The following is a 57,671-nucleotide window of genomic DNA, read 5'->3' as shown; positions in this document are numbered from 1 at the left end:
CGTCAAGGAATGGAAAGCGTCCTTCGACCGAGTGCGCCATCAGCATCCGGTCTCCCTGGGAGGAGAGCAGGTAGCCGGCCAGGAGCGTCTTGGTCTCGAGGTACTGATCTTGTGCAAGCGGCGTCCAGCGGGAAAAATCCGGCGGCAGACGATCGAGCAATTCGGTCACCGGGTCGGCTCGCGAAGTCGCCGCGCGCATGTCTGCGGAGAACAGGCGCTTGATCGCGCTGGTGCTGCGCCAACGCGGAGAGTGAGCGAAGCCGGGCGCATCCGGGGCAGAAATGCCGTGTCCGAAGAACTTTAGCGCGATGGCCTGCATGTGGACCGGCGATCGAGAGATGTAGGGATAGAGCCGGCTCAGGAGGGCGGCGCGCCGCGTTGAGGCCGGCTGGCGGCCCCAGAAACGGCGGATCTTGCCTTCCCGAAACACATCGTAGCCGGCGAACATTTCATCTGCGCCTTCGCCGGTCAGCACGACCTTGATGCCGCGCTCGCGTACGAGCTTCGAGAGCAGGAACAGCGGTGCAGGGGCGGTCCGCAGGATTGGCCGCTCAGTGTGGTAGATGACCTTGGGAAATACCTCGGCGATATCCTGCCGCGAGACCATGAGCTCGTGGTGCTCGCTCGCAATCGTGCGTGCCATTAGGCGTTGATAGGAGGTCTCGTCATATTCAGCGTCGGAAAAGCGCACGGAAAACGTCTGGAAGCGCCTGCCCGCAAACCGGCTCCCCAATGCCGCAACAAGCGAACTGTCGAGACCACCGGAGAGATAGCTTCCCACGGGGACGTCGGACCGCACCATTCGGAGCGCCGTAGCCGCCTCCAGTGCACTACGCACAGAATCGATCACATCGTCATTGCAGCCGGCGGACGAAACGCGATGGTCGTCGGACCGGGTCGCATAGCACGGAGTCCAGAATGCGCGGTCCCGGACCGCGCCGCGCACGTAACTGCGGACGTGTCCCGGTTCAATTTCCGTGATCCCCTGAAACACGCTTTGCGGCGGCACGGTGCTCCAGAAGGTAAAGGTCTGGTCGATGCCTGCTGGATCGAATGCCCGAGGGATTGCCGGATCTGCCGCGAAGATGGCCTTGATCTCACTGGCGAAGTAGAGTTGGCCTTGATGGTTGCAGATATAGAGCGGACAGATTCCGGTCCGGTCACGGGACAAGACGAGGCGGCCGGCGGAGGCGTCCCAGATGGCAAGGGCCCATTGGCCGTTCATCCGTTCGAATGCTGCCTCGCCCCAGGCGCGATAGGCCTGAATCACGACCTCCGTGTCGCTGCGGGTGCGGAAGCGATGGCCGAGCGAGATCAGCTGCTCGCGCAGCTCGACATAGTTGAAGATCTCGCCGTTGAACACGATCCAGGCGGGCCCGCCGGGATCGGAGAGAGGCTGTTGTCCGCCCGCTATGTCGATGATCGAGAGCCGGGCGTGCGCCAGGCCCGCGCGTTGGTCCCGGTAGAGGCCTCGCTCGTCTGGCCCGCGATGTGCAAGCGCCCCGGTCATCCGCAACAGCGCTCTCCGCGAAGGACTCGGAGCGTTCGCACTCAGCGCCACGATGCCGGCGATGCCGCACATGCCGTCTAGTCCTCGATTACCGCATCAACGAGTAGAGGCGGGCTGTGAAGATAGCGCGTCGCCCGACGCTTGGAAGTGATGTCCTTGAAGACCTTCTGCACCTGCGCTGTCGCCAGACCTACGGCCTCGGCCACGTTGTCGGCGGAAATGCCGTGGTTGACCGCGTACATGCAAACATCAGTCAATCGATAGGGGGCAGCGAAATAGAACTCCTCCTGGCTCTGCGGCAGCGAGAACGTGTCAGACGTCGGCGGCCGTCGCCTGATCTCGTCGTCGATGCCAAGGTATTCGGCCAGTTGGTAGACCTGGCTCTTGTAGAGATGCGCAATCGGCATGACGTCCGCGTCCCCGTCACCCTGCTTCACGAAGAAGCCCTGATCGTGCTCGAGCCGGTTTGGCGTACCTATCACGGCATATTTCAGACGGTCCGCGTGATAGTACTCGGTCATCTTGCGGACCCGTTGCTTGTAGTTGGTTGCAGCAACGATCTGCAGGTAGACCTCGGGCGGAAGACGTACGGTGGAGGTTTCGCCGTCCGGGTCTTGTACGGTCAGACGGGTGATGTTGATGCCGGCGCTCTCCGAGCCCGAGCTGAGTACCAGCTTGCATTTCCAGTCGGCTCCGTATTCGGGTACGACGGCTTGGATCGCCTCTCGCTGCCGGCGGTATGCGCCCAATGCTTCGAGCGCCGGTGCTATGTCTTCGACAACCGTCGTGAGGCGCAGTTGCGTAGCAACGACCCGGCCGAGCCTCAGCGAATCGGACGACGAATCGCGCTCGGGCATCAGCAGACCGAGGACCTTCGTATTTCCAAATGCGCGCGCACAGAGCGCTGCGACCACGGAGCTGTCGATGCCGCCGGACAGTCCGACGATGGCTCCGCGTCGGCCAAGCACGCCAAGGACACGGTCGCGCAAGAACGCGACGATGCGCGCGACCTCCAATGGCGCATCCAGGACCAGGGCGTCTTTACTGAACGCGGGTTCGGTTTGGCTGTGGGCTGCTTGCAAGGTCACTTGAACAATCCGCCTCTCTCTGGGGAAACTCGGCCGGTGAGTAGGTTTGCGACAGCGCCTTCTGGACGAGGTGCAAGTTCATCGCGAGGTAAGGCGGCATGACCAGATCGGTGTGAGTGCCTGCGCTTGGGACGACATCGATCTGGGCAAACGCACGATCCCATCCCAGAGTTTGCGGCATCTTCTTTCGCTGGCATCGGAACAGAACGGCGGAGAACGGCAGCATCGATTTCGGCTCCGCCAACCAGCGGAAGTAGGCCTTCGCGCGCAAGACTTCCTGCAATTCCTGCTTGAGCCTGAACGACGTGAGATCGAACTGCCCCCTCGCGCGGCGATCGAGCATCCGGGCCAGGTTAGCTTCATGGCCGATCGCAACGGTTGCCTTGGCGAGGGCCCGGCAGACCATCCGGGGCGCGGTGACCCGGTTGTTGCGGATTCGACGGATCGTGCGGGTCAACGTCTCCCATGCAGAACTGCGCTCGCCCATGAGGCTGGTGTCGAGAATTCCGAAGAACTTCACCGAGCGGCCGGCGGCAAACATTCGCGTCGCGACCTCGAAGGCGACCGCCCCACCGAGGGAATGACCGAGAAGTCTGATGTGGCCGCGCGGCTGGATGCGATTGATCTGCTCCACGGCAGCAGCAGCCATATCGCAAACGCTGTCCTGACCCTGCAATATCTTGCCGAGATCCGGGTAGCGGATCGGAACGACATGTGCAATTTCGCGGATTGAGGCTGTCAGGGCGGCGAGGCTGGCTCCATAACCAAGTGAGCCGGGCAGTAGGAAAAGCACGGGCGGCGCCGCCGCCACAATGCACGAGGGCGGAGAAGCCAAATCCTCGCCTGTATCAATCAATGGCCGTAGCTTCATTGGCATGCAACCGACTGACCGAGCTCCAAAATTGGAGTATGAAGACGTTGAAAATCCTCTCATCATTCATTTGCATGAAGCACATGGTCGCGCCCAGGAAATTGGTTATCTTCGCTCCAGCGCGTCTGTCGTCCATGTGCCGCCTCCTCGAGCGGACGCGAAGTTCGGGGCGTGCTCTTTCGACCCTCTGGGTCACACAGGCCCATTGATCGGTGCGCCCGACGTCCGCGCGCCGCCAGGCCCATTCAAGAGAAACAGCGCCACGATAATTCCCAGGGCGTAGCCGGTAGCTCCTCCGGCGGCCATCATGTAGATCACCTGCAACGGGTCGAGGCCGAGGTGAGCACCGATGAGAAGCGGGCCAAATACGAACACGGCCCGCACCAGATCAACCAGCAGACGCAGTTCCTGACGGCGAAAAAGAGTCGGAACTTCCTGAATGGGCGTCGACAAGGCTTGTGCGGCGCACATGAGCGCTAGGGCGCCCATGATCTGACCCGTAGGTATCCAGGATTCTCCGAGCAGCGGAACGACGACGTAGGGGGAGATAAATCCAAGGCCGAGCACCGGCAGAACGATCAGGCCGGCCGCAACGACCAACAGGCCGCATGCGGTGCCGAGCAGATGATGACGGTCGAAGTCTTTGCTGGCCTCGGCGACGAAGACATTGCTGAGCGGCAAGGCGATCAGGGTGACCGGACCGGTCACGAGACGGGCGGCGACGCCAAAATGCCCGGCGAATGCGGTACCGAATAGCGAGCCTATGAAGATTGCGGGGAGATTGATGATCGCGAATCCCGCAAGGGCCGAGGGCAGCTCGAACAGGGGAAATTTGTACTCTCGCCGCGCCGTCGCCGCGACCGAACCCCACGGGGCTTGCGCGATGCGGCGGATGTCCTCCCATTTCAGGAGCCGGACGCAGAGAAATGCGATCAACACAGCCTGGCTCAGGATGTGGGCTTGGATCATTGCGCCGTCCCCGAGGTGCGCGAGGCCGAAGCTCACCTGGAGCACTGCCATCGACGCCGGCAGGATCAGGCGGCCCATGCCGAAGTCACGCATATGATTGAAGCGCAAGCACCAGCAGTTCATTGCGTCGGCAACGCCGACCGCAGCCATCCCGATGGGTACGAGGTAGGTAAGATGTTGCAGTCGTGCTGGCACCACGTCCGACAGCAGGTATCCCGCGGTTAGCACAACAGAGGTCGTAAAGCAGACCGCCACGAGCGTGAGCTTGAGCGCGACCAGCGCGTGAGCTCTGTCCTCAACCACATACAGAGACGTACTGAAGCGAAGTCCGGCTATCGCGCCGACGATGTTTACGATTGAGAGATAGATCGTGAATATTCCAAAATCCTCCGGCGAATAGAGCCGGGTAAGGATGGGAATGGCCGCTACGAGCATGAGCTGGCCGGTGAGTGCGAGGGCGGAGACGCCCGCCGCTGCACGAACAAGAGCCCTTGTCCGCGTCGGACCGGTCGCCGGTTTCGCGGCCATGAAGAACTTCCTCGGTCCAGAATTCATTTCAAAAACGGCAAGATCGTCGCGACGACGGTGCGATCTATTTCGATTCGATCGTAGGATGGAGAGGGGTGCGCGCCATCATTCGTTCGCATGACGCTGACTGAAGTGTCGCGGAATCGAAGGAGAGTTTGCATGAACAGCTCGTGCTTGCGGAATAGACGACGCATGGAGCCCGATCGTGGGGCCGGAACCCAGCTGTGATGCGCGTGGCTTGTGGGCGGATGATGGATGCTCACGCAAGCCGCGCCGACGGGAGACGCCGATCTACAGGCGATGGGGACGTGAGCTGTGCAAGCCGAAGGCCGGTCCGCGCGAGCAAATCCGACAAGGCGGATGGTCTGACGGCGATAAGGTTATCGTCGTCCGGTCCGGGTACGTCAGGAGACGCCGGCTCCAGTCGTCCCGCCCTGAGATGGAAGAGCTCAAACCCGTGATCGGTCAGTCGGTCATACAGCTCCGCACGCGAGGTGCCGGCCCGCCGAAGGTTGAGCTCAGAATCCTCTATGTACAGACATCGGCAATTGGAAATGGTCTGGGCGGCGCCCTTGAGAAGATCGACTTCGAACCCTTCGACATCGACCTTCAGGAGATCGATCGCCCGATTTCCGACGATCGAATCGAGCGTTCGTACTGGAACTCGGAGCGCCGCGATGCCGGCCGGAGGAGTAGCGCATGCGAAGTTCATGTCGTCACTCCGAAAGTCCGTGAAGACGAGCTCGCCTTCCGTGCTGCCGATCGCCGTGTTGTGGACCTCGACGGTCAATCCGTTCAGGCGAATGTTGCCCAGCAGGTATTTGCAGATGCGCGGATGTGCTTCGATAGCGATGACTCGTCCGGACCGGGCAACGCGCATAGCGGCCGCGAGGCTCAACTGTCCGACATTTGCGCCGACATCGACGAAGGTTTCTCCGGGCTGCAGGTAAGATCCGACGAAGTCGGCGTCTTCGGCGCGAAGGTTCCGGTTGCGCCAGAGTCCTGCGGACATGGAGCTGGGATAGAAACGCATTCTGTATCCGGCAGGAAAGCCGAAGGTGATAAAGCGGCACAGTCCGCTCACCCACAGTCCGCGCGATAGCAGGAATCGAGCCTTGTCGGGCTCCTCTTGAATTCGAGCGAGCAGTTGATGCAATTTGTGCAAGGGGCCACCCATCTCTAGCGGTTAGCTGCTCGGCAGAGCCTAGGCTGACCGGAGCGCCCGGCCATCCTTCATTTGCATGATGGTATCGATCGTTCGATTCTGGATCTCCCGGTCCCGCCGTGATCTTGCCGACCTAGCTGACCGCTTCGAGACCTCGCGTCTGGGGATGATCATCGTCATGCGAATGAAGGATGACCAGTCCCATGCCGCTACCTAGCGTTCGTCGTGTGTAATTCGGTCGGTCTTGACGTTCACTGCTTGTCAAGAAGGACACGGTGCAACGCGATGAGGTCGGTTTTCTGCGGAGCGGATCGCGGGTTCGTCAGGGTCGACTGCTTGAATGACATGAACTGAGCTTGAGGGAAAAGCGATGAACCTGTTGCAGCACGACGGGTCGGAGGGCATTCGAGATCCGGACGCCCGCCCCATGATTTCGGTGGCCATACCAACCTTCCGTCGACCGGATATGATACGCCGTACGATTGAAAGCGTGCTGCAGCAGAACTACGCCGACTGGGAAATGGTGATCAGCGACGACGAAGGTCCCAAAGGCGTCAGTTGGAGCATTCTGTCTGAATACGCTCGGAGCGATTCCCGTATTCGAATTGTCCAGAACCACCGGGGACGGGGCCAGGTTGAGAATACGAACAGCGCAATGCTCGCATGCCGCGGTCATTGGATCAAAGTGTTGCATGACGACGACTGGCTGGTGCCGGGATCGCTCGAGACTTTTGCGGAATTGGCGAGGACGTACCCCACCGCTGCGTTCATGACCTCCACATCTCATCTCGTTCAGGATGAAGGCATAAAATACCGCCGGGGAGGGCAGGTCACGCTGTATTCGAGCCAGCAGTGCCTGACGGATCTCTATTTGGTCGGCAAGACCCGGGTGCTGGGAATTGTTCCGTCGACCCTGCTGATCAACAGCGAGGTCATCCAGGCGGGTTGTCTGATGCGAAACTACAAGTCGATCCGGTGGGGAGTGGACCAGCTGTTCTTCGTCGACCTCGCCTGTCATGGCGACATGGTGGCGATCGACGACGGCTTGATCTTCTACGATATGACGGACCACGCGAACATTACCGCTTCCAAATCGTTCTCTCAGATCGATGAGGAGACCCTTGATCTCAAGAATCTGACCTGGAGCCTGGTCGAGGACAAGCAAGGGCTTCCGGATCCCGAAACGGTCGTGCGTGCATTGCGGGTTGCAAGATTGCGCGGAAGATTTCGCCACCAGTCCTGGGGGGCGACGATCCGGGACGCGCTCCAGATCCTGCGTCCCTCGGTTATCAAGGCAGCCAACAAGGCGATCCGGGCGCGAGCGCGTACATCGGCAGCGGGCTCACTAGCTCGTGTGGGTCACGCCTGACGGAGCCGCCGCCGATCATTATCGGGACAGGGCGCTGGTCCGATCGGGGGCATCGAGACGTGTTACGAAGTCGAACACGGGGCCGCCCGCTACCCCCCAATTGCTCGACCAGATCACCTGGGAACCGTCGGGCGACGGCGAGCCGTGAGTCTCGCTCCAGTAGTCGTGCGGGACGTTGCGTGTGTACGCGATGCGTCGGAATTCGCCACTGCCGTCAATTCGCAGAGCAATGACTTCCCGAGCGAAGGGCGCAAACTTTGGTAGCTGGGCGATCTCGGCTGGATCGCCGCCATAGCTTAGAATCACCCAGCCGGGCCAGTGGATCGCGCGCGTGGACGCATGCGAGGCCTCTCCACGCGGAGCAAGGGCGGTAACCACGCCGTCATCCAGCCGGCGCTTGATCACCTGGTATATGTCGGGATCAGCTTTGCTGATTCCGACGTATACCTCGCGTCCGTCTGTGTCCACGGCCATGTCGCCATGACTCGGACGATGATGTTCGGTCCAGCTCTGCACCAGATCGCCTGCGACGGTATAGATGAATGCCTCATCCTTTCCGTCGACCCAGCGGCTGCATCTGATGTAGCTGCCCAGGGCAGATATCTCGCAAACGCCGTCTCGCCCGGGCAGTTTCCCCACTTCGATATCCGGAAACTTCTGTCGGCTCACGAGGTCAAACGCGAATGCGACGACGACGCCGTCGGCGCGCGTGCCTCGCACGGCGATGCGCCGGCCATCCTGAGAGGGATTGCCCTTGCCCGGTCCGAACTGAAGGCCGCGATAGCCCTCGGCCATCAGCATGATCTCTTCGGCATTGGTTCGCGGCGTCCAGAGCGAGATCTTGCGCCCGATCACGCATATCATGCGCTCGGGATCGCGCGGGTGCCATTCGCACTCGTCTTCACGCTGCCGGCGGAACAGCGGAACGTATGTCCGTCCGTCCAGAAAGCAGAGCCCGTTACAACCGTTGGCGATCAGAAGCAGAGTCTGGTCGGCGTTCCAGGCCTGCGCGCTCGAATATCGGTGGGTGCAATAGGCTCGTTGGCAGGCCAGGCCAGCGCCCAAGGGCCCCGGGGTTGTTATCCGGACGATCGTGGCGCCGGTGTCGGGATCGGTGACCGGAACGAGATAGTCGGGCAAGTTCATGCTGCTGGCAGTAGTCAGCTTGGTCTTTGCAAGCGTCTGTGCGGCGGCGATGCCCGCCAATGCAAGCACGACGGCCACGGCGCCGGCCAGGCCAATTCGCGTGTAGAGGGACGGAGACATCCGTATCTTGCTCCATGGCAAGCAGGGGGCTCGGATCATCCGGGTGGGCAAGCGATCGATACAAGGTTCGATGCTTGCCGGTCACCAGGCTCCTGCGGGGACCAGGACTATTGGTTCGACGATGCGTTCTAGCCGCTCGGTCCCAGCGCGCATCATTTGAATGCAGGAGACGCCCCACGAAATGTTGCCGCTCCACGGGCAGGTCCTGATCCTCTCGATCGATAGATCAGTCCGGCGCGGTTAGCCGGGCGGCGCGTATAGGCGCCGCCCGGAATTTGTCGAGGGCTTGATGGGCGTCAGGCCGATCCGCCAGGTTAGTCCGGCTCTGCGGCGCCGATTTCGTGACGTCCGCGGTCGCTTGAGACGAGGCTGAGCGTAGGTTCCCGATCGATTGACAACGGCAGCGCGTGACCATTCGAGACCCGCACCAGTGATCCGTTGTTCATTCCCCAAATTGCGGCCTGCGTCCTATTCTGGACCCGTATCTTGCGCAGGATCGCCTTGACGTGAACCTTCACGGTGGCCTCGGCAATATCGATCTTTCGCGCAATGCACTTGTTGGAATTGCCCTCGATCAGATAGGAGAGAATCGCCCGCTCTCGCGGTGACAGATGAGGTGCTATCCGTTCTTCGGCAGCAACGAGGAGATTTGATCGCTCTTCGATCACTGGCTGAAGCTGAGGCTCGCGATCGAAACCGCTATCGAGCACGAATGACAGGAAAGCCGGTGGAAACACCGTCTCGCCCATCGTTACGAGTTCGATGGACTTGATGAAAGCGTCGCATGAATTGACGTCGACGAAATAGCCGCTGGCGCCGGCCTTGTAGGCCGCGATCAACTCATCCGGCCGGTAGTGGTCCGAAACGATCGCTACGCGCGCATCCGGATAGTTCTCTCTTACAAATCCGATGTGCTTCATGGCTGCATCGAATTCGCCGGTGCTGTGGATAATCACAAACAGGAGCTGCTGATGTGCCTGGAGTGTGCTTGTAACTTCATCGGTGCTCGAGGCCGACACCGCAATTTGAAAATCTGCCGCATGCAGTATTTGAGAAATTCCCTCTCGCAGCAAAATGTTTCGTCCGATCAAAACAACTTTGCAGGATTGCCGCCTCCTCATCTTACCCTCCGCAACCAACGCAATGACACAACTTGAATGAAAAACACGCAGGAAAAGGAACAAAGCATTGCATAGCCCGGTTTTTCTGATTTGCAGAAGCCGGGCGCCGTTTAGTTAATAATTGCTGAAGGTTAGATTCGATCTTTCGATTTTGCCTATATACCTTTGGTTATAGGCCGATGGGTCCCCAAGCTGTTGGTGAACGGCCGTCAGAGATTGACTTGGGGGCGAAAGAGAATACTGATTCAACCTTTGAATGTTCGCCCTGAGCGGGTGAATCCGTTCGCGAAAGCCTTGCTCCATCGCGATGCTTTCGAACTTGCCAAGTGGCAAGACCGCTCTCCAGCGGTTGTGAGCCGAGACCACCGGGTTCATACGGCCCTTTGATCCGGCGAACTTGATGTATATTGCGATCACAGACTCGTGCGGTTATTTGCCTCATAGGTCCGCTACGCCAAATGATACTTTAGGGAATTGCTCGAAGTTTATTTGTTGGTGATCAATTGATGTTGGAGCGGCAAGGGCGGGGGCCTGTAGCTTCAATCGCGGGAATTTTGGGGGCGGCAGGTTAGGGAGCGCCCGATGCGTCGTGCGACTGTAGTGATTGCAGACCGACACCCAATGGTTTTGCAGGGTCTCGCAAGTGTTCTCGGTTCAGAATCCGATTTTGAGGTCGTTGCATCCTGCGGCGATGCTGCGAGTTGCATCCAGGCAATTTTGACGCTTGCGCCCGACATAGCGATCATGGATGCGGCAATGCCGGAGCTGACCGCGCTGATGAACAATTCGCTCAGCCATTCGGACAGCCGACCAACGCGGTTTGTGTTCTTCGCGCCCAGCGAGGACTATGATCTCGTGTTGGCGGGCGCCCCCGCCGGGTACAGTGTCCTTCTCAAGGAGATGACAGGCCAAGCCGTGGTGCAGGGCTTGCGAGACATTGCCAACGGCCAGACCGTTGTTCCGTTGTCGCCCACCGATCAGGCCGCGCCTCGCGAGCACAGTCCGAATCCGGAAAGTGCGCTCGCGGTGCTCACCGAGCGCGAGCGGCAGATCATGCGCCTGGTCTCTCGTGGCCTGTCCAACAAGGAAATCGGCCGCCGGCTCAACATTGCGGACGGCACCATCAAGGTTCACCTCCACAACATTTTCCAGAAGCTTGAAATCGGCAATCGCACTGCGCTTGCGGCCCTCGCCATCTCGCAGGATGACCGCGCCAATTCGGCGCAGGACAAACCGGCGCATGCTGGATCGGATCCGGTGCCCGGGGAACGCTAAGACATCATCTCGCACTGTTTGCAGTGCGATATGCGGGCATTTCGCCGAAGCCCAGCCGAGCGACTATTGCACCTTCAGATTGCGCAAGCGCCGGCAAAGCTGCGTTTTCGGTCTCTTATCCCTCGATGGAGAACTGAAGAACGAACAGCGACCGGCCGCCAAGCTCGGGGCTGTCGCTGACTTCCACCTGCCAGGAAATGTAATGCAGGAGTGGGTCCATCACGTCGTGCTTGAGGATCTCGCCGCTCAGTTCGATCGCAGTGGTCCGTGCCGCGGAAATGTCGGGGAGATCAAGTCCGACATCGTCGAGCACTGAATGACCGTCGTGGATATGAAAGAAATACCGCGGCATGGATGTCTCCGGACAACGCGAACATTCCGATGACTGCAGCGAGCCCCCCGCATCACGGTCAAGATTTCGCATCGCAGGGGCGCGCATAGCAAGCGGCTATTCTAGGAGGGCTCAATCATCATTGATGGGTACCCCGACGTTGATCTCTATGATCACGAATTCAGAATGAACAATTGCTTCTCGAGGACTACGATGATGTTGCGTCGACGGAGCCCACTTCGGCGCAGCGTTGCGGCCCCGGCCCTGCGAATCCCCAATGCCCCCGCCGGGGCCGCGCTCTTTTCTTCGCAAGTTCCGCCTGGTCGTCCATCACCGCCGCGCAGAAGTTGCAACCGATACTCCGATCGATCGGGAGCGGACGGTTTGACCCTTGGGGAGATGATCTCGAAAAATCATATCCGGTAGTAGTCGCGATACCAGCGGACGAAATTGGATATGCCGGTTTCGATAGGGGTGGAGGGCGAAAAGCCGGTATCGCGCATGAGATCGCCAACGTCGGCAAACGTTTCCGGAACATCCCCAGGCTGCATTGGCAGCATTTCCTTCGCCGTGGTTCGTCCCAGCTCTTTCTCGATCAATTCGAGGACGTGCATCAGCGCTTCCGGGCGGTTATTGCCTACATTGTAGAGCTTGGCCGGTGCGCCCGCCGCATCGGCGTTGTCCTCCGGAGCGCGCTCGATCAGCCGCGAGATGACGCGCGTGACGTCGTCGACATAGGTGAAGTCGCGCCGCATCTTGCCATGGTTGAAGAGCTTGATCGGCTTGCCTTTAACGATCGCGTCGGCGAACAGGAATATCGCCATGTCGGGCCGGCCCCACGGGCCGTAGATCGTAAAGAATCGTAAGCCGGTGACCGGGAGCCGGTACAGGTGGCTGTAAGAATGGGCCATCAGCTCGTTGGCTTTCTTCGTCGCGGCATAGAAGCTGACGGGGTGGTCGGCCCTATGCCGGGTCGAAAATGGCAACTCGGCATTGGCGCCGTACACGGACGATGATGATGCGTAGATCAAATGACCACAGGCGTTATGCCTGCAGCCTTCGAGGACGTTGAGGAACCCCTCAAGATTGGCGTCGACATAAGCGTGCGGCTGATCGATCGAATGCCGGACGCCGGCCTGAGCGGCCAAATGGACCACTCTCGCAAAACGATGTTTTGCGAACAACTCGGCCATCGTCGACCGATGTCCAAGATCGATCTGCACGAAGGAAAAACGCGGATCGCGGCGCAGAATGTCGAGACGCGCGCGCTTCAAGGCGGGATCGTAGTAGCTGTTGATGTTGTCCAATCCGACGACCCGGCGTCCCTCGTCGAGCAGCCGACGGGCGACATGAAAACCGATGAAGCCAGCAGCTCCGGTCACCAGAACGTCGTCGGCAACTTGTTCTGAGCGAGATGACATTCGCTGTCCAAGTTAGATGGAGTTTCGAACGGCGAAGAAGGCGCCATCGATCGCAGAAAGTTAACTCTCAATCGCGCCGCATCTCGATTGCGCAAATGAGCACACCTGACGATGGCGGCGGAGCCGAGCTGCCAGCAGCCGCTCGAACGGACTACTCCGTGCATCCCCGCCACTGTCTCAAATTCCAGGGGCGTAGCGTATGTAATGTCCGAGCGAACCCCGTCATCATCCATTTGCATGAAGATGAAGCCAGGCAAACCTGCAGAGATGTTTCGGCGGCGGGCTTGCCCGACGTGGCCGTCGGCTTGGAGTACGCGCTGTCGAACGATCGACGTCGGTGACTTGAGCGCAAACGGCGTGGTCAGGGGTGCTTGCGATGAAGATGGTCCGTGTTGATGCTCTCGGCGCGAATGTATCGAGCATCGGTTTCGGCTGCGCGTCGCTCGGGGGGCGCGTTGGGGCTCGCAGGGGGATCGAGGGGCTCGAGCGCGCATACGACGCCGGAATAACCTGGTACGACGTGGCGCCTTCGTATGGCGATGGGATGGCCGAGTCTATTTTGGGCCAGTTCGTATCCAGCAAGCGCGGCAGCGTCCATATCTGCACAAAGGTCGGGATGCGCCCGCGTGATACCTCCGCCGTTAAGCGGATCCTGAAGCCGATCGCGCGCGCCGCTCTTGCGGTGTTTCCCGGGATCCGACCGCGCCTCTCCGCAATGAAATCGAAGCCCTTCAAAGTGCCGCTATCGGCCGAGCTGATCAGGACGAGCATCGAGGATAGCCTGAGGCGACTTCGCACGGATTATGTAGATGTGCTTGCTCTCCACCGTCCCACCCGCGAAGAGGTCGTTCGCGAAGACATCATTCGAGCGGTCGAGCGCATCGTTCAGGACGGGAAAGCCCGCGCAATTTCGATTGCGGGCAATAACGAGGGCGGAATTGACGACCTCCATGAATCTCTACCATATCGGCTGATACAGATCGCGAATAATCCGCTCGAGCCGAATCTTCAGAGATCGACGGAGATTGCGCGGCGCAGGACGTTTGTCACGTATGGATCATTCTCGAGCGTCGATCCGCTTGTCGCGAGGCTGGGATCGGAGAAGGAAATACTGAACGGCCTTTACGAGATGGGATACCGGGGCGACCTCACCGAGATCGCTGCTGCCTTCGTCGTGGATTACGCGCTGGCAACGAACTCTACAGGAGTCTCACTGTTTTCGATGTTTCGGAAAGAGCATCTCGCGTTCAATCTGCGCCGGTCAGCGCAAATCCCGGCGCTTCATCAGCTCAATCGCATCGTCGCCGAGCTCTCGAACGGGCCGCGGCAAACCGAACGATTGGTCATGCGTGCGTCGGTGTAGCGATCAAGTGCGGAGCTTATGGGCATGAGGTCTACTCCGTCATCATCATACAATCGGCGGCTGCGCGTGCTAGAATTCGCGTCCCACGATACTACTCGCCAATGTTGTCGACGATATTCGACAGGCGCGCGGGCGGCCGGGAGGCGGCTAGCTTGAGCGTCTCGCCGAAGCATGCGCAGCAGGGCAGGCCAAAGGTGAGGGGGCCAGGCCGATGCCGTCGCGTTAGGAGATTGCCCGCAATCGTGGTTGCGCTTGGTGGGCCCGTTGGTAGTTGCTCGGAGAGAGGCCATGTGCGGAATTGTTGGTGTCGTCGGGCGGGGCCCAGCCTCTGCTCTTCTTTTGGATGCGCTGAAGCGGCTTGAATATCGCGGATATGACTCAGCCGGTATTGCTACTCTCGAGGACGGTTCGCTGACGCGACGTCGTGCGGTCGGAAAGCTCGTGAACCTCAAGAGTCGGCTCGACTCGGAGCCGCTTGCCGGGCGGATCGGAATTGGTCACACCCGCTGGGCAACGCACGGCCGTCCCGATGAGACGAATGCGCATCCTCACATGGTTGATGGTGTGGCGATCGTGCACAATGGGATCATCGAGAACCATCGAGAGTTGCGCAATGATCTCAAAGCGGCCGGTGCACATTTTGCGACCGAGACCGACTCCGAAGTGGTTGCGCATCTCGTTAGCCGCGAGCGGAAGAACGGATACGAGCCGGTCGCAGCGGTGCGTAAGGTGCTCCCGCGCTTGAGCGGAACGTTCGCGCTCGCCTTCCTGTTCGAGGGGCACGACAATCTCCTGATCGGTGCCCGAAAGGGCTCGCCGCTTGCTGTCGGCTACGGTTGCGGCGAAATGTTCCTGGGGTCGGATGCGATGGCGCTCGCGCCTCTGACGGACATTGTCGCCTACCTTGAGGACGGCGACCTCGCCGTCGTGACCCGGGAGCAGATCGAGTTTATCGACGTGAACGGCGCGCGCCTGCGCCGTACGTCGGCCAAAATCGCTGGTGCCGCCGTGATTGTTCACAAGGGCGAGCACCGCCACTTCATGGCGAAGGAGATTCACGAACAGCCGAAGGTGGTTGGGCAGACGCTTGCGCAATATATCGCACCCGACGGGACGATCAGGTTGCCGGCAGGCGTGGATGCGGACCTCAGGACAGTCGATCGCGTGTCGATTGTAGCTTGCGGGACCTCCTTCTACGCCGGTCTGATTGCGAAGTACTGGTTCGAGCGCTACGCCAAGCTCCCGGTCGAGATCGATATTGCTTCGGAGTTCCGCTATCGCGATGTTCCGTTCGGCGCGGGCAATCTGGCGATTTTCGTGTCGCAGTCCGGCGAAACGGCCGACACGCTCGCTTCGTTGGAGTTCGCCAAGACCCACGGCCAGCGCGTTCTCGCTGTCGTCAACGTGCAAACCTCGACGATGGCTCGTTCGAGCCACATCGTAATGCCCACATTGGCCGGTCCGGAAATAGGGGTCGCATCGACAAAGGCGTTCACCTGTCAGCTGGCAATCTTGCTCTGCATTGCAATCGCTGCCGGTCGCAGTCGCGGTGTGCTCTCGGCCGAAGAAGAGCGCTCGCTCGTCCGGACCCTTGCCGAGATTCCAGACTATATGGCCCGCGCGCTCGAACTGGAGCCGAAAGTCCATGAGCTCGCGCGTGAGATCGCCAGGGCCAGAGACGCTCTATTCATAGGCCGGGGCACCAATTATCCGCTGGCATTGGAGGGAGCCCTCAAGCTCAAGGAGGTCACTTACATTCACGCAGAGGGCTATGCGGCCGGTGAGCTCAAACATGGACCGATCGCGCTAATCGACAAGGGCTTGCCGGTCATCGTCATTGCGCCGTACGACGCGACGTTCGAAAAGACCATGTCGAACATGCAGGAGGTGATCGCCCGCGGGGGCCGCATTATCCTCTTGACCGACGAGAGAGGTGCTTCACTCGCCGCGTCCAGTGGTTGCTCGGTCTTGGCCTTACCGGATATGCCCCCGATCGTGGCGCCGCTGGCTCTCGCGGTGCCGCTACAGCTCCTTGCCTATCACAGTGCCGCGATTATGGGGACCGACGTGGACCAGCCGCGGAATCTCGCGAAGTCCGTGACCGTCGAATAGTCGGTCCGTTCGCGCCACTTCCGCTTCAGAAAGAGGTGCTGTCGAAAGCAGGATGCTGGTCTGACAGACCGGGGCGCTCCGAAATGGGTGCCTCTTTCGACCAGTCCGCGTTCCCGGCGGCTCGGGGTAAAATCTGGTGGCCTTCGGGCTCAGGTTAAGCACCGATGTCCGCAGGGCAGGCGGCCCCGCTATATTGTAACCGCGTTGGCGGGGCCGCTGCTGCCGAGAAACGAGCTAGGACCTGAGGTCTGCTTCCATCCGGCGAAGCGAGTGGGTCGTCTCGGGGGCAATGCGGCGCGGGACTCGAGATACGCAACTCCTCAGAACCAGCCGCCTTGCGCGCGCTCCGCAGCCGGATCCTCGCAGACTCTTCGGCATCAGGCCGCAAGGGCAGCCCGATCAGGGAGTAGTCCTTTCGGGTTATTGGAAGAATGTTCTGCTTCGAGATAGCTTCAGGCAAGCCCGTCCGGTCGACGAGCTCGTTTGGCATGCTACGTGCGCTTCGCGAGGGATCATGTCGGTTTTGACGGGAACAGCCGGCGCGGACATTCGACGCGGTGATATGATTAAGGTGATCAAAGGGAGGCTGTTCCCGGCGCTCCTTTACGAGCAACATGAGGGCGGCGCCGCCGAAGATATTCCCGAGGGCGCCCGTGCCTATTGCCTCAAAGATAAAGTCTGGCGAACGATGCCTCCGGGCTTCCGCCCCTCCTAGAGCTTGCTGGCAAACCAGCATCGCAAATGGCCGAGCCAGGCTCGGCCAAGTCGTGAGCGGGCGGGCGCCGCAACCTTCGCGGTAGGTCTGGACCGCGGCGGAGCGCCGTGTGTGCAGACTAGCTGCAGCTCAGCGGCAACGGCTGGTCGGGGTGCAGCTCGTACCAATCGTAGCAATCTGGATAGGCGCCGTAGAATCCGTATCCGGATCGATTGCGACCAAAGCGGTGGAACGCATGTTGGCGCAGGCCGATGCCGCCGTTGCCGACATGACCGCCGAATCCGAGATGTTCGCCGCCAAAGCCTCCATCACGCGCCATGCCACCGAAATGCGCGCCGCCGCCCCCGAAGCCCATATGTCCGCCGCCAAAGCCACCACCGCCAAAACTGGCGTGGCCGCCGCCGCCAAAGCCACCACCGTGGCCACCGCCGCCGCCACCGCCGTGCGCCTCGGCCGCGCCGATGGCCAGGGTCGAGGCAAGCGCCGCCGTTGCCAAAATCATGATTGCTCGTTTCATGGGACACTCCTTTCGTGTCGATCTGCCTGGTCATCCATGCAGTCCGCTTCCGCGTCGTGCCGTCGCCAAAAGCTCCTGATGACAAGGCTCGTGATGAAAGGAGAGGTAGGAGCGATGCGCGGCAATCCCACTAAATTCGACTTCAGGAACGAGGCGCACCGGTAGGGAAGGTGATCCTGCCGCGGGGGCCGCGGCTCACAGAAGGGGCGGGCCGAATGTTCCAGCCCGCCCCCGTCGTTCGATGAGGAGCGGCCGACCGAGGCGCCCGGCCGGCCAAGGAAATGCCGTGATCAGAAGCTGCCCGTGCCGGGCTCGCAAGGCACGTTGTTGCCGGTCCACGGCGCCGTCGCGAAAGCGCCGACGCGCGGCGCGGGAACGCAGGCGCGGCCTCCCTGCTGATAGAAGGGCGCATCCGGTGCGGCCGTATCGGTTGTCATCGCCGGCTGTCGCATGACGGAATGGTGCTCGCGCGCCATGACGGGTCCGCCGAGCACGGCGGCTGCAATCAATCCCGTCGACAAGAGTTTGAGAGTGGTCATTTCGGCTTCTCCTTTGATGACATCAGGCCGACCAAGCGGCTCACCATCAACGTATGGACGGCCGGGCGTCGTCCAAATGCACGAATTGCTCACCTGATTTCAACGGCCTGTGACCCGGCGCGGCGCTGCAAGCACGATCGTGCGAATGCGCAACATCCGTTGCCTTGAGAGTAACGGGGAGCGCATCGCAGGCATATGTTCATGAAAGCGCAGTTCAGAATGGAGGCGGAAGATGATCACGACGACAGCGAGACGTATGGCCATCGCGCTGGCCCTGTTGGCGACGGGCTCGGCGCGCTTCCTGAATCGCTATTTAGTGGTGCCCCATGCTCCGCAGGACTATCTCGTCAGACAACGAGTGGCCTATGGCAGGCTGGCGCGGCGCCGCGCGTTCAGAGCGGGCGGGCATTGAACATGACGCTCCGGACCGCCGAGCCCGTGCTCCTCCGCCGCAGGCCGAAACGCCTCGCAGAACGTGGGAGCAGGATCATGACGCGGATTCTTCTGATCGAAGATGATGCCGAAACCGCCGAGGTGATCGTCGCCGAACTCGCCGATCGCGGTTTCGAGGTCCAATGGGCCCCTGACGGCGTCGACGGTCTCGATCGGGCGCGCGCGGCGTGTCCGGATGCCATGATCGTCGATCGCATGCTGCCCGGAATGGACGGGCTGACCGTCATCGAGGCCCTGCGCAAGGATCGGGTCGGGACGCCGGTGCTGGTTCTGAGTGCGCTCGGCGCCGTGGACGATCGGGTGCGCGGATTGCGTATGGGGGGAGACGACTATCTCACCAAGCCGTTCGCGATCATCGAGCTCGTCGCACGCATAGAGGCGTTGTTGCGCCGTCCGATGGACAGCCGTGAGACCACGTTGCATGTCGGGCCGCTGGAACTCGACCTGATCGAGCGGACCGCGCGACGGGACGAGCGCGAGATCGACCTGTTGCCGCGTGAGTTCCGCCTGCTCGAATACATGATGCGCCGGAGCGATCAGTTGCTCACGCGCGCGATGCTGCTCGAAGAGGTCTGGAACTACAAGTTCGTTCCGGCAACGACGAATCTGATCGACGTGCATATGGGCCGGCTGCGCCACAAGGTCGATGGTCCCGGCGATACGCAGCTCATCCACAATGTTCGCGGCTCCGGCTTCATTCTGCGTTCGCGCGCATAGAGGCGTGAAACCCAGGGGCTCGCGGAGCACATCTCGGACGAATATCGAGTGCCGGTTCGATGCGCCAAATTCAGTTCATCCGTTCGAACACGTTCCTCTGGGCCCTGGCGGTGGCGGCCGCATTTGCACTGTTCGTGGTCGGGCTGTTCGCGTTCACCTATTGGAAGCTCGACGACTATCTGATCGCACGATCCGATCGCATGATCATGACCCGGATTAACTTCATCGCAGATTTGCCGTCGGCGCGCCGCATCGGAGCGATCTCCGATCATCTCGAGCAGGATTCCAGAGGCGTGCAGTACGCGGGACTTTTCAATGGTGCCGGCACCCGGCTTGCCGGCAACATCGACAGCTTGCCGCGCGCACTCGATCTCGGCGGAGCGGCGCAGGGTGTGCGGCTCGACCTCATTGAGAAATCGGCGGTCCACGGACCGGTCATCAGGGTCGTGGGCAGGCGTCTTGAGAACGGCGATGTCCTGGTGATGGGACGGAATGTCGATGAGACGCGCGAGATATCGAGTGTCGTGGGGCAGGCGCTCGCGCTTGGCCTGCTGCCGGCGTTCTGCCTCTGTCTGCTGGCCGGAGCGTGGCTGAGTGTTCGCGCCCAGAGACGCGTGGAGGAGGTGAACCAGCGGGTACAGCGGATCGTGGCCGGGGAGTTGCGCGAGCGGCTGCCGGAGGACAATTCCGACGATCCGTTCGCGCGACTGGCCAGGATCGTCAACGGCATGCTCGCCGAGATGGAGACCATGATCAACGCGCTTGCCGGTGTCGGCAACGATATCGCCCATGATCTCAGGACGCCGCTCACGCGCGCACGCCTGGCGCTGGAGCGCGGCCGAACGCATGCGACCACTTTGGAGCAGCTCCAGGAGGTCACGGACAAGGCAATGGCCGGAATCGATCAGTCGCTCGCGATCGTCACCGCCTTGCTGCGCCTCACCGAGATCGAGAACAGCCGCCGCACCGCCGGTTTCGGTAACGTTGCGCTCGACGAGATCCTGCGCGAAGTGTGCGACGTCTATGAGCCCATCGCCGAAGACAAGGGCATCGGGCTTGGCGTCGTCATCGATCGCAATGTGCAGGTGTGGGGCGATCGGGACCTGTTGTTCGAAGCGATGGCCAATCTCGTGGACAATGCCGTCAAGTTCACGCCGCCCGGCGGCCAGGTGAGGCTCGAACTGGTGTCGGAAGACGACACGGCACTCGTGCGCGTAAGTGACACCGGGCCCGGCATCAGCACGCAGGAGCGCGAAGCGGTGCTGCGGCGATTCTATCGTTCCGACAAGATGCGCAACACGCCGGGGGTTGGGCTGGGACTGAGCCTGGTGGCTGCCATCGTCAAGCTGCATGGCTTTCGATTGATCATCGGTCCGGCTCCCGGCGGGCGGATCGAGATCCTTGCCTGGACCGGGAGGGCGAGCAAAGCCGCCGCATGCCGGTCCCGGACCCCAACTCTCGAAGCCGTTAATCAGATGTGATGCCCCTCATGATGCGTGATGTTCTCGATGCCATGACATGCCGAGTGACATGCCGAATGTCTGAAGGCGAATTCAGGTTTGTTACGCTCAATTCAGTGGCCTCCTCCTTCGGAGGCTTCCTAGAGTCCGCTTGCCGGTTTCGTATGTGGGAGTGACAGATGCAGAGCCACGAAGTCGCGAGGAATGGTGCCATGGCTGTCGCGGCCGGAGCCCCATCGCTCCCCTTCCTCAGCGCCTATTCCGCCGCCATCAAGCGCTATGAACTGCTTGAGCCCGGTCACGAGCAGCAGCTTGCGCGCCGCTGGCAGGAGACGCGGGACCGCGGTGCCGTGAACGCGCTCGTCACGAGCCATCTCCGGCTCGCAGCCAAGGTGGCGCGCGGCTACAAGGGGTACGGTCTGCCCTTGGCCGATGTGATTGCGGAGGCAAATCTCGGCCTCGTCATCGCGGCGTCACGCTTCGAACCCGGCCGCGGTGCGCGGTTCTCCACCTATGCGGTTTGGTGGATCAAGGCCTCGGTTCACGAATACATCCTGCGCTCCTGGTCTCTGGTCAGGATCGGTACGACGGCAGCGCAGAAGAAGCTGTTCTTCAAGCTCCGTAGCGAGATGAGGAAAGCCGCGGGCGGCGCGATGGCGGCGCTCACGCCCGATGTCGCCGAGACGATCGCGGAAAGGCTCGACGTCACGGCGCGTGAGGTGATCGAGATGGATTCCCGCCTGAACGGTGACATGTCGCTGAACGCGCGCGTTGGCGACGACGAGCAGGGAACCGAATGGGAAGCGTTGCTGGTCGATCAGGCGATCGACGCGGAGACGGTGCTCGCCGATCATGAGCAGACGGAGCGCCGTACCAACGCCTTGCGCGTTGCGCTGGGCATGCTCACGGCGCGCGAGCGTCATATTCTGGAGGCAAGGCGGCTGGCGGAATGCCCGGTTACGCTGGACCAACTCGGCTTCGAGCTTTCGATCTCCAGCGAGCGGGTTCGGCAGATCGAGATCCGCGCCTTTGCCAAGGTCAGGCGAGCCGCAATTCTTGCCGCGCAGGATGCGGCACGCAAGCGCTCCGACGGCGCCTCGGGCTCACGGCCGCGGGAGCTCACCGCTCCATGAGCGATCGAGACGCGGTGATGCCGGTACGAATGATGTCTGTCCTGCCGCGGAGCATCTGAATTCGTTTTCATTTGAACGGATGCTCTCCCGTCCTCATCTGTTCAATGATCCCGCGCAACTTGCTTCAGGCAGAACCACCATGGGAATTGTTCGCTTCGCGCTACGGTTTCCGCACACGTTCTATGTGCTTGCGGCGTTGATCCTGTTTCTCGGCGGCATCGCGATCTGGTCGATGCCGACGGACATTTTTCCGGAGATCCGCATTCCCGTCGTCACGGTGGTGTGGAGCTACACCGGCCTGTCGACGCCCGAGATGGAGCAGCGCGTCAGCACCTACAGCCAGTATTCGATCAGCGCCAATGTCAGCGGCATCAAGAACATCGAGGCGCAAACTCTCAACGGCCTGTCGGTTCAGAAGATCTACTTCCAGCCGGACGTGAATCTCGACCTCGCAATCTCGCAGATCGTCTCGGCAACCAACGCCATCCGCGCTCTGATGCCGCCGGGCATTCAGCCGCCAATCATCGTGCAGTTCAATGCATCGAGCGTGCCGGTGCTGCAGCTCAGCCTCGAGTCCAATAGTCTGAACGAGCAGCAATTATACGATTTCGGCATCTACCGTATCCGGCAGCAATTGGCGCCTGTTCCGGGCGTGACGCTGCCCACGCCTGCCGGCGGCAAGTACCGCCAGATCATGGTCGACATCGATCCGAACAAGCTCCTGTCGCGCGGATTGACGCCGCTCGACATCGTCAATGCGGTGAACACCCAAAATCTGACGCTGCCCACCGGGACGACGAAAATCGGCGACACCCAGTACACCGTTCGAACCAACGCCACGCCAGCCTCGATCAAGGATCTCAACATGATCCCGGTCAAGTTCGTGAACGGGGCCACGATCTTCCTGAAGGACGTTGCCCAGGTCCGGGACGGCTCCCAGGTCCAGCAGAACATCGTGCGCGAGGACGGTCATCGCGCCGTCCTGCTCAGCGTGATCAAGAACGGAAATGCCTCGACGCTCGCTGTCGTCAACGGGGTGAAGAAGGCCTTGAGTTCGATTCGCGCGTCGGCTCCTGCAGGGCTGAAGATCAACGAGCTGTTCGATCAGTCGGTCTTCGTCACCCATTCGGTCGATGGCGTGCTGCGCGAGGGCGCGATCGCGGCCGGCCTCACGGCACTGATGATCCTGCTGTTTCTGGGATCGTGGCGATCGACACTGGTCGTCTTGATCTCGATCCCGCTGGCGATGCTGTCTTCGCTGGTCGTGCTGTATTGTCTCGGCGAGACCTTGAACACGATGACGCTCGGCGGGCTTGCACTCGCGGTCGGTATCCTGGTCGACGATTCCACGGTGACGATCGAGAACACGCACCGGCTCTGGACCGAGGAAGGCATGCCGTTGCCTGATGCGACGCTGCACGGGGCGGCTGAAATCGCGGTGCCGACGCTCGTCTCCACGCTCGCCATCAGCTGTGTGTTCACCTCGGTTGTCTTTCTGGAAGGGCCGGCCAAATACCTCTTCACCCCGCTGGGTCTGGCGGTGGTGTTCGCGATGTTGGCGTCATATGCGTTGTCGCGAACGCTGACGCCGATCACCATCGGCCTGCTGCTGAAGGGCGAACGGCGCCATGGCGAGGGCGGAAGCCCGTCGGGCATCTTCGGCCGCGCCTCGGCGATGTTCGACCGCGGATTCGAACGCCTGCGCAACGGCTATTCCGATTTGCTGTTAACGTTGCTTCGGCGTCGCGTTGTCGTGCCGGTCGTCGCGGTGCTGGTGCTTGCTCTTGGGGCCATCATGTTCGTCTATGTCGGTAGGGACTTCTATCCCCTGATCGACGGCGGCCAGATCCAGCTCCACGTTCGCGCGCCCGCGGGCACCCGCATCGAGAAGACGGAAGCGATCTTTCAGGCGGTCGAAGACAAAATCCGCCAGGTGATTCCGGAGCGGGACCGGGCGCTGATCGTCGACAATATCGGGCTTCCGGCGCGTCCCTACAATCTCGCATTCACCGACGGCTCGACGATCGGTGTGAACGACGGCACCATTCTCGTGTCGCTCAAGGACGGACACAAGCCGACCGCGGACTACGTCAGGAAACTGCGCCAGGTGCTGCCGGCGGCATTCCCGGAGGACACGTTCTATTTCCAGGCGGCCGACATCGTGACGCAGATCCTGAACTTCGGTCTTCCGGCGCAGATCGATGTCCGCACGGTTGGCTACGGCGCCAACAATCTGGCCGTGGCCAAGGAGCTGCAGAAGAGCCTCGCGGCGATCCCCGGTGTCGTCGATGCGCATCTGCAGCAGGAAGTCGATGCTCCGGCGTTCTATGCCGACATCGACCGCACGCGGGCCGCGCAGCTCGGGCTCAACGCGAGCACGGTGGCGACCAATATCAATGTCAGCCTCAGTTCGTCGGCTCAGGTCTCGCCGAACTTCTGGACCGATCCGACGTCGGGCATCCCGTATTATCTGGCCGTGCAGACACCCGAATACAGGGCCAATTCGCTGAACGCACTGGGAAACACGCCGGTGTCGGCCTCGCTTGCCGCGAGCGGGCAGACGGTGCCCGGCCTCCTCAGCAATGTCGCGACGTTCAAGCGGGGGAGTGTCCCCACCAATTCGAACCAGGCAAACGTCCAGCCGGTGTTTGACGTCTATGCGAGCGTCCAGGGTCGCGATCTCGGCGGCGTCGCGGCCGATATCAACAAGGTCACGTCCACACTCCAGAAGCAGCTCCAGCCGGGTAATTCGATCCAGGTCCTGGGACAGATCCAGAGCATGAATCAGTCGTTCCGCAATCTCGGAATCGGCCTGCTGTTTGCCGCCATCCTGGTCTACCTGCTGATGGTCGTGAACTACCAGAACTTCGGCGATCCCTTCGTCGTCATCATGGCGCTGCCGGCGACCTTGTGCGGCATCTTGACGATGCTGTTCATCACCGGAACGACACTGAACGTGCCTTCGCTGATGGGGGCGATCATGGCGGTCGGCGTCGCCTCCGCGAATTCGATCCTGCTCGTGACGTTCGCGCGTGATGAGCAATTGAAGGGACATTCCGCGTTCCAGGCGGCGCTGAGCGCGGGCCGCACCAGGATCCGTCCGGTCCTGATGACTGCTGCCGCGATGATCGTGGGCATGATCCCGATGGCGCTCGGAGGTCCGGGCGAGGAGCAGAACGCCGCGCTCGCGCGCGCGGTGATCGGCGGACTTCTGTTCGCGACCCCGACGACATTGCTGATCGTGCCGTACCTCTTTGCCATGCTGCGCAAAGGTAACGATGGCAAGCCTCACCACGGCGTATTCGAGGAGCAACCGGAATGAGCGACGTTCGTGTGCGGACCAATGACGACGAGGCGAGGGACCCGCCCGATGCGGAGAGCCGCCGCATCGTCGAGCTCCCCGGCAAGGCCGCGCCATCCGGACGCCGTTACGGCGGCGCGCTGCTCGGAGGAGGGATGCTGCTGCTGCTCGCGGGCGGTCTCGGCATTGGCGGCTGGCGGCACTATCAGGCGGCGCGTGAGGTCGCTGCAGTGGCGGAGCAGGTGAGAACCGCCATTCCGGAGGTGCGGGTGGCGGTGGTCCGGCCCAGCGGCGACCTGATGAAGGTTACCTTGCCGGCGACGACGACCGCGTTCGAGGCAGCCAATATCTTCGCGCGGACCAGTGGCTATATCGAAAAGCGCTACGTGGATATCGGCGATCGGGTCAAGAAAGGCGATCTTCTCGCGGCAATCACCGCTCCGGAGCTCGACCAGCAGATCGCCCAGGCCCAGGCGACGTTGGCCCAAAACCAGGCCGCCTTGCAGCAGGCGCAAGCGAGCCGGGAGCTCGCCGACGTCACCAATGCGCGCGACAGCAATCTGGTCAAGCAAGGCTGGCTGACGGCACAGCAGGGCGACAACGATCGTCTCACCCTGCGTGCACAGCAGGCGGCCGTCGGTGTCGCCCAGTCGAACATCACAGCGCAGGAAGCCCAGATTCGGGTGCTCCAGCAGGAGAAGGCCTATCAGCGCGTGGTGGCGCCGTTCGACGGCGTCATCACACAGCGCAACGTGGACAATGGCAGCCTGGTGCAGGCAGGGTCGACCTTCATGTTCACGCTGATGCATTCCAACGTGATCCGAACCCAGGTCTTCGTGCCGCAGGACGAGGCCTTCGGAGTCGGGCCGGGCGTCGACGCGGATATTCGCGTCCCCGAGATCCCGGGGCGGACGTTTCCGGGGAAAGTCACGCGCATCGCAAGCGCATTGCAGCCGGGAAGCCGAACTCTGCTGACCGAGATCGACGTGCCCAATCCGGACGGTGCCTTGAGTCCCGGTATCTACTGCACGGTCGAGCTGTCGATCCCGCGCAAGACGCCGTCGATGACCGTCTCGTCCGATGCGCTCGTCTTCGATCAGAACGGTCTTCATGTCGCGGTCGTGCGGAATGGCACCGTTCATCTGCAGCACGTCTCGATCGCGCGGGACTTGGGCACCACAATTGAAGTGCGCGAGGGCCTCCAGCCCGGCGACCAGGTCGTGCTCAATCCGGCGGTGAACCTGGCGGAGGGCAGCAAGGTCACCATTCGCAAGGTCGAGGTCAGTTAGGAGCATAGAGATGATCCGGATCGTGCTCGCAACAACGATCGCCTTGCTGTTGGGCTGTTCTTCGAGTGAGGCGCAGGTCTCAACGATGGGCACCACGGCGATGGGCCTTCCAACCGTACCGGGTGCGATCGTGACCTCGCCGCTCAATAGTCCGGGTCCGTTTTCCGCAACAACCGAGCCTGGCGTTCCCGACACGACGCTCGCGCCTGTTCCGCTCGCCTCGGATCCGACGACGCCGGGTACGGTCGTCGTCTGCGCCACGCCATCGACGTCCCCGATGCCGGTGCCGGCGACCCCGATCGTATCGAGCATCGGCGCGTCAGCGTCAGGCATCGGCGCTCCGCTATTGCCGGTCACAGGGCAAACCGGCAGCTCCATCGGAACGATTCCCGCAGCGGCACCGGCGGGAACGGGGACGACGGTCGCATGCAGCTCGACGCCGGGAGGGCTCGCGACAAGCGCTGCGTCCCTGCCGCTCTCGATCCCGCAAGTGCCGTCCAGTCTCGCGCCCGGCACGATCCTGGCGGACACCAGCGCCGCCGGCGGCACCGGCATCGATCCGAATGCCGCCGTCATGCCGAGCCCGAACAGCACGGCCTGCGCGGAAGGAGTCTCGATGAACCTCGCAGCGCCTGCGACCGTGTTGCCGGCCAACGCCTCAGGCGCGGCGCCAACGCCGGGAGTGTCGCCGATCTTGCCGCCGGGATGCTGAGGCGACGCCGCTACAGGACTCTCGTCGCACCGCGTGGGGAACGGGGGACGACACTTCGGCTAGCATAGCCTTGGCCGCACCGGCGCTTCACGTTGCCGGTCGTAGCTTCAAAACTTCGGCGTCGGGCGGCAGCATCGTTCCACCGTCCCGGTACTTCCAGTCCACCATCACGCCCTTGTTGGCCCGTACAGTGGTGCGGCCGACGAAGGTCCCCATCGTGCTCTGATGGTCGATGGAACGCCAAATCGCCGGGCCGAACGGCGTTTCGAAGCCGACGTTGCCAAAGCCGTCGGCCATCGCCTCGGTATCGAATTTCCCGAGCTTTGCGATCGGCGCCGCGATGGAGCTGATCAAGGCGTGACCGACCACGGATCCCATCGTGGGAGCCTCGCCATATCGCGCGGAATAGGCCGACACGAAGGCGCTGTTGGCGTGACCCAAGACCTCGGTCACCGGATAGCCGGTCACGATCCATCCCTCCGGGGCGTCCTGCCCGAGGGGAAGAAGGTATTCGGGTTCGCCGGTCGTGAACGACACGACGTGTCGCCCTTCGAACAGGCCGCGATCATTGCCTTGCCGGACAAATCTGGCGAGATCGGGTCCGAAGGTGACGTTGAGGATCGCTTCGGGCTTCTGCTGCGCGAGGGCGTTGACGACCACGCCGGCATCAATGGCACCCAGCGGCGGCCACTGACTGTTGATGAACGCGACGTCGGGGCGACGGCGGCTCAGAAGCTGCGTGAACCATCTTACGGCCGACTGGCCGTATTCGTAGTTCGGGGCGATCGTCGCCCACCGCGTCGCCTTCAATTGAGCTGCCTCCTCCACCAGCATGGCTGCCAGCATGTATGTCGAGGGGCGGAGCCGGTAACAATATCGATGTCCTTGCTCCCAAACGAGGGCGTCGGTGAGCGGTTCGCTCGCCACGAAGAGGATCCGGTTTTGCCGGGCGAAGTCGCTGATAGCCAGTCCGACATTCGACAGATATGCGCCTGCCAGAAGATCGACGTCATTCCGTCGCACCAGTTCTTCGGCGGCACGCAGCGCGACGCTCGGCTTGCCTTCATCGTCCCGGCTGATGACCTGCAGCTCTCGCCCGAGCAGGCCCCCGCCCGCATTCAGCTGTTCGACCGCCAACTGCCAGCCGCGACGATAGGGCAGGGTAAACGCGGGCGCGCTGCTATAGGAGTTGATCTCGCCGATCCTGATCGGTCTCGTGCCCTGGGCGCGGATGATGCCGGGCGAAAACACCGACGCGCCAACACTGCCTAAGACCTGTCGTCGAGAGATGCTCATCTGGTGCGATCCGGAGGATTGAGTGTGAGGGCTGGTCCAGCGCTGCAGGACATGTCGTGCCGGTCGAAAGATCAGCAACCTAGTGGCAGGTGCAGGACGGGGGCCGGTCGTCGCCGCCTGTCGAAATCGAGATGCCCGGACTTGCAGCGAGACCGCGCGCAAAGGCGAGCGCGGGAAGATCGACCTCCCGATCGAACAAAGCGCTGACCGGACCGACGAGATCAAGCGCGGTCTGCTGGCGGTCCGACGCTGCCATGATCCTTGCCCAGGCTGCCGCGACCTTCAGCTCGTAGAAGCGGCATTGCTGCTCTCTGGCAACGGACAGGCCCTCGGAGAACAGGACTTCCGAGCGGGACCGATCTGACGAGCCATCGGCAAGCAGGATCTCGCCCTTGATCCGCAGCAGATCAGCAAGGCACCACAATTGCTGGCCTTGCCGGGAGATGGCCAGGGCATCTTCCACGGCGGCCAGGGCCTGCGCACTCTCGCCGACCGCGAACAGTCCTTCGGCGAGCGATCCGAGAAATTCGGGATTGCGCATCAGCCAGCCGTTCTCGGCCCGCGCTTTCAGTCCGCTGCGCAGCAGCTCTATTCCATCGTGATGTCTGCCTTGCAGGACGAGCAACTGCCCCTTCAGGCAGGACGTCCAGCTCGTCCAGAAAGCTATTCCCTCGCGCGTGACGAGCTCGAGGAGAGACGCTATCGCCTGATCGGCAGTGGCGACATCATGCGTCATCAGCGCAATGGGGCACACGGCGTTCCGCAGCGCGTAAGCGATCGCGAGCTTGTCCTTCTCACGCTGCGCCTCCTCGAGGCATTCCGCGGCCAGGGATCTGCTCTGGGCGATCTTTCCCTGGAGCAGCAGCACGCGGGCTAACATGGCTTTTGCCAGGACGCTCTGGTTGAGCAGGAACCACATCTGGTTCGCGCCGTCCTTCAATCCGTGAGCCGAGTGGTCTAGGGAGAGGGTCAGTTCGCGTCGAGCTTCCTCCTGCGCGCCGTAAAAATGGGTGGCGGCGCCGATCAGGCGGCGGCCGACCGTCTCGTTGGCGGGGTTTCCCGTGCGAAGGGCGATCTCCAGATATCGCTCTCCGACACTCTTGGCCGCGTCGTATTGGCCCGAGTTGAGATTATAGCTCCACAGCGTCCAAACAGCCTTGAGCTGAAGCTCGAGATCGGACAGCTCTTCGCCGAGCGCAAGGCCGATGTTCAGGGCCGCTTTCATGCGATCCGCCGAGCCAGTCGTATTGAGAAGCGCGAACCCCAGCGCGACGTAGAGCTGCGCCTTGAGCCTTGGATTGCAGGTCAGCTCTCCGTCAAGATGGGCGAGAGCGTGCTCGATCCGGGTCGAGCATTCCATGAAGGACAGCAGTTGCATCCACACCGGCACAAAGCCGGCCGTCAGCTCTACGCCGAGCGCGGCATCGCCGCTGGGTGCGAAGGCCCAGTCGAGCGCCGCATGCACGTTTCCAATTTCCTGGGCAAGGCGAGTGAGATCGTCGGAGGCGGGGGAGGCATCGCCAAGTGGCATGATGAGCTGTCTGAGAAAGCCCGCATGCCGTCTGCTGGCCTGCTCGCAGAGCCCTGCTTCTGCCAGCTTCTCCAGAGCATAGGCGCGGGTGGTCTCCAGCAGACGCCACCGCCCTTCGAAGGAGGGATCGAGCGCGACCAGCGATTTTCCGACCAGATTGAACAGTGTTTCGATGACGTCCGACCGGGACAACGCGTCGTCCATCATTGCAATGGCCGCATCGAGTGTGAAACCTGCCGGAAACACCGCGAGCCAGCACAACAGCCTTTGCTCGTCGGGCGACAACAGATCGTAGCTCCAGTCCAGCGTCGCTCGCAGGGTCTGGTGCCGTGGCAGTTGGTCCCTGCGGCCGCCGCTCAGCAACTCCATTCGCCTGTCCAGGCGAAGCAAGACCGTGTCTACCCCAAGATTCGCGGTCTGAGCCGCGGCGAATTCCAGCGCGAGCGGAATTCCGTCGAGCCGGCGACAGATGGCAGCCACTTTCAGCAGATCGTCCGCGCCTGGAGAGAAGTTCGCGCGTAGCGACTGTGTGCGAGCGACGAAGAGCTGCACGGCGCTTGCCTGCAATAGCAAACCGGGATCACGCAAACCAGAGTCCGGAACCGACAGCGGCGGGATGGCCGCGACGTATTCGCCATCGATGCGGAGGCCTTCCCGACTGGTCGAAAGAATAGTGACATTGGGACAATAGCGAAGTGCAGCACTCGCGATCTGTGCAGCGACGTCGATGACATGCTCGCAATTGTCCAGGATGAGAAGCAGACGCCGTGACCCGATGGCCTGGGCGATGCAGGCGGCCGAAACCTCCTTGTCACTCAAGGCAAGCTTGAGCGCACGGGCGGTGGTCGATGTCGCAAGTGCCGGATCATGCAAGGTCGCGAGCTCGACCAGCGCCACCGCACCATCGAATGAGGATGCGACCAGGCGCGCAAGTTCGATGGCCAGCTTTGTTTTCCCGATGCCTCCCGGGCCGACCAAAGTCACGGCCCGATATGCGAACATAAGTTCGGCAATTTCGCTCAGGCAATCCTCGCGCCCGATAAGAGGAGCGCGCGTGTTCGGCAGGTTGTTCGAAAAGGATTCGATGGCCGGGACGGATACCGATGTCGCTGCGGGCTGATCCAAATGCCCGCTTCGCCAGGTCCCGGCGAGGGTATATCCACGGCCCGAGATCGTCTTGAGGAGATCGCGATCTTTGCCCAGCGCCTTGCGGACGGCGGAGATATGGACTTGTAGCGTGTTGTCCTCGACGGCCAGGCCTGACCAGACACTTCCGATCAAATCATCCTTGGTCACCAGGTGACCGGCGCAACCCGCCAGCTTCTCGAGAATCTCGAATGCGCGGCTTCCGATCGGGACCGTGATGTTGTCGCACTTCAGCTCTCTCCGCTGGCAATCGATGAGCCAGTTACCGAAAGAGTAGGTTCGTACGGCGGGCGAAGGCGACATAAGGGGGTCCGTGGATCAGCTTCACTGCCGCAATCTAGGAGAGTGACGTGACCCCCAAAGATCACCGCCCCTGGCAAGATTCTGAAAGCGTCAGTATGCCCAGGTGTCCTACAGGGGAGGCCGTTGGGGTGTCAAGGCGACCTTCTCAGTAGTCGGCTGTTCGCCATGGCTCGATGCAGGCGTCCGAAACGCTCGTTGCTTGCACACGAATTCGTGAGGACGAATGGGAGTGCCAAAATGGGAGAGCGGGCCGGAAGGAGCGTGCAGCACATCCCGACAGCAACACGGGGCAGGGGACTTCGCGTCGCAACGGTTCAGAAGCTCGGCAGCCTGCTTGGTCTCTTCGTTATCGAGCGGTCGAAGCGACACCTGTTCACATCGCGAGCTGCAGGATATCGCGCGGCATCTCGATTGAAAGGATGGCACGACGCATCGCTTCGACGGTGTCGGCATGTCGGCGAAGGAGAGCCTGAAGTTTCCTGATTTTGCGCCTCTTCACTCGCGATCGGGCCATAGCTTGCTACCTTACTCTGCGATCGATGCGCTTCGCCGGAATGGAGCATCATCGTTTGGATTGTCCTTGCCAGTGTAAGATCATGTCTCAGCCATTATTACTGTCGCCACAACCGAAGCATGGCGACACCCAGGCGACCGTCACCGCGGACGAAACAGATTTCCGCTCGGCCATCGCAATGGCCTCGATCGCGCCGCTTCCGAAGGTCATCGCGCCTACCACCGTTTCGCGCAGAGACGATCTGTCCCCCCTTGACGCAACGACGATTGCCTTCGAGCGGCTTGGTCTGGTCATTGCGATCGAAGGGCAGCCACGGCGCAGCTCCAGCATATCCCCGTGTAATCCGGCGCGCGACACCGGCTGGCTGCGCGTCGAAATCCCGTGGCAACGCGCGGCCATGACTGCACCTAGCTCTCTGACAACGGCGTCCATTTGTGACGACGATCCGGTAGTTCAGCGCCTGTCCGAAGCTCTCGTCGCGATGGAGCGATTGAAGGCCACCGATAGCGCCCTTTGCGTCGACGCCCTGCGATTTGCCGTCATTGCCCGGCTCCTCGCCTTGCGGTCCGAGGCGGAGCCGAGGTTCGACGAGCGAACCCGCGTCGGCCAATGCACTTCTGAAAGGCCGGTCCACGGATTGCAGAAGTGGCGGCTCAAGCGGGTGCTCGACTATATCGAGACTCACTTCCGCAAGAAAATCGTGCTGGCGGATCTTGCCGCGGCCGCGGGCCTGAGCCGGATGCATTTCGCCGCCCAGTTCCGCGCCGCGACGGGTTGCAGGCCTCACGAATATATCTTGCGGCACCGGATACAGCGTTCCAAGGATCTGCTGCGGGACTGCGAGATGCCGATTGTTGAGGTCGCGCTCACAGTGGGTTTTCAGAGCCAGGCCCACTTCACGACGACGTTCAGGCGCTTCGCGGGTGACACGCCGAGTCGATGGCGAGATGCCGCTGCGGCTGGATTCGATCTTTGATGCCCTTGCCTCGAGCGAGTAGGCCTCGCCCCCGCGGGGCCTGAGACTGCAGTGGCGAGGTTGGTGAATTCCGCGATGGAGCTGGTATCGCTCTCGGATCCGCTGCAGATGCCGGGCCGCGGCGTTGGTACGGATCAATGCGTCTCAGACATGGCCGGTCGGAAGAACGGGGCTTCATAGGGCCGCCATTCTTCCTCCAGTCACGTCCGCGAGATGGAAGCCCCCGAAGCGCCGAGATGAACCTCTTCAAGTCCGCGCTGACGATTGCCTTGCGGCAAGGGGGCGCGCTCCGGTTGGCGTGCTCAATAGCCCGACTTGGGCTCGCACGGAGGCCGACGCCAGGGGTCGCTCGCATACGCACCGACGTCGGGAGCGCGAACACAGTTGCGCTTGGACGTCACCGGAACGCGCTGAACCGACGCATAGGCGTCGTCATTGGTCCGGCGCGCCTGGTTGTTGCCTTCGCGAGCCATCGCGGGGGAGGCGATCATGGCCGAAACCATCAGTCCGGCCGACAAGAGCTTCAGTGTAGTCATTGCACGTCTCCTTGACAAAGCGACGCCGGGAACGCCTCGGCTCGCCTGCCAGACATGTGTACGCATGTGTCGGATGAGCAGTATCAATTGAACGATCATTTTCGCCTTTGCACGAAGTCGGCGCCCGCGCTTCATCTCGAAAGCGATTGCTCGCTAGTCGGGCGAAAGCGTTATCTGGTCCGAATGGCCATTCATGAGCGGACCGAACCATTCCCACTTCTCGCCGGTGAAACGCATCATTTGGAGATGCTCGATCGGGCGAAAGTCCGTCGGCGATGTCTTGACCCGGACGCCGGGAATATAGGCCGCCCCCTCGATGTCGAGATTCGTCGCCACCTGCATGATCCTCTCGCGCGTAAGATCGTCGCCACAGCGCCTAAGCACCTCAACGAGCGCGCTCGACATATTGAATGCTACCAGCGGGCCGCTTTCGGATCGATCTGCGTCCGGATAGTATTTCGCCATGAACGCGCGAAAATGCTGCATGCCCGGGTATGAGTCCCACTGCGGGTCGGTCACGTCCATCTGGTACCCGGCACTCAGGACTCCCTTCGCGTTGTCCAGTCCTGCGAGCTTCAACACTGAGCCAACCGAAACCGAGACGTTCGTCATGATGTGGACGGGATGCCAGTCCAGCTCGGCGAGCTTCCTGATCGCCTGAGCCGCGAATTTTGGCGTGGCGACATTGATGAAAATGTCGGGGGCGGCCGCCTTGATCGCCACGATCTGCGAGTCGATTGTCGGCTCGCTGATTTCATATGGCAGGCTCGCAACCACCATTTGCGCGTACCTGTCTTGCAGCACCTCCTTCAGGCCAGCCAGATAATCGCGTCCGAAGTCGTCGTTCTGGTAGAGGATGCCGATCCTGGCGCCAGGGTAATGCGTCAGGACATAGTCCGCGTAGATGCGTGCCTCGGTTCGGTAGCTCGGTAGCCAGCCGATCGTCCACGGAAAGTGGACGGGATCAGCCCAGCGAGATGCTCCCGAAATGGCGAACAATTGCGGCACGTGGCGATTATTCATGTACCTTTGAATGGCGGCGTTGCTCGCGGTGCCGAAGGGGGCGAAGATCGCGAGCACTTCGTCGGCCTCGACGAGCCGCCGTGCCTGCTCGACCGCTCGGGACGGATTGTAGCCATCGTCGTAGGAGATGAACTCGACTGTCCGGCCGTTGATGCCGCCATTGTCGTTGACCATGCGAAAATACGCACTCATCGTCCTGCCGATGATGCCGTAAGCCGATGCCGGGCCGCTATAGGGCATGATGTTGCCGATCCTGATCTCGGTGTCGCTCGCACCGGGATCGTATCGCTGTTGCGCAGAGGCGCTGGCTGCGCCGGCCGCAAATATGACAGTGACGACCGCTAGTTTTCGCAGGCGCCTCGCAATGTCCGGACTCAAATGGCCACTTCCACCGGTGATCAAGCGATGCCTCCATAGCGCTGCTGGTCATCGTGCCTGCCGGGCGGCGGTATGGCGCCAATGGAGGGCCTGCTCGTCCAACAGTCGATAGCCGGAGTGTAGCGCGGGACCCGCCGCGAGCCGGATTACAGAAGCTGAAGAACTGTGAAGTTTTACAATGGTGTGCGTAGAATTGGCCCGTCACCGGCGCCCGATCTGGGGGAGCGTTCTACGCCGTCGTCGCGAACAAACGTCCGGAGCCGATGATATCGATCGAGGCTCCGGACCCGCGGGGTGCGCCGCATGGCGCGGTCGCACTCCGAGCGAGGTCACAGACAGGCATGGTGACGCGGCAATTTGCCTTTGCGTGTTGCCGCCGCTCACCGATGCCCGTGGCGGTTGTAGATGTGGCCCGCTCCGAACACCGGAGCCGCGCCACCGGACCGCTCGAGACCCATTCGCCCTGCCGGCGTCAATGCGCCGCCATTCAGCACGTCGCGATTGGGATACATTGATGCAAATGCGGCGGGCTCCTGATCGGCAAAGGACCAAGCCGCGGAGGCGGATGATATCGTTGCCGTTGAGAGCAGCACTGCGGCGATCAGGGTTTTGAATGCACTCATAGCGAATCTCCATTGTTCGTGACGTGCGGAGAGTCGCTTGGCGATGATCGCTGCTCGGCTGATGGCGTTTCCGGAATTGCTTTCTATACCGGGCTATATAGGCAGTCCGGCCAAAAAACCCCGATTGCTGTGCATCACTCTTGCGAGAAGATGACGGGAATATCAGGCAGAGCGCGCGGTTACGAAGGTCTGATGCGTCTTCGAAGCCGAACTCTGTCACAATTGTCATAGTTGCTCGCGCGATCGTGCATGGTCGAATCGTGTGCGACGCCCAGTTCAAGGTGCAGGTCATACAACATGAGGAGTGTGAGCCATGAGACTGCTCTGGTTTCTCTGCGTCGTTGCCAGCCTTGCGCTCTCGGGCGTTGCATCTGCCCGCGGCGGCATGGGATCTCACATGTCGATGGAGAGCGGCGGCGCGCTCGGTACCAGCGCTGCTGCGCCGGGAACGAACTCGCTCGGCACCGCGCTCCCGTCATCGGAGGGGGTTGGTCATCCGACGAAGGGACCGCTGCTCGGCTCGGATGCGACCATCGACAAGGAGGACGCACGGGTCGAGAAGATGCTGGAAGGATCCATCTGTCGCGGCTGCTGACGTGCGAGCATTGCGATATTTGCGGCGAGTGTCTGGCGGCCTTGGTCGCCGGACAGATTGTGTATTTTGAAAGCGTTGGTGATACGCTGGGCGCAAGATCAAACAACCGCCTGGGGCTATGCCGATGATGGCCGAGCCAAACCAGCGCCCCGTCTACGCTTGCGCTGAATGGGAGATCGATCTTGCCAGACGCGAACTGCGCTCGATGGGAGAGTCCGTTCCTCTGGGCGGTCGTGCCTTTGAGATTCTTGCGGAATTGGCTCAGGCCGAAGGCGGGCTGGTCACCAAGAATGACCTGACAGAGCGTGTCTGGCGCGGCGTCTTCGTCGAGGAGAGTGCACTTCGGGTCCATATCGCGGCGATCCGGAAGGCCTTTGGTTCGGATCGTGACATGCTGGCGACAACGGTCGGCCGGGGCTATCGCCTGCTGGGTTCATGGCGGACCCGGCAGATGGATGCCCCGCTACAATCTGCCGCACCCCAGCCACTGCCGTCGACCAACATTCCCAATGCATCATTCGTTCTCATCGGCCGCACCACCGCGGTCGCGCGTTTGTGGGAGCTTCTGTCGGCTTATCGCGTCGTGAGCCTCGTCGGGCCTGGCGGGATCGGCAAGACGGCCCTTGCACTACAAGCTGCCAGGACGCCGCCAGCCGGTTTTGCGGCCGACCGGTTGCTGGTCGAATTGGCCTCGCTGCCCGATCCCAAGCTCGTGTGCTCGGCCGTCGCCAGCACGCTCGGTATCAAGCTCGAAGGGGAGGAGATCACCCCGGGCTCCATAGCGCGCGCGATTGGCGCCAGGCAGTTGTTGCTCATTCTCGACAATTGCGAGCACGTCGTTGATACCGTGGCCCAACTGGCCGAGACGATCGTCAGCCAGTGTTCCGGAACGATCGTCCTGGCGACAAGTCGCGAAGCGCTGCGCATTGACGGCGAACATGTCTATCGCGTTCCGCCCCTGGGGGTGCCGCCCGAAGTCCGGCTCGGGTCTGACGCCGCATCGGCCTACACGGCGGTAGAATTGTTCACGACCAGAGCGAAAGCGCTGGGCTCCAGCTTCGCGCTCGACGAAGAGAACCTCGATGCCGTCGCAGCCATCTGCCGCCGGCTGGATGGCATTCCGCTCGCGATCGAGTTCGCGGCGGCACGCGCCGTGATGCTCAGTCCGCCGAAGATCGCGGCACTTCTCGACGATAGGTTCAAATTTCTGACGACCGGCCGGCGTACTGCGTTGCCCAGGCAGCAAACGCTTCGTGCGACGCTCGACTGGAGCTACGATCTACTGCCGGACGCCGAGGCGCGGGTCCTGCGGCGGCTCGGCGTGTTTGCCGGAGAGTTTCTGCTCGATGCCGTGATCGCGGTCGCGAGCGAAGGGATGGGCGACGTCACCGCGGAGCTTGCCAACCTGGTGGCAAAGTCGCTCGTCCTTGCGGATATTCGCGGCGAGCGCCCGTACTATCGCCTGCTGGACACCACGCGCGCCTATGCGCTGGAAAAGCTTCACGCCAGCGGCGAATTTCCCGGCGTCGCGCGCCGCCAGGCCGGATACTATGGCGGGTTCTTTGCGAATGCGGAAGCTGACAGCGAAGTGAAGCCGCAGGCGGAGTGGCTCGGCTTCTATGGCCAGCACATCGACAACGTAAGATCCAGCCTCGATTGGGCTTTCTCGCCCGACGGAGATGCGCAGATCGGAGTGGCGCTGACCGCAGGGGCCGTCCCGTTATGGGTACAATTGTCGCTCCTCGCCGAGTGCCGCGAGCGGACCGAACTGGCGTTGGCCAGCCTCGACGGCAGCGCCGCGGGCGCTTTGCGGCTCCGCATGCAATTATCGGCCGCGCTTGGCTGGTCACTGATGTACGGCGTTGGCAGGGCCCGAGAGGCCGGTCCGGCTTGGGCGGCGACCCTGCAGCTGGCCGAGCAGCTCGGCGACAGCGACTATCTCCTGCGCGCGCTTTGGGGGCTGTGCATCGATCAATTCAACAACGGCGAGTTCCGCAAGGCGTTGGAATTCGCGCACCGCTTCGCGGATATCGTGGCCGATTCCCAAAATTCGGTCGACCGGATGATGGGCGATCGGCTGCTTGCCACCACGCTGCACTACCTCGGTGACCAGCGGTTGGCGCATCATCACATTGGGCGGACCTTGTCTCGCCTTTCCGATCTGGCGGCGAAGCCGCAGGTGATCCGTTTCAGGTTCGACCTGCGTGCCTCGGCACGCTATTTCCAGGCGCGCATCCTGTGGCTTCTCGGGTTGGCGGATCAGGCACTGAGCGTCGTCGAGCGCAATGTCGAGGAGGGCCGAGCGAGTGGTCATGCTCTGACCTTCTGCAGCGTGCTTGGCCAGGGCGCCTGTCCGATTGCTTTCCTGGCCGGCGATCTCGATGCTGCGGAAGGCTATTGCACCATGCTGCTCGAGCACACCGAACGTCATCCGATCCGTCTATGGAACGTATGGGCGCGCGCCTTCAGGGGCATGGTCATGGCGCGGCGTGGCGATGTCGCCGCCGGACTGACGTTGCTGCGCAAGGCGCTCGAGCTTGCGGGCGAGGCGCGTTTCCTGCCGCGCTTCCTGCTTCCTCTCGGCGAACTGGCGGCATGTCTCGGAGAGGTCGGCGAAGTATCGCTGGGGCTTGCGACAGCGGATGAGGCGCTCGCGCGCTGCGAGGCGAGGGATGAGCGGTGGTACGCGGCCGAGCTCTGGCGCATCAAGGGCGAGTTGCTCCGGCATCCCGGCGAGCGTCGCTCGGCTATCGCTGCCGAGCAGTGCTTCGACAAGGCGTTCGAAGTGGCGCGCGGCCAAGGTGCGCTGTTCTGGGAGCTGAGGGCGGCCATCAGCCTGGCACGGTTGAGGACGAGTCAGGGCCGTCCCGCCGATGCGCACCAAATCCTGGCTTTTGTGTACGGCAAATTCACCGAAGGTTTCGAGACCGCGGATCTCAGGCTCGCGAGAGCGATGATGACGGAGTTTTCGACCTCATAGGGCTGACGCGCGGTACTACAGGATGCCCCGGGGGCGGCGTCCGATACATGTCATCGGACGCAGGTGCGGCCTCGGCGAGCGCCGCATCCCCCGTGCTCCAGAACGTTGGCTTCGAAGTCCTATTGCCGGACCAAGAATGCGCCGGCCCCTCGACGCGGTCTTTCCACGCCGCGCGCTTCTATCCGGATTGCACGGCATCGCCGCCAGCCGCACGACCTGACCCACAGGAGTTGCGATCACGCCTGATGTCGCTGCGGATTCGCGCACTCCCAGGCGCGCCCGTTGCGGAGCCATCAACTCGCGGCGAGCGAGCCCGAAGGCGGAGACGCCAATTCGGCCAGCAATTCGCTGGCCGCTTTCAGGACGGGCGTATTGAACCCCTCGGTGAATCGTCCATAGATGGGCGCGAGCACGTCTTGCGCTTCACTGCGGCGGCCCCGCCGCTGCAATAGCCCTGCAAGACCGATTGCCGTGCGCAACTCAAAACCGAGCGCCCCCTGATGTCGGGCAAGGTCAAGTGACTGCGCCAGGCTCCGCTCCGCCTCCAGGAAGTCGGGATTGTCCTTGCGGATCAGCACTTCTGCCCTTGCCCGCAACATGTCCGGCATCTCCACCATGAAGTTGCGACGCCGGCCCCGGGCAATCGCCTGATCGAGGATGTCGAGTGCTTCATCTCCACGACCTGTCGCCGCCAGAGCTTCCGCGAGCGGCACGCAAAGTCCGGCCGCCGCGCCGTAGCGCTGGCTCTGCAGCTTCTTGACGGAGGCGTTCAGCATGGCCAGCCCGATATCACTCTCGCCGCGCGCCAACAGCGCAATCCCTTTCATGGCGTCGCCGACCGTCTGGAGGGTGGCGAGATTATGCTTGCGGGTCTCCACGAGGAGCCTGTCAATGTGCTCTTCGCACACGCCCACATCCCCGTTCCAAAGGAAAACACCGAATGCCCAGGGCAGCGCTATGCACAATATGGTCGGATGGTTGATGGCGATCACATCGGAGATGGCTTGGCGCGCCGTCGCCGTGGCCTGATCGGGATGTCCCTCGAGCCACAAGATGCGGGCGAGGGTGATTTGAGGACGCTTCGGGTAATCGGACGTCAGGCCGCCACGGGAGTCGCCTTCCAGTCCCGGATGGGACAGCGCCGCTTCGACGTACGAGCGAGACGCGGCAACCTCGCCCAGATAGTGGCACGACGTTCCGAGCAACATGCGCATGCGCGCCACTCCGACGGAATCGTTGCTGGCGAGGGCAATCGCTTCGCCGCGCTTAGCGGTGGCCAGCGCATCGTCAAAATTGCCGACCAGCAATTGGAGCAGATGCAGTCGGCCAATCAGGCGGATTTGGCCGGCGACATCGCCAATTGTCTCCGCCAACCGGACCGCTCTGTCGAGATAGCCGACGCCCAATTCGTCGATTTGTCCCGTCAGCATCCGCGCCGACGCCAGCGCGGCATGAAGTGCGAGGTCGTGCCTGACACTTCCGCCCGTCTCACGAAGCGCTTCGATTGCGCGCGTGACCCAGAGCTGGCATTCGGTGAAGAGCGACAGCTTGAAGAACAGGGGGATCGCTGCGGCAGCGAGGCCGACGCCGGTTCTGCGGTCGCCTCGATCCGAGAAGCACCACGCCAGCGCGCTGCGTATGTCGCCGAATTGATCGGCCATCGACGACAGGCCTTCATTCGGCTCGTCGGCCGTCTCTTCAAGCAAATCTCGAAAGTAGGAGGCGTGGCGTAGCGGCACGATCTCGGCGTCGGTGCTGGCGGCGAGCTTCTCCTGCGCGTAGGCCCGCGTCGCGTCCGCGAGCCTGTAGCGAATCGATTGCGAGTCCTGGTTCGGGGCAAGCATCGACTTGGCCACGAGGTTGTCGAGCGCAGCCATGGTCGTGTCGTCGCTGGTCGCATCGCTGCCGGCGATCGCTCGGGCCGCATCGGCGGTGAAGCTGCCGACGAACACGGATAGCTGGCTGAGAACCACCCGTTCGGGCCCGGATAGAAGATCGTAGCTCCACTCGATGGTTGCGCGAAGCGTGCGGTGCCGGGGCAGCGCCGTGCGTCGTCCTTCCCACAGCAGATTGAAGTGCTTGTCGAGGAGTTGGACCATGGCCTTGACGCCGTAGGCGGTCACATGGCCGGCGGTGAGCTCGATCGCGAGCGGGATGCCATTGAGCCGACGGCAGACGTTGCCGACGTCCGACGCGTTCGCATCCGTCAATCCGAACCCACCTCCAGCTGCGGCCGCGCGTTCCACGAAGAGCTTTACGGAGGGGTAGGCAATCGCGCTCTCGGCCGTCAGAACGGCGTTTTCCGGCGGGCTTGTCAGAGGCGAGAGGCGATATGTGTGCTCGCCTTCGACCCGCAGCAGCTCCCGGCTCGTGGCCATGATGTGCAGCTGCGGTGCCTCCTGGTAGAGCCGTTCGGCCAGCGCCGCCGCGGCGTCGACGACATGCTCGCAGCAATCCAGAATGAGCAGCATCCGCCGGTCGCGCAGGAATGCAACAAGACTGTTTGAGGGATCGTCCGATCGCGCCCGCAGTCCGAGCGAAGATGCTGCAATGGCCGGCACCAGAGCGGCATCGCGGGTCTCGCCGAGACTGACGAAGTGAACCTGGCCGGCGAATTCCGCGAGAAGGGCGTGGCCCGCGGAAACAGCGACCGTCGTCTTGCCGATGCCGCCCGGGCCGACGACCGTGATGAAACGCTGGGCTTTGAGCCTTTCCGATATATCCTGGATGGTTTGCTCGCGGCCCACCATCTGCCAGGGATGTGCCGGCAGGTTGTGCGCGCGAACAGGCTTGGTCGGTGCAGGTTGATTCTGCTCCGGTGTCGCGGCCGAACCGACGAAACAATAACCCTGTCCCGAGACCGTGCTCAGATATTTGGCGCCGGCATTGCCGTCCCCGAGCGCCTTGCGGAGTGCTGCGATATGGACGCGCAGGCTGTTGTCATCGACGCTGGAGCCTGGCCATGTCCTGGCTATCAGATCGCCCTTGCTGACGACTTCGCCCGCATGCCGGATCAGTGTCAGCAGCAGGTCAAATGCGCGAGCCGACAGTTGGACCGGATTGCCATCCTTCTCGATCCGTCTCTGCGAAGCGTCCAGACGAAACGGCCCAAAGACGAAAATCTCTTGAGCGGAGCTCTCCTGGAGAGAGGGTCCGGTCGTGGCTGTTGTGGCGTTGCTCTGCCAGCGGTGGACCATTTGGAAATATCAAATCCGACGACCAACTCGTCGTACTCTATGACTTGAACTCGGGCCGAAACGTGTGACCGCGGTGGCAGCTTCAAACGTAACATCCAGCAGTATCGCGGTAAAGGATCACCGATGGATGTCGCTGATCACTTTCGTCCGGAGGGCAGGGAACTCCGGGGAGAGTCCTGATTTTTTGGGAAACGACCGTCGATTGGGGAAATCTCCGCCGATGGGCGATCTCATCGGATCAACACCGGCTTGAGAAGATCCTCCAGGCCGATCCGGCCGAACAGTTCCGTGCGTGCGCGGTCGGCGACGGCGTCGACAGCTGCCGCCCCATCGTCATCCGGGCCGAAATGAACTTTCAGCGGACGTTGTCCGAACGGCATGTTCACGACATTCGCAACTGTGCTTGCGACATCTTGTGGGGCCGTATCCTTCGGCGAAAGCTGCGCGAGTCCCGCAAGCGCGATTTCACTCACGTCGGCGGTCGGACCATCCGCGTATTCTTCCGCCCGAACAGTATCCTGCGGCCGGCCGGATCGGACATAGTGGCCGGGTCCGAGAGCACTGGGAACGATGATGGTCGTCTCGACGCCCCAACGTGCGAGCTCGCCGGCGTAACTGAGTGCCAGCGAATCCAGGGCGGCTTCCGTTGAAGCACAGGCGCCGAGGAACGGAACCGAGCTGCCCCGTGCGCTGCTTGACGTGATCCATATCAGCAAGCCCTGACCTTGCTTGCGCAATTGTGGCAACGCCGCGCGATTGAGGCGCTGTGCGATCAGGACGTTGGTATCGTAGAGCTCGGCGAGCTGCTCCGGCGTGAAGGCTTCTGCGGGTCCGTAAACGACTTGCCGGGCATTGTGCACGACCACGTCGAGGCGGCTGTTTTCGGCGATGATGGTCTCAACGGCCGAGGTCACTGAGGAGTCCGAAGAGACGTCGAACTCGATCGTGCGGAGATCGGCGCCGGGCTGGCCGGGATTTGATCCAGCCTCCTCGATCCCTTGCGCAATAGGGCCACTCATTTCCCGGCTTGAAACGTAGACCGTGTGGCCTGCCTGCATCAGTTGCCGGCAGGTGGTTCGTCCGATGCTGTTTGCAGCACCCGTGACGATGATCACTTTGCTCATTCGATTCCCAATCGCATTCCAGCCTCTGCGGCGCTGGCGGCCCCGTCGCGACACGGTCCATCGTTCGGGAGTCGACCGCCGCCATCGTGCGAAGCGCATCTGGAATAGGGCGGGGCGCAGGGTGGGTCTTTTCGGGCATCACGATCGATTGTCAAATTGCACGAAAAATTTCGAGAATGCCCGAAGCCGGATCCGGTCCGGCGAACGCCGAAGACAGTTCAGGCGTGCCTTCGCGAAATTGGCGGTGGGTTCGAAAAGATCGGGCCTTGGCCGCCGGCTACAAGGAGGCTGCTTCGCTCGAAAGAGCGCCGCGCGCACCCGATCGCCAGGCGGTCTGCGCATCGCAAAGGAGACCGGATGAATCAAGGCAAGCTACCACGTTCGGGGCTTGGGTCCCTCGTCCTGATTGCGGCCGTGGTCGGCGGCGGCGCGGCTGCCTTCGCATACACTGCGGGATGGTTCTCGCCGGGGCGTCTGACGCCGGAACGGATGATCGCGGCGCTGACGCCTCCGAGCGGCCCGCCGCTCGGGCACCGGCGAAATCATGCCAAGGGAATCTGCTTCACCGGGACATTCGAGGCGAATGGAAACGGTGCGGAGCTCTCCCGGGCCAGGGTCTTCGCGCAGGGGCACTATCCGGCCTTGGGCCGTTTCAATCTCGGCACGGCCGATCCGAACGCGGTTGATGCGACCGTGCGCGTCCGCGGCCTCGGATTGCTGATCACGACGGCAGACGGCGAAGAGTGGCGCATGGCGATGATCAACCCGCCGTTCTTTGCGGTTTCCACGCCGCAGGCATTTCACGACCTGCTGATCGCATCCGGCAAGAAGGATCCGGAGGCGATGAAGGCGTTCATTCAGGCCAACCCGGAATTCGGCCCCTTCGCGGCCTGGGCCAAGACGGCGCCCTGGACCGGCAGTTATGCGGAGGAGCCCTATAACGGCCTCAACAGCTTCGTCTTCACGGACGCCGGAGGCGGCGACCACACCGTGCGATGGTCGCTGTTGCCCTCGGCGCAACCCATTCCGATCTCGCAGGCCGACCTCGAAAAGCGCGGGCCGGATTATCTCGAGCAGGAGATCACCGAACGGGTCCGGACCGCCGGTCCACTGCGATGGACCATGGTCACGACCGTCGCCGATCCGGGCGACCCGACCGCGGATCCGAGCAAGGCCTGGCCGGAGAACCGTCGCAAAGTGGAGGTCGGAACGCTGATCGTGCAGCGGATCGAGCCGGAGCGCGATGGACCGTGCCGCGACATCAATTTCGATCCGGCGGTCCTGCCACAGGGAATCCGGGTGTCGGACGATCCGTTCCCGGCTGCACGCTCATCGGTCTACCGCAAATCCTACGATCTGCGCGCGGCCGAAGCCAGGGACTATCCGCGAACCGGGACCGCCAAGCCATGACCAGCGCTCCTCATCGTTTTGCCCTGATCCAGCGGGTTCTGCACTGGCTGATGGCGGTCTGCATCCTCGCCATGCTGTTCATTGGCGTCGGCATGGTCTCCACGGTCGCGCCGAAATATCTGCCGCTCATCCTGGTCCACAAGACGATCGGCGTCATCCTGCTGGTCCTCGTGCTGATCAGGCTGGCGTTGCGGCTGCATTACGGTGCGCCGCCATTGCCGGCCGATCTTTCGAGACCTATGAGGTTTGGAGCAAAATTGTCGCATCAGCTCCTGTATGGCCTCATGATCGTCATGCCGTTGCTCGGTCTCGGCATGCTCTGGGCCGCGGCCTATCCGGTCGTCCTGTATGGCGGGATCCAAATTCCCGCACTGCTGCCGCAGAGCGACCTGATGCACACGCTGCTCTGGAATGCCCACGTCTATCTGGGTTTCGCGTTCTTTGCCCTCGTGCTGCTGCATCTGGCGGCGGGGCTATTCCACGCATTGATCCGTCGCGATGGCGTATTCGAATCGATGTCGCTTCTGCCGCTGCGGGACAGGGTGACACAAGCGAAATGAACCCGCTGCGCGCCGGCGGGCGCCCCTCGCAGGCGTGCGATCCCAAAAGGATCTTTCGCGCCGGAAAGATTCCTCGCGCACCGCGCGGTTAGATGTTTCCAACCTCCAGCAAAGGATGCCGACCATGACCAAAGCTGACCTCCAAAGCCCGACGGATCTCGGAGCGAATGCGAACCGGGACGTTCCAGCCGCGCTGAGAGCGCTGCTCGCCGACGTTTTCGCTCTCTACCTGAAGACCAAGAACTTCCACTGGCACGTGTCGGGCAGCCACTTTCGCGACTACCACCTTATGCTCGACGAGCAGGCCGACCAAATCTTCGCCATGACTGACGACATCGCCGAACGCGCACGCAAGATCGGCGGCACGACGCTACGCTCGATCGGCCACATCGCGCGCGAGCAGCGCATTCTCGACAACGATGCCGACTATGTCGATCCGCAGGACATGCTCGCCGAGCTGCGCAGCGACAACCAGCAGCTAACGCGGGAAATGCGCCGGGTCCACGAGCTCTGCGACGAATACGGCGATGTCGCCACCGCGAGCGTCCTGGAAAACTGGATCGACGAAACGGAACGGCGCATCTGGTTCCTCTACGAGACCGGCCGAAGCGGCCAGAACCCGTAAGTGCAAAGCACGCCGTTGGGCCGGGAGGCGGGTGAAGGATGAGCAGCCTCTCGGAACTCCTGACGGATGGCGGCGTCAAGGCGGAGCGCCTGCTGCTGCGTGAGCTCGCGCACCGGATCGACGACGAGCTCGCCTCGGCGATTGATCTGGTGGCGCAGGCGGCCGATCGTTGCGACGGCATCGAAGCGAGGGCGACCCTCGCTTCCGTGCAGGACCGGCTGGAAGGTCATGCACAACTTCACCACGCGCTGCAAATGCCGCAGTTCACCACCACCGTCGATCTGGCGGCCTATCTTCAGCAATTGTGCCGGTCGATCAGCCGCTCGAGTCTCGAAGACAAGGGTATTGCGCTCTCGCTGCTGCTGCATCCGCTGCAGATGAGTTCTGAGCGCTGCTGGCTGCTGGGGATGATCGTCTTCGAACTGATCACCGGTGCGGTGCGCCACGTATCCCACTGCGGAGCAGGCGCCATTCGTCTCGAAGTATGGCTCACGGCGACGTCGGTTGCGTGCAGCGTCATGGACAACGGCTCGTCCGACGAAAGTCGGTACCGGGAAGAGGACCGCTCCATCGTCGAGACGCTTGCGGCGCGTCTGCACGGGACCGTCGACGTCCGCGGCGGCCCCGACGGATTCAGGACCGTCGTGACCATCCCGCGTTAGTCGCGACGCTCGCGCAACGATCCGTATCGTGCGGATCAAATAATATCGCTGCGTCCTCGAAAGATGACTTGGGACAGATCTCGATACGCTTGCCCTATTCATGATCTGCGGATCGTCGTGCGAACAAGGGTCAAGCCATGACGGACATGTCGAACTCGAAGGCCTCGCTCGGATGGGCGATCCACGCCATCACCGGAAAATGGGGCTGGTTCGTTGCGCTGGGTGTCGGCGAACTGATCCTCGGCGGTGTTGCATCTGCCAATCTTATGGCGGCGAACCTCGCGTCCGTACTGGTCATCGGCGCCACCATGGCGGTCGCCGGCATTTTCCAGATCGTGCAAGCGTTTTCAGTGCGCGGCTTGCGGGGATTCCTGCTTTGGCTACTGGCCGGGATCGTCTATGCGGCCGCCGGGGCCATCATACTCTACGATCCGATCCTCGCTTCGTTCACGCTGTCTCTCGCAGTGTGCGCCTTCCTGGTCGTAGCCGGGGTGATAAGGATCTGGGCCGGGTTCCATATCCGGCCGGCCGCGGGCTGGCGTTGGATCGTGGCTGCGGGCGTCCTGACCTTCTGCGTCGGTGTCATGCTGGTTGCGGCTTGGCCCGCCATCGGTTTGTGGCTGCTTGGTGTGATGCTGGTCGTCGACCTGATCTTCCAGGGATGGGGATTCATCGCATTCGGGGTCGCGCTCAAGAGCCGCGCGTCCCGCCATTCGTCCCAGCCGGCGACGGTATGAGTCATGGCGAAAGGCTCGACATTCACCCGGCATTGGGAGATTGCCTGGCGCGGCGGTCAGACGAGGTCGACCTCGCGGCTGGTTGCCGAGGAGACCGCGATTGCGCTCACCTATAACGGCTCGACCCAGGCGGTGATGATGGGCACGCCGGGAGATCTGGAGGATTTCGGTATCGGCTTCAGCCTCACCGAGGCCATCGTCGAACGTGCGAGCGAGATCAGCAGCATCGAGCTGATCCCGAACGATCTCGGCGTCGAGGTTCGGATGTGGCTCGATGGTGACCGCGCGGCATCCCTGGCTGCACGGCGCCGAACCATCAGCGGCCCCGTTGGCTGCGGGCTATGCGGCATCGAGAGCCTCGAACAGGCTCGCCGCGCGCCGGCGCGGGTGAAGGGCCGGGGCATCGTTTTTCACGCGCGCGACTTGCTGGGCGCCATGCAGGCCCTTTCTCCGCACCAAATCCTCAATCAGCAAACGCGGGCCGTCCACGCGGCGGCCTTCTGGCATCCGCGGGCCGGCATCGGCCTGGTCAGAGAGGACGTCGGCCGGCACAATGCGCTCGACAAGCTCGCCGGCGCGATCGTACGCGAGGGGAGATCGGCGTGCGATGGCGCGGTACTGCTGACCAGCCGCGTTTCGGTCGAGATGGTGCAGAAAGCGGCGATGCTCGGCGCACCGGTCATCGTGGCCGTATCCGCACCCACCGCACTCGCGATCAAGACCGCGGATGAAGCGGGGATCACGCTGCTCGCGATCGCTCGCGATGACGGATACGGCGTATTCACGCACCCGCGTCGCGTTCTGCTGCCGGATGAGGCCGCAACGCACGCCGGCTGCTGACCTCGCGGGCCGACGCACATGGCGATGCAAGCCGTATCTCCGGAACCGGTCGCCGAGACCGGAAGCGTCGTCCATGCTCCGGAGCGATCGGTTCTCGTGGCGTCTCTTCTGAGCATGACGGGCGGCTTTCTCGACGCCTTTACGTGGCTCTCGCTCGGCGGCGTGTTTGCAAGCTCGCAAACCGGCAATGTTATCTTCCTCGGCATCGACGCCATGTCCGGGCAATGGCGGCAGGCAACCCATCATCTTCTTCCGCTTGCCGCCTTTCTGCTCGGCGCATCGCTGGCAATCCGCCTCAAGTCGCCGCTGCTCTGCCTCGCCGGAGAGATCGTCTGCCTGGTAGCGGTGATGCTGTTGTATCATCGGATTCCGGACATGATCACGATCCTCGGAATCTCCTTCGGCGCCGCGCTGCAGTCGGCCAGCTTCAGGCAGGTCGAACGCTGGAAATATCTCACCGTCACCGTCACCGGCAATATGCTCCGTGCCATCGATCAATCAGTTGCGTCCGATCGCGATGCGGCGCGCGGCACCGCAGTCATGCTTCTGGTCTGCCTGATGTTCCTGTCGGGGGCCGCCATCGGGGCCTGCGTGACGAAATGGCTGCACGCCTGGAGCCTTGTCCTGCCGATCGCATCGTCGGTGTGCGTTCTTTGGCTCTGCCGGCCGCAACTGCGAAGCTGAACCGTCGATCCAAGTCTCGTGATTTCGCTCGTTGACGGTGCGGAGCGCGCACCATGCCATTCGGCAAAAGGACGTTCATTCAAGGAAGCGTGCGCGTCATGCGGTGCGTACACTTTCCAACAGCGCCGAGATGGCCTTTCGACGTCAACTGCCAAGAGGCACGGATGAACGACCTTCGCAAAGAGACGGACAGCCTGGGTGAAGTGGACGTTGCCGCGGACAAGCTCTGGGGGGCGCAGACGCAGCGTTCGCTCGAGCATTTCAGCATCGGCAAGGACCTGATGCCGCGCGAAATGATCCAGTCCTACGCGATCCTGAAGAAGGCGGCCGCGAACGCCAATTGCGCCGGCGGCCGTCTCGACGGCAAGGTCCACAAGCTGATCGCGCATGTCTGCGACGAGATCCTCTCCGGCCAACATCAGGACATGTTTCCGCTTCACGTCTGGATGACCGGCAGCGGAACGCAATTCAACATGAACGTGAACGAGGTGATCTCGAACCGATGCTGCCAGCTCGCGGGCACGCCGCTCGGGAGCAAGCATCCGGTTCACCCGAACGATCACGTCAATATGTCGCAATCCTCGAACGACAGCTTTCCCTCGGCCATGTACATCGCGGCCGCGATGAACGTGACCGAGCGGCTCGTTCCGGCGGTCGAGGCGTTGCACGACGCAATCGCGGCAAAATCGAGCCAGTGGGACGACGTCGTCAAGATCGGCAGAACCCACATGCAGGACGCGACCCCCCTGACGCTCGGGCAGGAATGGTCCGGCTATGCCGGCATGCTCGCCGACGATCTGGCCCGCATCGACGACGCGCTCAAGGGCGTCTTCCGGCTCGCCCTGGGCGGCACGGCCGTCGGCACCGGCATCAATGCCGCGCCGGGCTTCGCCGAGGCCGTCGCCGCGGAAATCGCGCGGCTGACGGGGCTGCCCTTCGTCAGCGCACCGAACAAGTTTGCCGTCCAGGGTGCGCATGACGCGCTGGTGCAGCTATCCGGCACGCTCCGCACGCTCGCGGGGTCGCTCTACAAGATCGCGAACGACATCCGTCTGATGTCCTGCGGCCCGCGCGCGGGCTTTGCCGAATTGCTGATCCCCGAGAACGAGCCGGGTTCGTCGATCATGCCGGGCAAGGTCAACCCGACGCAGGCCGAAGCGCTGACGATGATCGCCGTGCAGGTGATGGCGAACGACGTCGCCGTCGGGTTCGGCGGAGCCGGCGGCTATCTGGAAATGAATGTCTACAAGCCGCTGATCATCCACAACATCGCGCAGTCCGTCACCATCCTGACCGATGGTTGCACCAATTTCCGCACCTTCCTCGTCGAGGGCACCGAGCCGAACCACAGGAAGATCAAGGAGTATGTCGAGAGATCGCTGATGCTCGTGACGGCGCTGGCGCCCGTAATCGGCTACGACAAGGCGTCGCGGATCGCGCACTATGCGATGGACAACGATCTCACGCTGAAGTCGGCGGCGCTCAAGCTCGGTTTCGTGACCGAGCCGGAGTTCGACCGCATCGTGGATCCCGCCAAGATGGTCAAGCCCTATGTGGCCGAGATCAAGGTGCCGCTCGCAATCGGCGCGAAGGCCGGCTGAAGGGGCGGCGGCAATGATCCGGTGCGTCAGACTCTGGACGGGTGCGGATGGCAAGTCGCACTTCGAGGATGGCGTCGTCGAGCTCGCGCGCGGGGCGAGGGGCGATGCGCTCAGCGCAAAGCTTCGGATCGATGCCGCTTCGTTCCACGAAACGGATGCAGATCCGAAACTCGGCTGGCATCCCGACGCAGCGCGCCAGCTCGTCATGTCCCTGAGCGGGACGCTACGGTTCGAAACTGCGGATGGAAGCTTCACGCTGCGCCCGGGCGATGTCCTGTTCACGGAAGATACCGGTGGGACGGGCCACAATTGGACCATGACGGACGAGGCGCCGTGGCGGCGCCTCTACACGGTTCTCGAGCCGGACGCCGAGGTGCCGTTCCGGTCCGAACGACGCCGCGCAGGCGGCGCAACCACAATGCAAGGAGAGACACGATGATCCGCTGTGTGCGCCTATGGACCGGAGAGGACAACAACTCGCATTTCGAGGAAGGCTTCCTCGAGCTGGAGCCGGGACAGCGCGGCGACTTCCTGACCGGAAAGATCGATGCCGCCAGCGTCTCCTTTCAGGAAAGGGAATCGGGCGGAGCTTTCGCCTGGCACACCGCGCCGATCCGGCAGCTGGTGATCACGCTCAGCGGATCGCTCGATTTCCAGACGCGTGACGGCCACCACTTCCTGCTCCACCCCGGCAACATCCTGCTGGCGGAGGACACCGCCGGCTCGGGGCATAGCTGGAAATTGACCGACGATTCATCCTGGCGCCGTGCCTACGTGATCCTGCGCCCGGGAGCGGACGTGCCGTTCCGCGCCAAGGTGCGGCAATCGGTGCGGGCCTGATCGAGCCATCCAAAGCAGCAACACCCGACGAAGGAAATAGCCATGTCAGCAGCTTCCGACCGCGAAACTGATGTCGTCCTCATTGGCGCCGGCATCATGAGCGCGACCCTCGGCGTCTTTCTCAAGGAGCTCGAGCCCTCTCTGTCGATCCAGATGTGCGAGATTCTCGGGGATTGCGCGCAGGAAAGCTCCGACTCCTGGAACAATGCCGGTACCGGCCACGCGGCGAACTGCGAGATGAACTATACGCCGCAGCGGCCCGACGGCAGCATCGACATCTCCAAGGCGCTCCAGGTCAATGTCGAGTTCGATCTGTCCCGGCAGTTCTGGTCCTACCTGATCGGGCGCGGAGAGATCGCGGATCCGCAAGCGTTCATCCATCCGGTCCCGCATATGAGCTTCGTGCACGGCGCGGAGAACGTCGAATTTCTCGGAAAGCGGTTCAAGGCGATGTCGGCCCATCATTGCTATGAGGGGATGGAGCATACCGAGGATCCCAGGCAGATTGCCGAATGGGCGCCGCTGGTGATGGACGGACGGACTGGCGACGAGCCGGTTGCCGCAACACGGATCATCACCGGCACCGACGTCGACTACGGCTCGTTGACGCATCTGCTGGTCAAGCATCTGGTCAACCAGCCGGGCTGCGCCGTCCACTACAACAGCTGTGTCACCGGTCTTGACCGGGAGCAGGGCGGCCGGTGGCGCGTCGAAGTGCGCGACACCGCGAGCGGCGAGACGCGATCGGTGCGCGCAAAGTTCGTCTTCATCGGTGCCGGCGGCGGCGCGCTGCCGTTGCTGGAGAAATCCGGTATCCCGGAGGGGCGCGGCTATGGTGGTTTCCCGGTCAGCGGGATCTGGCTGCGCTGCGATGATCCCGAGATCAACAAGCGTCACCATGCCAAGGTCTACGGCAAGGCCGCGGTCGGCTCCCCGCCGATGTCGGTGCCGCATCTCGATACACGGGTGATCGGCGGCCAGCACTCGTTGCTGTTCGGTCCCTATGCCGGCTTCTCGAGCAAATTCCTCAAACACGGCTCGCTGCTCGATCTCTTCGAGTCCATTCGTCCCGCCAACGTCAAGCCGCTGCTTTCGGTGGCGCGCGACAATTTCGATCTCACCGAATACCTGGTCGGGCAGGTGCTGCAATCCGAGGGACACCGGCTCGCGGCGCTCGACGAATATTTCCCGAAGGCCGACCCGAAGGACTGGAGGCTGCAGGTTGCGGGCCAGCGGGTCCAGATCATCAAGCCCAATGTCAAGCGTGGTGGGTTGCTCGAGTTCGGGACCGAGCTCGTCGGCGCGGACGATCATTCGCTGGTGGCCCTGCTCGGTGCTTCACCGGGGGCGTCCACTGCCGCGTTCATCGCCATCAGCGTGCTCGAGAAGTGCTTCGCCGGCGAGCTGACGGCAAGCGCCTGGCTGCCCAAGCTGAAGCAGATCATCCCGTCCTATGGCGTGTCGCTGATCGACGATGCGGATTTCTGTCGCCAGATTCGTGCAGCGACCGCCGCGGTCCTCAAGGTCGACAACATTCCGCAGCCGGCCGCACGCGCGCCGGCGGCCGCGAAACGGGCGTGAACCAACGGAGAATGTTCGATGGACCCGACGGCGCTCCTTCTGTCGCGGCTGCAATTCGCTTTCACCATCTCGTTCCACATCATCTTCCCGGCGTTCACGATCGGGCTTGCCGCCTGGCTCACCGTGCTCGAAGCGATGCACCAGTACAGTGGCAAGCCCGTCTACCGGACCCTGTTCGCGTTCTGGCTGAAGATCTTCGGCGTGGCGTTCGGCATGGGCGTCGTATCGGGCGTGGTGATGGCGTTCCAGTTCGGAACGAACTGGAGCGTGCTCTCGAAGATGTCGGGCCCGATCCAGGGGCCGCTGCTCTCCTACGAGACGTTCACCGCCTTCATGCTGGAGGCGGCCTTCTTCGGCATCCTCATCTTCGGTCGCCCCCGGGTGCCGCCGTGGTTCTACCTGTTCTCGACGGCGATGGTCGCGCTCGGGACGACGCTTTCGGCGTTCTGGATCATGGTCAACAACAGCTGGATGCAGGTGCCGACCGGCTACGTCCTGCAGAACGACCAGTTCGTGCCTGATGACTGGACGCAGATCATCTTCAATCGCGTGGTCTGGGTCCGGTTTCCGCATATGTTGCTCGCGTCCTACCTGACTGGCGCGTTCTGCGTGGCGGCAACCGGCGCGTGGTATTTGCTGCGGCGGACCTATCGCCCCGAGGCTCATGTCATGCTGCGGATGGGCCTCGCACTTGCGGCGGTGCTGCTGCCGGTCCAGCTCTTCATCGGGCATCTCGTCGGCGACTATGTCCACGATTACCAGCCGGCCAAGTTCGCCGCGATCGAGGCGCGCTGGCATGACGAGCAACCGGCCTCCGAGGTGCTGATCGCGATCCCGGATTCGAGCACCGAATCGAACAAGTACGCGATATCGATTCCCGTGCTCGGGAGCATCATCGGCAGCATGAGCCTGACGTCGAAAGAGGTCGGCCTCACCAGCTTCGCGCCGCAGGACCGGCCGCCGGTGCTGATCCCGTTCTTTGCCTTCCGCATCATGGTCGGCTGCGGCTTCGTGATGCTCGGGCTGGCCTGGCTCGGGACCTGGCTCGGCCTCAAGCATCGGCTCGATCGGAACCGCCTCTTGCTGTGGGGCATCTTCCTCAGCTTCCCGCTGCCGTGGGTCGCGATCCTCACCGGCTGGTACACCGCGGAAGTGGGGCGCCAGCCATGGACGGTCTATGGCGTGTTGCGGACTGCGGACGCCGTGACGCCGTTCCTGACCGCGTCGGCTGCGATGACCTCTTTGATCCTGTTCGTCGCGGTCTACGCCTTCATCTTCTCGTTCGGGACGTATTACATCTATCGGCTGCTGCGCGCCGGCCCGGCGGGACTCGGCGGCAGGCCGCTCCACGTTCCCGTGCCCAATCGGCCGATGTCGCTCGCCGATCAGGTGCCGGCCGCGCGCAGCTATCTCGGGGCGGGAGAATAGCCATGGTGATGTACTGGGTTGCCCTTCTTGCCATCAGCATCCTGATCTATCTCCTCCTCGACGGCTTCGATCTTGGCGTCGGCATGCTGTTCAGCGTGGCCGGCGGCGAGTCGCAGCGGGATGCCATGCTGAGCACTGTCGCTCCGGTCTGGGACGGCAATGAAACCTGGCTGATCGTCACGGGCGTGATCATGTGGGGCTCGTTTCCCGTGGTCTACGCCATGGTGATGTCGGCCTTCTATATCCCTGTTCTCGTGATGCTGCTCGGATTGATCCTGCGCGGCGTAGCGTTCGAGTTTCGCGGCAAGGCGCTCAGTTCGCGCTGGGTCTGGGACGTCAGCTTCGTCGTGGGCTCGTTTGCCGCCAGCTTCATGCAGGGCGCGATGGTCGGCGCTCTCGTCGAAGGACTCCAGTTCTCCAACGGCGATTATACCGGCGGAACGCTCGGCTGGCTGACCGCCTTTTCCGCGCTGTGCGGGATCGGGCTCTGCTTCGGCTATTCGCTGCTCGGCGCCTGCTGGCTGGTGCGGAAGTGCGACGGTCCCGTTCGGGATACCGCACGGCGCCAGATCCCGCCGCTGGCGATCGGCGTCCTGGTCTTCCTGGTCGTCGTCTTTGCGTATGCGCTTGTCGAACATCTTCCGATTCTACTACGCTGGACCGACCGGCCCTATCTGTTCGTGTTTCCCGTGATCGGTGCCGGTGCGGCCGCGATGCTGGCCAAGAGCATCCTGCGCCATGACGACTATTGGCCGTTCCATATGGTCGCCCTGATCTTCGTCGCGGCCTTCGCCACGCTCGCCCTGTCGTTCTGGCCCTACATGATTCCGTTCGTCGTCACGATCGACGAGGCCGCGGCGCCTCATGCAAGTCTCGCATTCATGTTCTGGGGCGCCGGCCTGTTCGTATTCCCGCTGATGCTGCTCTATGTGGCGATCGGCTATCGCGTCTTCCGCGGCAAGTCGGCCCCTGCTGCCGATCACTACTGACGGCTGCACGCGCGAAGTTGCCGTGAGCTGTCACGGATAAAAAGAAAGGCGCCGGTTTCGGCGCCTTTCTCGTTCAGAACTGTTGCGAGGCTGGTTCAGGATTTGGGCATGACGCCGGGGCTGTTGTCCGGCCATTGGGCGATCAGCTTCTCATCGATGTTGAAGTGCTGGGCGACCAGCTTGGGTGGCGTGTGCGTCAGCCAGTAGGAGAGCGACACCTCCTCGTAGCGAGGGGCTCGAAACACGCCGACGAACTGCAGCTCGGTGTCGCCGACGTTCTCGACATAGTGGCCGAGATTGCGCCGGACATAGCCGATGTCGCCGGCCCCGAAGTCCGTCGTCAGCGCATTGGGGCCGGTGTCGAACACCGTCATCCGCGCCTTGCCCTTGATATAGTACTGCCACTCGTCGGCATTCGGATGCCAGTGCATCTCCCTGACAGCCCCCGGCGGCATCGACACCAGCGCCGCAGCGACGGTGGTGGCAACCTTGAAGGTGGTGCTGTCGGCGACGCGGATGCTGCCGGCGGAGCTCTCCTTGACCGGGGCCGAGCCGCCGAGCGAGTGGACGAAGGGGTAGGGAGGCGCTTCGGCGTGCTTTGCAACGGCTGCGCGATCGGCGGCGAGATCGCCGGGCACGGTCCCCTGGAAGATCCAGCGGTTGTGCAGCGGGATCTTTGCGAACGCGTCGGCCGGAACACCGAAGTTCTTCGCCAGCACCTCGGGCGGCGTGTGGGCGAACCAGTCGGTCACCAGGAGCGTGTTGAATTCATTGGCGTGGCCGTCGTCGAAACAGATCACGAACTCGCAACCATCGGGGCCCAAGCCCTGCAGCGAATGCGGCGCGCCCGGCGGAAAATACCAGAGGTCGCCGACTTTGAGGTCGCCGACATAGGGGCGCCCCTGCGTGTCGAGCACGGTGACGCGGCAGGAGCCGTAGGTCAGGATCGCCCATTCGGCAGCCTGGTGCCAATGCAGCTCGCGGATTCCGCCGGCAGCCAGCCGCATATTGACGCCGGAGATCTCCTTCGAGATGGCGAAATCCTCGACCGTGACCTGACGGGCCCAGCCGCCATTCTGGATGCGCCTCGGCGCATTGTTGAACGAGGCCCAATCCATCGGCAGGCCGCCGACGTCCGTCGGGGGCGGGGTTTGGGCTGAGGGGAAGTGCTTGGCAAGGTCTGGATCTTGAGGACCGGGATCGGACAGGCTTCCCGGGCTCTTGGCGTTCACGGCGCCTTGCGGCGGCTCGTCCGGATTGCCGAAAGTTGCGGCCTGCGCGCTGGAGCCGACCATCGCGGCGCCTGCCGCGGACATGGCCAGCAAATCACGTCTTGAGAACATCTTGGGTCGCTCCTGAAAAATGTCGAAAGCCCTCCGTAGCGACGGGGCTCCAACTGACAAACCTAGTTTCCGGTCGCCGTTTCAGCTTCCGTGAACGCGCTCTTTTTGCCGGAATGCACTGGCTGCTGCGGCCGGCTCCGAACATGTGCAATTGCGAAATTCGGCTTCGTTTTGAAAAGACGGCTCTGCCCGCACGATCCTTAACTGGCCCGGAGAATTGCCATATCGCGAGATATCGAGATGACAACGAAATCGGTTCGTCCCTACCGTGAACCCGCCGGCGGCTGGGGCGCACTCAAGGCGCTCAGCGAGGCGCTTCTGGTGCAGCGGGCGCCGCTGAAGGGCGCAGCCACGCTCAGCAGGATGAATCAGCCGGAGGGTTTTGATTGCCCCGGCTGCGCCTGGCCCGATCCGAAGCACACCTCGTCATTCGAATTCTGCGAGAACGGCGGCAAGGCGGTCGCCTGGGAGACGACATCGAAGCGCTGCACGCCCGAATTCTTTGCCGAGCATACCGTCACGGAGCTCGCGAGCTGGAACGATTACGATCTCGAAATGGTCGGTCGGCTCGCCCATCCGATGGCCTATGACGCCGCATCCGACCGCTATCTCCCGGTGCAGTGGGGCGATGCGTTCGCCATGATCGGCCGCGAGCTGAATGCGCTGCCGGATCCGAACATGGCGGAGTTCTATACGTCCGGGCGAACCTCGAACGAAGCCGCCTTCCTCTATCAGCTGTTCGTGCGCGAGTACGGCACCAACAACTTTCCCGACTGCTCGAACATGTGCCACGAGGCGACCAGCGTCGGCCTGCCGGAATCGCTCGGCGTCGGCAAGGGCACCGTGCTGCTGGAGGATTTCGACAAGGCCGATTGCATCTTCATCTTCGGCCAGAATCCAGGCACCAACAGCCCGCGCATGATG

General features: G+C 62.5%; 49 protein-coding genes (2 of these 49 running past the window's edge). 29 read left to right on the top strand and 20 right to left on the bottom strand.

Features of this window, described 5'->3' with window-relative positions; translation table 11 throughout:
- The 6 genes from asnB to AB7531_RS29860 all read right to left on the bottom strand — a co-directional run.
- On the bottom strand, positions 1-1,582 hold the 5' portion of the coding sequence (gene asnB / locus AB7531_RS29885; protein ID WP_063984319.1) for an asparagine synthase (glutamine-hydrolyzing). Its footprint begins 446 nt before the window's first position; only the first 1,582 of its 2,028 coding nucleotides appear in the window; its start codon is at positions 1,580-1,582; its stop codon lies beyond the left edge, outside the window.
- Positions 1,583-1,587: 5 nt separating this feature from the next.
- Positions 1,588-2,598 (bottom strand): NAD(+) synthase, encoded by a 1,011-nt coding sequence (gene nadE, locus AB7531_RS29880; protein ID WP_231144506.1) that lies wholly within the window; start codon positions 2,596-2,598, stop codon positions 1,588-1,590.
- Positions 2,552-3,454, bottom strand: coding sequence for a thioesterase domain-containing protein (locus tag AB7531_RS29875; RefSeq protein WP_231144507.1), 903 nt, complete (start codon positions 3,452-3,454; stop codon positions 2,552-2,554). The genes nadE and AB7531_RS29875 overlap by 47 nt, the downstream gene beginning before the upstream one ends.
- On the bottom strand, positions 3,447-3,605 hold the full coding sequence (locus AB7531_RS29870; RefSeq protein WP_223153622.1) for a hypothetical protein: 159 nt from the start codon (positions 3,603-3,605) through the stop codon (positions 3,447-3,449). Before AB7531_RS29870 ends, AB7531_RS29875 begins: the two co-directional genes overlap by 8 nt.
- Positions 3,606-3,661: 56 nt before the next feature.
- Entirely contained in the window at positions 3,662-4,966 is a 1,305-nt protein-coding gene (locus tag AB7531_RS29865) for a lipopolysaccharide biosynthesis protein (RefSeq protein WP_063986520.1), read from the bottom strand.
- A gap of 259 nt (positions 4,967-5,225) precedes the next feature.
- Positions 5,226-6,131, bottom strand: a complete 906-nt coding sequence (locus AB7531_RS29860; protein WP_231144508.1) for an FkbM family methyltransferase — start codon at positions 6,129-6,131, stop codon at positions 5,226-5,228.
- 370 nt (positions 6,132-6,501) lie between these two features.
- Here AB7531_RS29860 and AB7531_RS29855 point away from each other — a divergent pair, with 370 nt between their 5' ends.
- Entirely contained in the window at positions 6,502-7,500 is a 999-nt protein-coding gene (locus AB7531_RS29855) for a glycosyltransferase family 2 protein (RefSeq protein WP_063984317.1), read from the top strand.
- A gap of 18 nt (positions 7,501-7,518) precedes the next feature.
- On the opposite strand, the gene AB7531_RS29850 is transcribed toward AB7531_RS29855, so the two are convergent.
- The gene (locus AB7531_RS29850) at positions 7,519-8,766 is read right to left on the bottom strand and encodes a hypothetical protein (protein ID WP_231144509.1); all 1,248 of its coding nucleotides are present in this window, start codon (positions 8,764-8,766) and stop codon (positions 7,519-7,521) included.
- Positions 8,767-9,080: 314 nt separating this feature from the next.
- Positions 9,081-9,887, bottom strand: a complete 807-nt coding sequence (locus tag AB7531_RS29845; protein WP_063984316.1) for a LuxR C-terminal-related transcriptional regulator — start codon at positions 9,885-9,887, stop codon at positions 9,081-9,083.
- 582 nt (positions 9,888-10,469) lie between these two features.
- Between AB7531_RS29845 and AB7531_RS29840 the strand changes: the two genes are divergently transcribed.
- Positions 10,470-11,162 (top strand): LuxR C-terminal-related transcriptional regulator, encoded by a 693-nt coding sequence (locus AB7531_RS29840; protein ID WP_084795225.1) that lies wholly within the window; start codon positions 10,470-10,472, stop codon positions 11,160-11,162.
- A 115-nt stretch (positions 11,163-11,277) separates the two neighbouring features.
- On the opposite strand, the gene AB7531_RS29835 is transcribed toward AB7531_RS29840, so the two are convergent.
- Both AB7531_RS29835 and AB7531_RS29830 read right to left on the bottom strand, forming a co-directional pair.
- Positions 11,278-11,514 carry a DUF6894 family protein gene (locus tag AB7531_RS29835; RefSeq protein ID WP_028147263.1) on the bottom strand — a complete coding sequence of 79 codons (237 nt, stop codon included), beginning with the start codon at positions 11,512-11,514 and terminating at the stop codon, positions 11,278-11,280.
- Between the two features lie 392 nt (positions 11,515-11,906).
- Complete coding sequence (locus AB7531_RS29830; protein WP_166097372.1) at positions 11,907-12,914, bottom strand: NAD-dependent epimerase; 1,008 nt, start codon at positions 12,912-12,914, stop codon at positions 11,907-11,909.
- Positions 12,915-13,290: 376 nt separating this feature from the next.
- On the opposite strand from AB7531_RS29830, the gene AB7531_RS29825 reads away from it, so the two are divergent.
- The 3 genes from AB7531_RS29825 to AB7531_RS29815 all read left to right on the top strand — a co-directional run bounded on the left by AB7531_RS29825 (position 13,291) and on the right by AB7531_RS29815 (position 17,104).
- Positions 13,291-14,277 carry an aldo/keto reductase gene (locus AB7531_RS29825; RefSeq protein ID WP_063984313.1) on the top strand — a complete coding sequence of 329 codons (987 nt, stop codon included), beginning with the start codon at positions 13,291-13,293 and terminating at the stop codon, positions 14,275-14,277.
- Positions 14,278-14,565: 288 nt separating this feature from the next.
- A complete protein-coding gene (gene glmS, locus AB7531_RS29820) occupies positions 14,566-16,389 on the top strand; it encodes a glutamine--fructose-6-phosphate transaminase (isomerizing) (protein WP_063986518.1) in 1,824 nt (607 codons plus the stop codon).
- Between the two features lie 514 nt (positions 16,390-16,903).
- Positions 16,904-17,104 (top strand): hypothetical protein, encoded by a 201-nt coding sequence (locus AB7531_RS29815; RefSeq protein WP_063984312.1) that lies wholly within the window; start codon positions 16,904-16,906, stop codon positions 17,102-17,104.
- 118 nt (positions 17,105-17,222) lie between these two features.
- On the opposite strand, the gene AB7531_RS29810 is transcribed toward AB7531_RS29815, so the two are convergent.
- Both AB7531_RS29810 and AB7531_RS29805 read right to left on the bottom strand, forming a co-directional pair.
- Positions 17,223-17,621, bottom strand: a complete 399-nt coding sequence (locus tag AB7531_RS29810; RefSeq protein WP_063984311.1) for a hypothetical protein — start codon at positions 17,619-17,621, stop codon at positions 17,223-17,225.
- A 290-nt stretch (positions 17,622-17,911) separates the two neighbouring features.
- On the bottom strand, positions 17,912-18,160 hold the full coding sequence (locus AB7531_RS29805) for a hypothetical protein (protein ID WP_063984310.1): 249 nt from the start codon (positions 18,158-18,160) through the stop codon (positions 17,912-17,914).
- A gap of 232 nt (positions 18,161-18,392) precedes the next feature.
- Here AB7531_RS29805 and AB7531_RS29800 point away from each other — a divergent pair, with 232 nt between their 5' ends.
- The 7 genes from AB7531_RS29800 to AB7531_RS29770 all read left to right on the top strand — a co-directional run bounded on the left by AB7531_RS29800 (position 18,393) and on the right by AB7531_RS29770 (position 27,225).
- The gene (locus AB7531_RS29800; protein ID WP_166097357.1) at positions 18,393-18,572 is read left to right on the top strand and encodes a hypothetical protein; all 180 of its coding nucleotides are present in this window, start codon (positions 18,393-18,395) and stop codon (positions 18,570-18,572) included.
- 77 nt (positions 18,573-18,649) lie between these two features.
- Positions 18,650-19,330: a response regulator transcription factor gene (locus tag AB7531_RS29795; protein WP_014496376.1), complete on the top strand. Its 681-nt coding sequence runs from the start codon at positions 18,650-18,652 to the stop codon at positions 19,328-19,330.
- Between the two features lie 59 nt (positions 19,331-19,389).
- Positions 19,390-20,811 (top strand): sensor histidine kinase, encoded by a 1,422-nt coding sequence (locus tag AB7531_RS29790; protein ID WP_063984309.1) that lies wholly within the window; start codon positions 19,390-19,392, stop codon positions 20,809-20,811.
- A gap of 191 nt (positions 20,812-21,002) precedes the next feature.
- Positions 21,003-21,923, top strand: coding sequence for an RNA polymerase sigma factor RpoH (rpoH, locus tag AB7531_RS29785; protein ID WP_063986517.1), 921 nt, complete (start codon positions 21,003-21,005; stop codon positions 21,921-21,923).
- 139 nt (positions 21,924-22,062) lie between these two features.
- Positions 22,063-25,245: an efflux RND transporter permease subunit gene (locus AB7531_RS29780; protein ID WP_441280208.1), complete on the top strand. Its 3,183-nt coding sequence runs from the start codon at positions 22,063-22,065 to the stop codon at positions 25,243-25,245.
- The gene (locus tag AB7531_RS29775) at positions 25,242-26,513 is read left to right on the top strand and encodes an efflux RND transporter periplasmic adaptor subunit (protein WP_063984307.1); all 1,272 of its coding nucleotides are present in this window, start codon (positions 25,242-25,244) and stop codon (positions 26,511-26,513) included. Before AB7531_RS29780 ends, AB7531_RS29775 begins: the two co-directional genes overlap by 4 nt.
- 10 nt (positions 26,514-26,523) lie before the next feature.
- A complete protein-coding gene (locus AB7531_RS29770) occupies positions 26,524-27,225 on the top strand; it encodes a hypothetical protein (RefSeq protein WP_063984306.1) in 702 nt (233 codons plus the stop codon).
- 87 nt (positions 27,226-27,312) lie between these two features.
- On the opposite strand, the gene AB7531_RS29765 is transcribed toward AB7531_RS29770, so the two are convergent.
- Both AB7531_RS29765 and AB7531_RS29760 read right to left on the bottom strand, forming a co-directional pair.
- Positions 27,313-28,521 carry an ABC transporter substrate-binding protein gene (locus AB7531_RS29765; protein WP_208089359.1) on the bottom strand — a complete coding sequence of 403 codons (1,209 nt, stop codon included), beginning with the start codon at positions 28,519-28,521 and terminating at the stop codon, positions 27,313-27,315.
- A gap of 79 nt (positions 28,522-28,600) precedes the next feature.
- A complete protein-coding gene (locus tag AB7531_RS29760; RefSeq protein WP_441280207.1) occupies positions 28,601-31,501 on the bottom strand; it encodes a winged helix-turn-helix domain-containing protein in 2,901 nt (966 codons plus the stop codon).
- A gap of 596 nt (positions 31,502-32,097) precedes the next feature.
- Here AB7531_RS29760 and AB7531_RS29755 point away from each other — a divergent pair.
- Positions 32,098-32,991 (top strand): helix-turn-helix transcriptional regulator, encoded by an 894-nt coding sequence (locus AB7531_RS29755; RefSeq protein ID WP_231144511.1) that lies wholly within the window; start codon positions 32,098-32,100, stop codon positions 32,989-32,991.
- A gap of 302 nt (positions 32,992-33,293) precedes the next feature.
- On the opposite strand, the gene AB7531_RS29750 is transcribed toward AB7531_RS29755, so the two are convergent.
- From AB7531_RS29750 to AB7531_RS29740, 3 genes are all read right to left on the bottom strand, one after another.
- The gene (locus AB7531_RS29750) at positions 33,294-33,527 is read right to left on the bottom strand and encodes a hypothetical protein (protein ID WP_063984302.1); all 234 of its coding nucleotides are present in this window, start codon (positions 33,525-33,527) and stop codon (positions 33,294-33,296) included.
- 153 nt (positions 33,528-33,680) lie between these two features.
- A complete protein-coding gene (locus AB7531_RS29745) occupies positions 33,681-34,928 on the bottom strand; it encodes an ABC transporter substrate-binding protein (RefSeq protein ID WP_225004968.1) in 1,248 nt (415 codons plus the stop codon).
- Positions 34,929-35,308: 380 nt separating this feature from the next.
- Positions 35,309-35,551: a hypothetical protein gene (locus tag AB7531_RS29740; protein ID WP_063984300.1), complete on the bottom strand. Its 243-nt coding sequence runs from the start codon at positions 35,549-35,551 to the stop codon at positions 35,309-35,311.
- A 313-nt stretch (positions 35,552-35,864) separates the two neighbouring features.
- On the opposite strand from AB7531_RS29740, the gene AB7531_RS29735 reads away from it, so the two are divergent.
- Both AB7531_RS29735 and AB7531_RS29730 read left to right on the top strand, forming a co-directional pair.
- Positions 35,865-36,146, top strand: coding sequence for a hypothetical protein (locus AB7531_RS29735; RefSeq protein ID WP_028153535.1), 282 nt, complete (start codon positions 35,865-35,867; stop codon positions 36,144-36,146).
- A 124-nt stretch (positions 36,147-36,270) separates the two neighbouring features.
- Entirely contained in the window at positions 36,271-39,126 is a 2,856-nt protein-coding gene (locus AB7531_RS29730; RefSeq protein ID WP_231144512.1) for an ATP-binding protein, read from the top strand.
- A gap of 293 nt (positions 39,127-39,419) precedes the next feature.
- Here AB7531_RS29730 and AB7531_RS29725 read toward each other — a convergent pair whose 3' ends face one another.
- Entirely contained in the window at positions 39,420-42,323 is a 2,904-nt protein-coding gene (locus AB7531_RS29725; RefSeq protein WP_084795223.1) for an ATP-binding protein, read from the bottom strand.
- Positions 42,324-42,553: 230 nt separating this feature from the next.
- Entirely contained in the window at positions 42,554-43,447 is an 894-nt protein-coding gene (locus AB7531_RS29720; protein WP_063984298.1) for an SDR family NAD(P)-dependent oxidoreductase, read from the bottom strand.
- 357 nt (positions 43,448-43,804) lie between these two features.
- Between AB7531_RS29720 and AB7531_RS29715 the strand changes: the two genes are divergently transcribed.
- The 13 genes from AB7531_RS29715 (at position 43,805) to cydB (ending at position 55,404) form a co-directional block, all read left to right on the top strand.
- Positions 43,805-44,857, top strand: coding sequence for a catalase family peroxidase (locus tag AB7531_RS29715; RefSeq protein ID WP_063984297.1), 1,053 nt, complete (start codon positions 43,805-43,807; stop codon positions 44,855-44,857).
- Positions 44,854-45,417 carry a cytochrome b gene (locus AB7531_RS29710; protein ID WP_063984296.1) on the top strand — a complete coding sequence of 188 codons (564 nt, stop codon included), beginning with the start codon at positions 44,854-44,856 and terminating at the stop codon, positions 45,415-45,417. Before AB7531_RS29715 ends, AB7531_RS29710 begins: the two co-directional genes overlap by 4 nt.
- A 124-nt stretch (positions 45,418-45,541) precedes the next feature.
- Positions 45,542-46,042 carry a Dps family protein gene (locus tag AB7531_RS29705; protein WP_063986515.1) on the top strand — a complete coding sequence of 167 codons (501 nt, stop codon included), beginning with the start codon at positions 45,542-45,544 and terminating at the stop codon, positions 46,040-46,042.
- Between the two features lie 38 nt (positions 46,043-46,080).
- Positions 46,081-46,704 (top strand): histidine kinase dimerization/phosphoacceptor domain -containing protein, encoded by a 624-nt coding sequence (locus AB7531_RS29700; RefSeq protein ID WP_063984295.1) that lies wholly within the window; start codon positions 46,081-46,083, stop codon positions 46,702-46,704.
- Positions 46,705-46,841: 137 nt separating this feature from the next.
- A complete protein-coding gene (locus AB7531_RS29695) occupies positions 46,842-47,441 on the top strand; it encodes an HdeD family acid-resistance protein (protein ID WP_063984294.1) in 600 nt (199 codons plus the stop codon).
- A 3-nt stretch (positions 47,442-47,444) separates the two neighbouring features.
- Positions 47,445-48,281, top strand: coding sequence for a formate dehydrogenase accessory sulfurtransferase FdhD (fdhD, locus tag AB7531_RS29690; protein ID WP_063984293.1), 837 nt, complete (start codon positions 47,445-47,447; stop codon positions 48,279-48,281).
- Positions 48,282-48,299: 18 nt separating this feature from the next.
- Entirely contained in the window at positions 48,300-48,965 is a 666-nt protein-coding gene (locus AB7531_RS29685; protein WP_063984292.1) for a YoaK family protein, read from the top strand.
- A 164-nt stretch (positions 48,966-49,129) separates the two neighbouring features.
- A complete protein-coding gene (gene fumC / locus AB7531_RS29680) occupies positions 49,130-50,566 on the top strand; it encodes a class II fumarate hydratase (protein ID WP_231144513.1) in 1,437 nt (478 codons plus the stop codon).
- Between the two features lie 13 nt (positions 50,567-50,579).
- On the top strand, positions 50,580-51,005 hold the full coding sequence (locus tag AB7531_RS29675) for a hypothetical protein (protein WP_063984290.1): 426 nt from the start codon (positions 50,580-50,582) through the stop codon (positions 51,003-51,005).
- Complete coding sequence (locus AB7531_RS29670; RefSeq protein ID WP_441280206.1) at positions 51,002-51,406, top strand: hypothetical protein; 405 nt, start codon at positions 51,002-51,004, stop codon at positions 51,404-51,406. Before AB7531_RS29675 ends, AB7531_RS29670 begins: the two co-directional genes overlap by 4 nt.
- A 42-nt stretch (positions 51,407-51,448) precedes the next feature.
- Positions 51,449-52,987, top strand: a complete 1,539-nt coding sequence (gene mqo, locus AB7531_RS29665) for a malate dehydrogenase (quinone) (RefSeq protein ID WP_063984288.1) — start codon at positions 51,449-51,451, stop codon at positions 52,985-52,987.
- A gap of 18 nt (positions 52,988-53,005) precedes the next feature.
- Positions 53,006-54,415, top strand: a complete 1,410-nt coding sequence (locus AB7531_RS29660; RefSeq protein WP_063984287.1) for a cytochrome ubiquinol oxidase subunit I — start codon at positions 53,006-53,008, stop codon at positions 54,413-54,415.
- 2 nt (positions 54,416-54,417) lie between these two features.
- On the top strand, positions 54,418-55,404 hold the full coding sequence (cydB, locus tag AB7531_RS29655) for a cytochrome d ubiquinol oxidase subunit II (protein ID WP_063984286.1): 987 nt from the start codon (positions 54,418-54,420) through the stop codon (positions 55,402-55,404).
- A 95-nt stretch (positions 55,405-55,499) separates the two neighbouring features.
- On the opposite strand, the gene AB7531_RS29650 is transcribed toward cydB, so the two are convergent.
- The gene (locus AB7531_RS29650; RefSeq protein ID WP_063984285.1) at positions 55,500-56,747 is read right to left on the bottom strand and encodes an oxalate decarboxylase family bicupin; all 1,248 of its coding nucleotides are present in this window, start codon (positions 56,745-56,747) and stop codon (positions 55,500-55,502) included.
- Positions 56,748-56,987: 240 nt separating this feature from the next.
- Here AB7531_RS29650 and AB7531_RS29645 point away from each other — a divergent pair, with 240 nt between their 5' ends.
- Positions 56,988-57,671 carry the beginning of an FdhF/YdeP family oxidoreductase gene (locus tag AB7531_RS29645; RefSeq protein WP_063984284.1) on the top strand. It continues 1,608 nt past the right edge of the window, so the window shows 684 of its 2,292 coding nt (coding positions 1-684); the start codon lies at positions 56,988-56,990; its stop codon lies off the right edge, out of view.

The organism is Bradyrhizobium sp. 63_E2_N1_3, from assembly GCF_052076005.1.
Classification (GTDB): domain Bacteria; phylum Pseudomonadota; class Alphaproteobacteria; order Rhizobiales; family Xanthobacteraceae; genus Bradyrhizobium; species Bradyrhizobium barranii.
The sequence above is the reverse complement of the archived record's forward strand: the minus strand, read 5'-3'. Positions and strand labels throughout refer to the sequence as shown.

Bases quoted from the DNA above. Each gene is read 5' to 3' on its own strand.
- AB7531_RS29780 (WP_441280208.1), top strand. From the start codon at position 22,063: ATGGGAATTGTTCGCTTCGCGCTACGGTTTCCGCACACGTTCTATGTG.
- AB7531_RS29715 (WP_063984297.1), top strand. From the start codon at position 43,805: ATGAATCAAGGCAAGCTACCACGTTCGGGGCTTGGGTCCCTCGTCCTG.
- AB7531_RS29830 (WP_166097372.1), bottom strand. From the start codon at position 12,914: ATGTCATCTCGCTCAGAACAAGTTGCCGACGACGTTCTGGTGACCGGA.
- glmS (WP_063986518.1), top strand. From the start codon at position 14,566: ATGTGCGGAATTGTTGGTGTCGTCGGGCGGGGCCCAGCCTCTGCTCTT.
- AB7531_RS29775 (WP_063984307.1), top strand. From the start codon at position 25,242: ATGAGCGACGTTCGTGTGCGGACCAATGACGACGAGGCGAGGGACCCG.
- AB7531_RS29770 (WP_063984306.1), top strand. From the start codon at position 26,524: ATGATCCGGATCGTGCTCGCAACAACGATCGCCTTGCTGTTGGGCTGT.
- fdhD (WP_063984293.1), top strand. From the start codon at position 47,445: ATGGCGAAAGGCTCGACATTCACCCGGCATTGGGAGATTGCCTGGCGC.
- AB7531_RS29755 (WP_231144511.1), top strand. From the start codon at position 32,098: ATGTCTCAGCCATTATTACTGTCGCCACAACCGAAGCATGGCGACACC.
- AB7531_RS29765 (WP_208089359.1), bottom strand. From the start codon at position 28,521: ATGAGCATCTCTCGACGACAGGTCTTAGGCAGTGTTGGCGCGTCGGTG.
- AB7531_RS29865 (WP_063986520.1), bottom strand. From the start codon at position 4,966: ATGGCCGCGAAACCGGCGACCGGTCCGACGCGGACAAGGGCTCTTGTT.
- AB7531_RS29790 (WP_063984309.1), top strand. From the start codon at position 19,390: ATGCGCCAAATTCAGTTCATCCGTTCGAACACGTTCCTCTGGGCCCTG.
- AB7531_RS29700 (WP_063984295.1), top strand. From the start codon at position 46,081: ATGAGCAGCCTCTCGGAACTCCTGACGGATGGCGGCGTCAAGGCGGAG.
- AB7531_RS29750 (WP_063984302.1), bottom strand. From the start codon at position 33,527: ATGACTACACTGAAGCTCTTGTCGGCCGGACTGATGGTTTCGGCCATG.
- AB7531_RS29805 (WP_063984310.1), bottom strand. From the start codon at position 18,160: ATGACCACTCTCAAACTCTTGTCGACGGGATTGATTGCAGCCGCCGTG.
- AB7531_RS29720 (WP_063984298.1), bottom strand. From the start codon at position 43,447: ATGAGCAAAGTGATCATCGTCACGGGTGCTGCAAACAGCATCGGACGA.
- AB7531_RS29810 (WP_063984311.1), bottom strand. From the start codon at position 17,621: ATGAAACGAGCAATCATGATTTTGGCAACGGCGGCGCTTGCCTCGACC.
- AB7531_RS29825 (WP_063984313.1), top strand. From the start codon at position 13,291: ATGAAGATGGTCCGTGTTGATGCTCTCGGCGCGAATGTATCGAGCATC.
- AB7531_RS29840 (WP_084795225.1), top strand. From the start codon at position 10,470: ATGCGTCGTGCGACTGTAGTGATTGCAGACCGACACCCAATGGTTTTG.
- AB7531_RS29795 (WP_014496376.1), top strand. From the start codon at position 18,650: ATGACGCGGATTCTTCTGATCGAAGATGATGCCGAAACCGCCGAGGTG.
- AB7531_RS29730 (WP_231144512.1), top strand. From the start codon at position 36,271: ATGATGGCCGAGCCAAACCAGCGCCCCGTCTACGCTTGCGCTGAATGG.
- AB7531_RS29800 (WP_166097357.1), top strand. From the start codon at position 18,393: ATGATCACGACGACAGCGAGACGTATGGCCATCGCGCTGGCCCTGTTG.
- rpoH (WP_063986517.1), top strand. From the start codon at position 21,003: ATGGCTGTCGCGGCCGGAGCCCCATCGCTCCCCTTCCTCAGCGCCTAT.
- AB7531_RS29735 (WP_028153535.1), top strand. From the start codon at position 35,865: ATGAGACTGCTCTGGTTTCTCTGCGTCGTTGCCAGCCTTGCGCTCTCG.
- AB7531_RS29695 (WP_063984294.1), top strand. From the start codon at position 46,842: ATGACGGACATGTCGAACTCGAAGGCCTCGCTCGGATGGGCGATCCAC.
- AB7531_RS29845 (WP_063984316.1), bottom strand. From the start codon at position 9,887: ATGAGGAGGCGGCAATCCTGCAAAGTTGTTTTGATCGGACGAAACATT.
- AB7531_RS29760 (WP_441280207.1), bottom strand. From the start codon at position 31,501: ATGTCGCCTTCGCCCGCCGTACGAACCTACTCTTTCGGTAACTGGCTC.
- mqo (WP_063984288.1), top strand. From the start codon at position 51,449: ATGTCAGCAGCTTCCGACCGCGAAACTGATGTCGTCCTCATTGGCGCC.
- AB7531_RS29855 (WP_063984317.1), top strand. From the start codon at position 6,502: ATGAACCTGTTGCAGCACGACGGGTCGGAGGGCATTCGAGATCCGGAC.
- AB7531_RS29815 (WP_063984312.1), top strand. From the start codon at position 16,904: ATGTCGGTTTTGACGGGAACAGCCGGCGCGGACATTCGACGCGGTGAT.
- AB7531_RS29870 (WP_223153622.1), bottom strand. From the start codon at position 3,605: ATGGACGACAGACGCGCTGGAGCGAAGATAACCAATTTCCTGGGCGCG.
- AB7531_RS29740 (WP_063984300.1), bottom strand. From the start codon at position 35,551: ATGAGTGCATTCAAAACCCTGATCGCCGCAGTGCTGCTCTCAACGGCA.
- AB7531_RS29670 (WP_441280206.1), top strand. From the start codon at position 51,002: ATGATCCGCTGTGTGCGCCTATGGACCGGAGAGGACAACAACTCGCAT.
- fumC (WP_231144513.1), top strand. From the start codon at position 49,130: ATGAACGACCTTCGCAAAGAGACGGACAGCCTGGGTGAAGTGGACGTT.
- AB7531_RS29850 (WP_231144509.1), bottom strand. From the start codon at position 8,766: ATGTCTCCGTCCCTCTACACGCGAATTGGCCTGGCCGGCGCCGTGGCC.
- AB7531_RS29685 (WP_063984292.1), top strand. From the start codon at position 48,300: ATGGCGATGCAAGCCGTATCTCCGGAACCGGTCGCCGAGACCGGAAGC.
- AB7531_RS29835 (WP_028147263.1), bottom strand. From the start codon at position 11,514: ATGCCGCGGTATTTCTTTCATATCCACGACGGTCATTCAGTGCTCGAC.
- AB7531_RS29705 (WP_063986515.1), top strand. From the start codon at position 45,542: ATGACCAAAGCTGACCTCCAAAGCCCGACGGATCTCGGAGCGAATGCG.
- cydB (WP_063984286.1), top strand. From the start codon at position 54,418: ATGGTGATGTACTGGGTTGCCCTTCTTGCCATCAGCATCCTGATCTAT.
- AB7531_RS29650 (WP_063984285.1), bottom strand. From the start codon at position 56,747: ATGTTCTCAAGACGTGATTTGCTGGCCATGTCCGCGGCAGGCGCCGCG.
- AB7531_RS29725 (WP_084795223.1), bottom strand. From the start codon at position 42,323: ATGGTCCACCGCTGGCAGAGCAACGCCACAACAGCCACGACCGGACCC.
- AB7531_RS29660 (WP_063984287.1), top strand. From the start codon at position 53,006: ATGGACCCGACGGCGCTCCTTCTGTCGCGGCTGCAATTCGCTTTCACC.
- AB7531_RS29710 (WP_063984296.1), top strand. From the start codon at position 44,854: ATGACCAGCGCTCCTCATCGTTTTGCCCTGATCCAGCGGGTTCTGCAC.
- AB7531_RS29675 (WP_063984290.1), top strand. From the start codon at position 50,580: ATGATCCGGTGCGTCAGACTCTGGACGGGTGCGGATGGCAAGTCGCAC.